At 32.4% G+C, this 50,946-nt stretch carries 53 protein-coding genes and 1 tRNA gene (1 of these 54 running past the window's edge); 17 read left to right on the plus strand and 37 right to left on the minus strand.

Annotated features, from left to right (window positions below):
• The 4 genes in view from ACW9W4_RS02345 to ACW9W4_RS02360 are tightly spaced (at most 35 nt apart) and all read right to left on the minus strand, a layout consistent with a single transcriptional unit that may run on beyond the window.
• Positions 1–79 carry the beginning of a YbhB/YbcL family Raf kinase inhibitor-like protein gene (locus ACW9W4_RS02345; protein WP_457760915.1) on the minus strand. 374 nt of this gene lie to the left of the window's left edge, so only the first 79 of its 453 coding nucleotides appear in the window; it begins with the start codon at positions 77–79; the stop codon falls past the left edge of the window.
• A 35-nt stretch (positions 80–114) separates the two neighbouring features.
• On the minus strand, positions 115–483 hold the full coding sequence (locus ACW9W4_RS02350; RefSeq protein WP_457760916.1) for a PIN domain-containing protein: 369 nt from the start codon (positions 481–483) through the stop codon (positions 115–117).
• A complete protein-coding gene (locus tag ACW9W4_RS02355; protein ID WP_457760917.1) occupies positions 476–1,738 on the minus strand; it encodes a translation initiation factor IF-2 subunit gamma in 1,263 nt (420 codons plus the stop codon). The genes ACW9W4_RS02350 and ACW9W4_RS02355 overlap by 8 nt, the downstream gene beginning before the upstream one ends.
• 31 nt (positions 1,739–1,769) lie before the next feature.
• Positions 1,770–2,171 carry a S6e family ribosomal protein gene (locus ACW9W4_RS02360; protein ID WP_457760918.1) on the minus strand — a complete coding sequence of 134 codons (402 nt, stop codon included), beginning with the start codon at positions 2,169–2,171 and terminating at the stop codon, positions 1,770–1,772.
• Positions 2,172–2,244: 73 nt separating this feature from the next.
• Between ACW9W4_RS02360 and ACW9W4_RS02365 the strand changes: the two genes are divergently transcribed.
• Positions 2,245–2,367 carry a hypothetical protein gene (locus tag ACW9W4_RS02365; RefSeq protein ID WP_457760919.1) on the plus strand — a complete coding sequence of 41 codons (123 nt, stop codon included), beginning with the start codon at positions 2,245–2,247 and terminating at the stop codon, positions 2,365–2,367.
• On the opposite strand, the gene ACW9W4_RS02370 is transcribed toward ACW9W4_RS02365, so the two are convergent.
• On the minus strand, positions 2,368–2,541 hold the full coding sequence (locus ACW9W4_RS02370) for a zinc-domain-containing protein (RefSeq protein WP_457760920.1): 174 nt from the start codon (positions 2,539–2,541) through the stop codon (positions 2,368–2,370).
• Positions 2,542–2,593: 52 nt separating this feature from the next.
• Here ACW9W4_RS02370 and ACW9W4_RS02375 point away from each other — a divergent pair.
• A tRNA-Gly gene (locus tag ACW9W4_RS02375) sits at positions 2,594–2,667 on the plus strand.
• Here ACW9W4_RS02375 and ACW9W4_RS02380 read toward each other — a convergent pair.
• From ACW9W4_RS02380 to ACW9W4_RS02400, 5 genes are read right to left on the minus strand one after another with little or no spacing between them, the layout of a single operon-like run.
• Positions 2,668–3,630: a tetratricopeptide repeat protein gene (locus ACW9W4_RS02380; RefSeq protein ID WP_457760921.1), complete on the minus strand. Its 963-nt coding sequence runs from the start codon at positions 3,628–3,630 to the stop codon at positions 2,668–2,670.
• A gap of 34 nt (positions 3,631–3,664) precedes the next feature.
• Positions 3,665–4,207: a type 1 glutamine amidotransferase gene (locus ACW9W4_RS02385; protein ID WP_457760922.1), complete on the minus strand. Its 543-nt coding sequence runs from the start codon at positions 4,205–4,207 to the stop codon at positions 3,665–3,667.
• Positions 4,208–7,066: a UPF0182 family protein gene (locus ACW9W4_RS02390; RefSeq protein ID WP_457760923.1), complete on the minus strand. Its 2,859-nt coding sequence runs from the start codon at positions 7,064–7,066 to the stop codon at positions 4,208–4,210.
• 47 nt (positions 7,067–7,113) lie between these two features.
• Entirely contained in the window at positions 7,114–8,235 is a 1,122-nt protein-coding gene (locus ACW9W4_RS02395) for a DNA primase small subunit domain-containing protein (protein WP_457760924.1), read from the minus strand.
• The gene (locus tag ACW9W4_RS02400) at positions 8,235–9,260 is read right to left on the minus strand and encodes a DNA primase (protein WP_457760925.1); all 1,026 of its coding nucleotides are present in this window, start codon (positions 9,258–9,260) and stop codon (positions 8,235–8,237) included. The genes ACW9W4_RS02395 and ACW9W4_RS02400 overlap by 1 nt, the downstream gene beginning before the upstream one ends.
• A gap of 84 nt (positions 9,261–9,344) precedes the next feature.
• Here ACW9W4_RS02400 and ACW9W4_RS02405 point away from each other — a divergent pair, with 84 nt between their 5' ends.
• Positions 9,345–10,184 (plus strand): deoxyribonuclease IV, encoded by an 840-nt coding sequence (locus ACW9W4_RS02405; protein WP_457760926.1) that lies wholly within the window; start codon positions 9,345–9,347, stop codon positions 10,182–10,184.
• Between the two features lie 31 nt (positions 10,185–10,215).
• Positions 10,216–11,673, plus strand: a complete 1,458-nt coding sequence (gene glyS, locus ACW9W4_RS02410; protein WP_457760927.1) for a glycine--tRNA ligase — start codon at positions 10,216–10,218, stop codon at positions 11,671–11,673.
• A 23-nt stretch (positions 11,674–11,696) separates the two neighbouring features.
• Here glyS and ACW9W4_RS02415 read toward each other — a convergent pair whose 3' ends face one another.
• The 6 genes from ACW9W4_RS02415 to ACW9W4_RS02440 form a co-directional block, all read right to left on the minus strand.
• Complete coding sequence (locus tag ACW9W4_RS02415) at positions 11,697–19,943, minus strand: LamG-like jellyroll fold domain-containing protein (protein WP_457760928.1); 8,247 nt, start codon at positions 19,941–19,943, stop codon at positions 11,697–11,699.
• A gap of 1,181 nt (positions 19,944–21,124) precedes the next feature.
• Complete coding sequence (locus ACW9W4_RS02420; RefSeq protein ID WP_457760929.1) at positions 21,125–22,606, minus strand: DNRLRE domain-containing protein; 1,482 nt, start codon at positions 22,604–22,606, stop codon at positions 21,125–21,127.
• Positions 22,607–22,980: 374 nt separating this feature from the next.
• On the minus strand, positions 22,981–23,427 hold the full coding sequence (locus tag ACW9W4_RS02425; protein ID WP_457760930.1) for a hypothetical protein: 447 nt from the start codon (positions 23,425–23,427) through the stop codon (positions 22,981–22,983).
• 53 nt (positions 23,428–23,480) lie between these two features.
• Complete coding sequence (locus tag ACW9W4_RS02430) at positions 23,481–24,092, minus strand: hypothetical protein (protein ID WP_457760931.1); 612 nt, start codon at positions 24,090–24,092, stop codon at positions 23,481–23,483.
• 109 nt (positions 24,093–24,201) lie between these two features.
• Positions 24,202–24,444: a hypothetical protein gene (locus ACW9W4_RS02435; RefSeq protein WP_457760932.1), complete on the minus strand. Its 243-nt coding sequence runs from the start codon at positions 24,442–24,444 to the stop codon at positions 24,202–24,204.
• A gap of 153 nt (positions 24,445–24,597) precedes the next feature.
• Positions 24,598–25,248: a Snf7 family protein gene (locus ACW9W4_RS02440; RefSeq protein ID WP_457760933.1), complete on the minus strand. Its 651-nt coding sequence runs from the start codon at positions 25,246–25,248 to the stop codon at positions 24,598–24,600.
• A 103-nt stretch (positions 25,249–25,351) separates the two neighbouring features.
• On the opposite strand from ACW9W4_RS02440, the gene ACW9W4_RS02445 reads away from it, so the two are divergent.
• Positions 25,352–26,116 carry a glutamate racemase gene (locus tag ACW9W4_RS02445; protein ID WP_457760934.1) on the plus strand — a complete coding sequence of 255 codons (765 nt, stop codon included), beginning with the start codon at positions 25,352–25,354 and terminating at the stop codon, positions 26,114–26,116.
• On the opposite strand, the gene cobM is transcribed toward ACW9W4_RS02445, so the two are convergent.
• The 4 genes from cobM to ACW9W4_RS02465 are packed head-to-tail and all read right to left on the minus strand — an operon-like array spanning position 26,097 to position 28,714.
• The gene (gene cobM, locus ACW9W4_RS02450; RefSeq protein WP_457760935.1) at positions 26,097–26,867 is read right to left on the minus strand and encodes a precorrin-4 C(11)-methyltransferase; all 771 of its coding nucleotides are present in this window, start codon (positions 26,865–26,867) and stop codon (positions 26,097–26,099) included. The genes ACW9W4_RS02445 and cobM overlap by 20 nt on opposite strands.
• Entirely contained in the window at positions 26,860–27,582 is a 723-nt protein-coding gene (gene cobI, locus ACW9W4_RS02455) for a precorrin-2 C(20)-methyltransferase (RefSeq protein WP_457760936.1), read from the minus strand. The genes cobM and cobI overlap by 8 nt, the downstream gene beginning before the upstream one ends.
• 36 nt (positions 27,583–27,618) lie before the next feature.
• Positions 27,619–28,209 carry a precorrin-6Y C5,15-methyltransferase (decarboxylating) subunit CbiT gene (cbiT, locus tag ACW9W4_RS02460; RefSeq protein WP_457760937.1) on the minus strand — a complete coding sequence of 197 codons (591 nt, stop codon included), beginning with the start codon at positions 28,207–28,209 and terminating at the stop codon, positions 27,619–27,621.
• Between the two features lie 25 nt (positions 28,210–28,234).
• A complete protein-coding gene (locus ACW9W4_RS02465; protein ID WP_457760938.1) occupies positions 28,235–28,714 on the minus strand; it encodes a hypothetical protein in 480 nt (159 codons plus the stop codon).
• Positions 28,715–28,817: 103 nt separating this feature from the next.
• Here ACW9W4_RS02465 and rqcH point away from each other — a divergent pair, with 103 nt between their 5' ends.
• Positions 28,818–30,764, plus strand: a complete 1,947-nt coding sequence (gene rqcH / locus ACW9W4_RS02470) for a ribosome rescue protein RqcH (protein WP_457760939.1) — start codon at positions 28,818–28,820, stop codon at positions 30,762–30,764.
• Here rqcH and ACW9W4_RS02475 read toward each other — a convergent pair.
• Both ACW9W4_RS02475 and ACW9W4_RS02480 read right to left on the minus strand, forming a co-directional pair.
• Entirely contained in the window at positions 30,742–31,125 is a 384-nt protein-coding gene (locus tag ACW9W4_RS02475; RefSeq protein ID WP_457760940.1) for an aconitase X swivel domain-containing protein, read from the minus strand. The two genes, rqcH and ACW9W4_RS02475, sit on opposite strands and share 23 nt — an antisense overlap.
• Positions 31,122–32,276, minus strand: a complete 1,155-nt coding sequence (locus ACW9W4_RS02480; RefSeq protein ID WP_457760941.1) for an aconitase X — start codon at positions 32,274–32,276, stop codon at positions 31,122–31,124. Before ACW9W4_RS02480 ends, ACW9W4_RS02475 begins: the two co-directional genes overlap by 4 nt.
• A gap of 55 nt (positions 32,277–32,331) precedes the next feature.
• Between ACW9W4_RS02480 and ACW9W4_RS02485 the strand changes: the two genes are divergently transcribed.
• A complete protein-coding gene (locus ACW9W4_RS02485) occupies positions 32,332–32,982 on the plus strand; it encodes an endonuclease III domain-containing protein (protein ID WP_457760942.1) in 651 nt (216 codons plus the stop codon).
• Here the strand turns inward: ACW9W4_RS02485 and ACW9W4_RS02490 are convergent.
• Genes ACW9W4_RS02490 through ACW9W4_RS02500 form a run of 3 tightly spaced genes read right to left on the minus strand, consistent with a single transcriptional unit; the run spans position 32,966 to position 35,534 of the window.
• Positions 32,966–33,634: a hypothetical protein gene (locus ACW9W4_RS02490; RefSeq protein ID WP_457760943.1), complete on the minus strand. Its 669-nt coding sequence runs from the start codon at positions 33,632–33,634 to the stop codon at positions 32,966–32,968. The two genes, ACW9W4_RS02485 and ACW9W4_RS02490, sit on opposite strands and share 17 nt — an antisense overlap.
• Positions 33,635–33,664: 30 nt before the next feature.
• The gene (gene sat, locus ACW9W4_RS02495; RefSeq protein WP_457760944.1) at positions 33,665–34,807 is read right to left on the minus strand and encodes a sulfate adenylyltransferase; all 1,143 of its coding nucleotides are present in this window, start codon (positions 34,805–34,807) and stop codon (positions 33,665–33,667) included.
• Between the two features lie 13 nt (positions 34,808–34,820).
• Positions 34,821–35,534: a phosphoadenylyl-sulfate reductase gene (locus tag ACW9W4_RS02500; RefSeq protein WP_457760945.1), complete on the minus strand. Its 714-nt coding sequence runs from the start codon at positions 35,532–35,534 to the stop codon at positions 34,821–34,823.
• Between the two features lie 84 nt (positions 35,535–35,618).
• On the opposite strand from ACW9W4_RS02500, the gene ACW9W4_RS02505 reads away from it, so the two are divergent.
• The 4 genes from ACW9W4_RS02505 to ACW9W4_RS02520 all read left to right on the plus strand — a co-directional run bounded on the left by ACW9W4_RS02505 (position 35,619) and on the right by ACW9W4_RS02520 (position 38,877).
• Positions 35,619–36,731: a thiamine biosynthesis protein gene (locus tag ACW9W4_RS02505; protein WP_457760946.1), complete on the plus strand. Its 1,113-nt coding sequence runs from the start codon at positions 35,619–35,621 to the stop codon at positions 36,729–36,731.
• 30 nt (positions 36,732–36,761) lie between these two features.
• Positions 36,762–37,997, plus strand: a complete 1,236-nt coding sequence (locus ACW9W4_RS02510) for a glycosyltransferase (protein ID WP_457760947.1) — start codon at positions 36,762–36,764, stop codon at positions 37,995–37,997.
• A gap of 152 nt (positions 37,998–38,149) precedes the next feature.
• Entirely contained in the window at positions 38,150–38,464 is a 315-nt protein-coding gene (locus ACW9W4_RS02515; RefSeq protein ID WP_179362775.1) for a hypothetical protein, read from the plus strand.
• Between the two features lie 11 nt (positions 38,465–38,475).
• Positions 38,476–38,877, plus strand: a complete 402-nt coding sequence (locus tag ACW9W4_RS02520) for a hypothetical protein (protein ID WP_457760948.1) — start codon at positions 38,476–38,478, stop codon at positions 38,875–38,877.
• Between the two features lie 2 nt (positions 38,878–38,879).
• Here ACW9W4_RS02520 and ACW9W4_RS02525 read toward each other — a convergent pair whose 3' ends face one another.
• The 3 genes from ACW9W4_RS02525 to ACW9W4_RS02535 form a co-directional block, all read right to left on the minus strand.
• Positions 38,880–39,680 carry an SDR family NAD(P)-dependent oxidoreductase gene (locus ACW9W4_RS02525; RefSeq protein ID WP_457760949.1) on the minus strand — a complete coding sequence of 267 codons (801 nt, stop codon included), beginning with the start codon at positions 39,678–39,680 and terminating at the stop codon, positions 38,880–38,882.
• A gap of 34 nt (positions 39,681–39,714) precedes the next feature.
• On the minus strand, positions 39,715–40,731 hold the full coding sequence (locus tag ACW9W4_RS02530) for a lysylphosphatidylglycerol synthase transmembrane domain-containing protein (protein ID WP_457760950.1): 1,017 nt from the start codon (positions 40,729–40,731) through the stop codon (positions 39,715–39,717).
• Between the two features lie 85 nt (positions 40,732–40,816).
• Positions 40,817–40,975, minus strand: a complete 159-nt coding sequence (locus ACW9W4_RS02535) for a hypothetical protein (RefSeq protein ID WP_457760951.1) — start codon at positions 40,973–40,975, stop codon at positions 40,817–40,819.
• A gap of 137 nt (positions 40,976–41,112) precedes the next feature.
• On the opposite strand from ACW9W4_RS02535, the gene ACW9W4_RS02540 reads away from it, so the two are divergent.
• From ACW9W4_RS02540 to ACW9W4_RS02550, 3 genes are read left to right on the plus strand one after another with little or no spacing between them, the layout of a single operon-like run.
• The gene (locus ACW9W4_RS02540) at positions 41,113–41,871 is read left to right on the plus strand and encodes a PRK13768 family protein (RefSeq protein WP_457760976.1); all 759 of its coding nucleotides are present in this window, start codon (positions 41,113–41,115) and stop codon (positions 41,869–41,871) included.
• Positions 41,872–42,795, plus strand: a complete 924-nt coding sequence (locus tag ACW9W4_RS02545) for a homoserine kinase (RefSeq protein WP_457760952.1) — start codon at positions 41,872–41,874, stop codon at positions 42,793–42,795.
• A gap of 11 nt (positions 42,796–42,806) precedes the next feature.
• Positions 42,807–43,481 (plus strand): 7-cyano-7-deazaguanine synthase, encoded by a 675-nt coding sequence (locus tag ACW9W4_RS02550; RefSeq protein ID WP_457760953.1) that lies wholly within the window; start codon positions 42,807–42,809, stop codon positions 43,479–43,481.
• 2 nt (positions 43,482–43,483) lie between these two features.
• Here ACW9W4_RS02550 and ACW9W4_RS02555 read toward each other — a convergent pair whose 3' ends face one another.
• The 7 genes from ACW9W4_RS02555 to ACW9W4_RS02585 form a co-directional block, all read right to left on the minus strand.
• Positions 43,484–43,735 (minus strand): hypothetical protein, encoded by a 252-nt coding sequence (locus tag ACW9W4_RS02555; protein ID WP_457760954.1) that lies wholly within the window; start codon positions 43,733–43,735, stop codon positions 43,484–43,486.
• 43 nt (positions 43,736–43,778) lie between these two features.
• Positions 43,779–44,336, minus strand: coding sequence for a GTP cyclohydrolase I FolE (gene folE, locus ACW9W4_RS02560; RefSeq protein WP_457760955.1), 558 nt, complete (start codon positions 44,334–44,336; stop codon positions 43,779–43,781).
• Between the two features lie 63 nt (positions 44,337–44,399).
• On the minus strand, positions 44,400–45,113 hold the full coding sequence (locus tag ACW9W4_RS02565) for a 7-carboxy-7-deazaguanine synthase QueE (protein WP_457760956.1): 714 nt from the start codon (positions 45,111–45,113) through the stop codon (positions 44,400–44,402).
• Between the two features lie 41 nt (positions 45,114–45,154).
• Positions 45,155–45,349, minus strand: coding sequence for a hypothetical protein (locus ACW9W4_RS02570; RefSeq protein WP_457760957.1), 195 nt, complete (start codon positions 45,347–45,349; stop codon positions 45,155–45,157).
• A 45-nt stretch (positions 45,350–45,394) separates the two neighbouring features.
• Entirely contained in the window at positions 45,395–46,405 is a 1,011-nt protein-coding gene (locus tag ACW9W4_RS02575) for a hypothetical protein (RefSeq protein ID WP_457760958.1), read from the minus strand.
• A complete protein-coding gene (locus tag ACW9W4_RS02580) occupies positions 46,402–47,436 on the minus strand; it encodes a helix-turn-helix transcriptional regulator (protein WP_457760959.1) in 1,035 nt (344 codons plus the stop codon). Before ACW9W4_RS02580 ends, ACW9W4_RS02575 begins: the two co-directional genes overlap by 4 nt.
• A gap of 4 nt (positions 47,437–47,440) precedes the next feature.
• Positions 47,441–47,701 carry a winged helix-turn-helix domain-containing protein gene (locus tag ACW9W4_RS02585; protein WP_008297297.1) on the minus strand — a complete coding sequence of 87 codons (261 nt, stop codon included), beginning with the start codon at positions 47,699–47,701 and terminating at the stop codon, positions 47,441–47,443.
• A gap of 342 nt (positions 47,702–48,043) precedes the next feature.
• On the opposite strand from ACW9W4_RS02585, the gene ACW9W4_RS02590 reads away from it, so the two are divergent.
• Both ACW9W4_RS02590 and ACW9W4_RS02595 read left to right on the plus strand, forming a co-directional pair.
• The gene (locus ACW9W4_RS02590) at positions 48,044–48,589 is read left to right on the plus strand and encodes a hypothetical protein (protein ID WP_457760960.1); all 546 of its coding nucleotides are present in this window, start codon (positions 48,044–48,046) and stop codon (positions 48,587–48,589) included.
• Between the two features lie 103 nt (positions 48,590–48,692).
• The gene (locus ACW9W4_RS02595; RefSeq protein WP_457760961.1) at positions 48,693–49,160 is read left to right on the plus strand and encodes a transcriptional regulator; all 468 of its coding nucleotides are present in this window, start codon (positions 48,693–48,695) and stop codon (positions 49,158–49,160) included.
• 10 nt (positions 49,161–49,170) lie between these two features.
• Here the strand turns inward: ACW9W4_RS02595 and ACW9W4_RS02600 are convergent, their stop codons facing one another.
• Positions 49,171–49,812: a Snf7 family protein gene (locus tag ACW9W4_RS02600; protein WP_457760962.1), complete on the minus strand. Its 642-nt coding sequence runs from the start codon at positions 49,810–49,812 to the stop codon at positions 49,171–49,173.
• A 186-nt stretch (positions 49,813–49,998) separates the two neighbouring features.
• Positions 49,999–50,289, minus strand: coding sequence for a hypothetical protein (locus ACW9W4_RS02605; RefSeq protein ID WP_457760963.1), 291 nt, complete (start codon positions 50,287–50,289; stop codon positions 49,999–50,001).
• 79 nt (positions 50,290–50,368) lie between these two features.
• Here ACW9W4_RS02605 and ACW9W4_RS02610 point away from each other — a divergent pair, with 79 nt between their 5' ends.
• Complete coding sequence (locus ACW9W4_RS02610; RefSeq protein ID WP_457760964.1) at positions 50,369–50,800, plus strand: hypothetical protein; 432 nt, start codon at positions 50,369–50,371, stop codon at positions 50,798–50,800.
• Positions 50,801–50,946 lie beyond the last annotated feature (146 nt).

A 50,946-nucleotide genomic window follows, 5' to 3' on the forward strand; every position in this document is an offset into this window, starting at 1 on the left:
TGTTTCCATGTTTATAGCCATATTTTTTTGGAATAACTCCATCATTTTCAAATGCTTCACTCTCAAAACTCAATGTCATTGAAAATAATGATAATTACTCAATCTTAAATATTTCTAAGATTCTAAAATAATTTTGTTATTTGAAAAAGACATAATTGAACTTCCATTATTTTTAATCTGTTTTTTCAGTTCTTTATCCATTGTAGCTACAATTACTCTATTTTTTATAACATAATCAAGTAATTCCTTGTCTGCAAATGAGCCAAGTATTGGAATTATTTTTAAATTTTTAATATAATTTAAAGTTGATTGTACATCTTGTTTTTTTTCAGGATTTTTTTCTAATTCAAATAACTCATTTTTAACAACTTGAGGTACAACAAAACTAATTTGACCAATCTCAACATCAAGATTATCTAAATTTTTGATTCTGTTTGTGGCTAGATGAATTAAAAAACTTGTGTCACAGATTACTTCAACCAACTATTCCTGCACCAATAAGTCGCCATCTTTCAGAAATTCTTCTACTAATTGCTACATTGCCACCTTCAAATATACATGCAGGTCTTCTAAGTTCAATCTCAACATTCTTTGATTTTATTTTTTTAACTGTACCTAAAACGGGTGCAGTACCAATGTTAAGTCGAAGTAGTTCTCCTGATGAAATTGGTTGTACCTTAATATCTTCAGTAGCACCTACTGCAGAATCAAACAAGTTAACATCTAATTTTAACAGAGTTGAATTATCAGGAAGTGTTCCAGGTTTACCAATAACTGAACCAATAAAAGAATCACTTCTAGTCATTGAAGGATCTAGTTTTGTTCCTATTGCAACTAAACCGCCTGGCTTTACTGATTCTACAATACCAGCAGCAGTTCCTAGTGATGTGATTTCAGTAAGTAATGGTTCGTATGTCTTTTTCTTTTCATTCATAATTCCGGGTTTAATCTCAATTTCATCACCAATATTGAAAACTCCTTGAGTTAAACTTCCACCAATTACACCACCTTTGATATCTTTTAATTTTATTCCAGGTTTGTTTACATCAAAAGAACGTAAAACATGCATTACTGTATCTGCTTTTTCATCTCTATCTGGTGTTTTGATTGTTGATTCAATAGCGCCAATTAATGCATCAATGTTTAATCCAGATTGTGCAGAAATTGGAATTACTGGTGCTTTTGCAGCATAACTTCCTATAACAAAATTTGTAATTTCTTTATAATTATCAAGGGCCTCTTGGTAAGAAAGTAAATCAACTTTATTTTGAAGTACAACTATTTGCTGAATTCCAAGAGTTTGTAGTGCTAAGAGATGTTCTTTAGTTTGTGGTTTTGGTACTTTTTCATTTGCAGCAACTAAAAGTAATGCACCATCCATTAATGCCGAACCTGAAAGCATATTTGCCATCAAACTTTCGTGTCCAGGACTATCTACAAAACTTACAACTCTAGATAATTCACTTTCTTTTCCACAATTATTACATTTTGGAGTTGTAGAATATCCTAAAGGATCTTCACATTTTTTACATTTGTAAAATGCTGCATCAGAATAACCAACACGAATTGTAATTCCACGTTTTAATTCTTGACTATGAACACTGGTCCATGAGCCAGTTAAAGCTTGAATCAGAGTAGTTTTTCCATGATCTACATGACCTGCAGTACCAATGTTAACACATGGTTGATAACCATATTTTTTGATGTACCAATCAGGAAGAGTTTCTCTCCAATGCATGAGTCAAAAAGTAGTAGCGGTATATGTTAAGTTATTCTTTTTTATCTTTAGTTTTTTCTTCTGTTGCTTCTTCAACAGGAGCTTCAACTGGTAATTCTCCATCAAACTTACAATTTACTTGATAGATTTCTTCTGATACTGAATTTCCTCGCATTAGTTTTCTTTTTCGTTGTCCATATTCTGCATCTTGTAAACCAACACCTCTAGAAAGTAAAACTCTTTTTCTTGCTGCACCATGAATATCATTTCTCATTGGGACTCCAGATTTATCACTGCCTCCAGTGAGTTTTAATTTTCCAGTTAATCCTACAATAGAAGCATCAGTTTCATTTCCTAACTCTAACCCTAACAATGGATTAGCATCACTATCTTTGAGTTCTTTTGAAATTGATTTTCCTTTAATATCTGAGATTGTAAGTTTGAAGTTTGCCAATTATTCCGAAAAAAGTTGAACGACTAATTAACCTTTGGACATTATTTTTAAATTAAGATTTGTAATGATAGGCATGACAGAAGAGATCAGATGTCCTAGATGTGATAATAAAATGGTTGACATGCAAGCATGTCATATGTTTTGCCCAAATTGTGGAGCTCATTTAGATTGTTCTGATAAAGGGAATTATTGGTAATTAAATTCCAGGTCTATCTGGAATGTAATCAGATGACATGTTGATAGCCTGATCTTTCATAATTTCAAGATATGTATCATAATCTGCTTCAAAATTACAATGAGGGCATTTTACATTCGTTATATCATCATCTAATATTGCAACCTTTTCACATTCAGGGCATCTTGCATCCATATTTTGAGATAGCAATTAAGATATTTAATCATAATTGACGATATGGTTCTAGGCGGAGTTAGTTTAGTCTGGTATGACGTCAGCTTCCCAAGCTGAAGGGCGCGGGTTCAAATCCCGCACTCCGCATTATAATTCTCTAATTGCTTGTTCTATTATTCCTCTATCAGAAGCTTTAGGATAAAATTTCAAATAATTTTTGAGATCATCTTTTGCTTCAGAATTTTTGTTTTGTTTTTCCATAAGATAAGCACGGTTTTTGTATATTTTTGCAGAACGTTTTGGATTAATTTTGATTGCCTTGCTGTAGGAGCTTTCTGCTTTATCAAATTGACCGGTCTTAAGATAAAAATTTCCCATACCGTTATGGGTCAAATATGAGTTCTTGTTGATTTGCAAACATTTCTCATAATATTTTATACATTCTGAGGAATTTTGAGCGTTAAGCATTGCAGCAAATAGATTAAGCGCAGTAGAATTATTTGGATCAAGTTCTAAAGATTGTTTTAATGATTCAAGTGCTTCAGAACTATTTTTTAAAATATTTTGTTTTTCAGAAATAAGACATAATCTATTTGATTTGTTACTAGAGTCATTTTCTAGATTTATAGATGCAATTATGTCAGAAGGTGCTAAAATTAGCAATAATTTTCCTTCTTCAGACCACTCTTTTTCAAAAATATCTTGAGGAATTGCACCCTCTTGTTGTTCACCTTTTTGATTACCTTTCTGAATATAATGTAAAATTGTTTTTTCTTGTTTATCATATCCTGTAATTACAGAAGCATGTTGAGTTATTTCAGGAATTCCTGGAAGAATTACAATGGGTGGAATTCCCAAATCAATAATTTTTTTTAATTCAGAAAGTGATGAATGAATTATTTTGCATGTTAAACCATGTCTTTCTGCCATCTCTATTCCTTCAATCAAAATACTGCCATCAAATCCAGAATATTTTTTTGCAGATTCTATAGCTTCTGCCATAGGTAAATCAATATTCCAATATTTTGATACTACGTTAATTGGTAAAGGCAAACAGATATTTTCATCATCTACAAGTGGTAATAGTAATTCATGGTTTTCTTCTTCCACAAAATGAAGAAAATTTGAGAGTTATTAAAATCAATCAAAGAGAACAGAATTTTTCAATTAAATCATTACCATCAGGGCTCATTTCTGGATGAAATTGAGTTCCAAAAATTGGTCTTTCCTTATATTGAATTATTTCATTCTTACAATTCATTGATTTGGCAATTGAAACTAAAACACTAGGCAATTTAGAGATCTCATAACTATGACTTTCAAAAATATCAATAGTTTTATTGCAAATGAAATTTTTTTTGATAATTTCGATTGATTCTATTCCTTTTTGGGGGGTAGAAATTTTTCTAATTGTACCACCTAAAGTAAGTGCTAAAATTTCTGCACCATAACAAATTCCAAGTAATTTATTATTATTTTTAATACAATGTGAGATGATTTTAGAATTAATCTCGTTTATTTTTTTTTCATTTTTTTTTCGTCCTGAAAGAATGAAAGAGTCATAATTGAAAAGTGAATCTAATTCTAAACTTTGAGGAGAATGTTTTTCAAATAAAATATTTTTTTGGATTAAAAAATCAGTTAATTGTTTTGTGTAGATAGAACCGTTATCGACAACCAGAAGCAATTAGTTGCCAACCTCGATTGAGACATAATGAATCTCTGGAAGTCCATCTTTTACAAATACAGTTCCAATATTGAGGTCAGTATCTTCTTGCCACATGAAGACTCTGTCACTACGTGGTTTTACAAAGTCATCAATGAATTCTAACAAGAATTTTTCAGTATCTACACGATCACTTTCAGTAAAGAAGAATAATTCTCCTTCATTAAATGATAATGGGATTTGAATGGATGTGGGTTCTGATACAGAAATACCATTTGTTTCAAATACTGACTTTATGATATTAATTCTATCACTTCTAACTAATTCAACATAATTATCATTAGGGGTAGTTGTAGTTGATGCTACTCCGGAAACTTTCTTCAAATATGCTTCAAATGCTTTTTCTTGAGTTTCACCTAATCCAACGAAATATTCTCCGTTAAATGCAGCACCTACTGCTGCAATAGTTCCCAATTGAGCAACCACTCCACCTGCACCTGCGGTATATACAGGAATAAAGTAAACATCATGATCACCTACACGATATAAAATATTATCACCGATTCTTGGATTTCTCAATAAAGTCTTCAGTTGGGCAAATTCAGGATCTCTATCAAGGGCTTCTCGAACTGCTGTAGGACCAATTAATTTAGTTGTAGAATTTAATGGGACTTCATAGAATTGCAAGTCGCCTAATCTAGCAAGATCATTTTCTACTACCATATATCCTGCAAGATTTCTACCCTGTGATCCTCTTAATTCCAATGAAAGCAATCCTAAGAATTCTGTTTGTTTGAATCCAGGAGGTTTTGCTTCAACATAATATGTATCAAGGCCACGAGGAATTTCATAGAATTCATTTGCTTGAATAAATGTCTCAACATCAGTTACATGGTATATGTTATACATTTCAGTTTTCCAGTTGAATAATTCAACAGGATAACGTATCTGTTCTTCTAACCACGATGGTATTGGTTTGAATTGCTCTTTATACTGACTAGCAAACATGTCAGTAAAGAAATCATCTCCAGTTTTTAGTAATTGGATATCACCATTATAAGCATCAACAAGAGCATAACCTACTAAACGCAAGTATGGATTTCCTACAGACCAAGGAACATCACCTGTATCAAATCCAATAATTAATGGGATTAACCAATAGGAACTTTTTCCATCAGTTACAGGAAGAGAATCTAATTCTTTTCCAAATAAATCATACAAGAAATAAGGATATAGTATCTCCATTCTATCATGCACATCTTTGTATCTCATAATGTGAACTGATTCACCTGGAAATGATAACAAAAAGTTTGGCTCAAATATCCAACTCAAAGGTGGGGAAACATCCAATCCACCTGCACCTGAATAAGATACACCACCAAGTTCGGCACTGTTTTGAGCATCCCTTGAATTAGGATAAGCAGACCAGGTTTGCTCAAATAATCCACCCTCACCATAGTAAATTTCTCTTTGTTTAAAGAATTTACCACTGTCTACAATCTGTCCATTAGTTGCTTGTAAAGTAAGAAATCCATTAGGTGCGTGAGTGTATACTAGATGTTCGTTATACCATCTATTTTCAAGACTAACAGATGTTGGCAGAATTGGTTTCATTGAGGCTGTCCAGTACAAAGTATTGTTAAAACGAAGGATATCATTATCCTCAAAGTCTACGTATGGAATTAGACCTATCTCAGGCTTTAGTTTAGCAAAAGCTGCTTCCCAATCCCAAACTCGAATAACATCAAGAACGTCACTGTTTTGTTTTACATAATTTTTAATATTATTTGCAGAAACAGATGTCAATTGGACGTTGTGAGTATTTTCTTGAACATCATTTAATTCTCCTAGATAACGATTTACTCCAATTTGTTGAGCTGTATAAGGTCCTAAAAATTCAATCTTTTTTGCATCTGCAATACTGTTGTTTACTGAAACAACACCTGCTACAATAATTGCAATTGCAACAATAGTTAGAAATCTAACGTATACATCTCGTTTAAACATATGAGTTAGTACACGTGCTCTAATTCTATCAACTATTGAAAATGCAATTAATGCAAATCCTATGACAAGAGTACCTCCAATTACATATCTTGTATTATAGTCAATTTGATCTGTAAAAAATAGATTAATTCCTGCCCAAATTATACCAATTCCAATTATTCCCTCAATTGTTGAAACATAATTTAGATATCTTGGTTTTCCTTCGTTAGAATCTTGAAGATAAGATGTAACTACATTAATTATTCTATGAATTCCAACATACAAAAATAGACGAAGTCCAATTGCTGCAAGTAATGGTGGAATCAATATTACTAAAGCTGGAATCATCGGAACAACATTTTCTGCAGCATAGTTTGGATTATTGTCAGGAGTTACAAAAGGTAAAGTAAACAAGGAAGGTAAATTTTCAATTCCCAAAGAATTTCCATCAATAAATGACATTGCTGCAAATCCAAACATGATATTTGCAAAGAAAGCTCCGAAAAGCAGGATCTTTGTAATTTGCCAGATTACAAATTGTACTGATGATAATTTGTAATCTCTAAAACTTTTTAGAGAATTTGCGATTGGTTGTTGTCCTCCACTTCCTAAAAATCCAATTCCAGTGCTAATTGCATACCAGAAAATTGAAGATCTCCCCACAATGTTAACTCGAATAAGAGCAATGGCAGAAAGAATTATTGTTGAAACAAGTGTGTAATAGAGAGGTTTGGTAAATTGATCGCCAAATTCTGTAAAATTCATCGATAGAATAACTGCCTGATTTCCAACCATAGAGAAAATAACTATTCCAATAATTGCAACAATGCCCAATCTGATGTATTTTCCAGCATCAGGCGGTGGAGCTTGCTTATCAGTAGAGGCAGAATACAAAACTAAATTTTCTTAAGATTTGGTAAATTAATGTCTTACCAGCAAAATCAAGCTATTCTAGCAAGTTTTTTACAAATCATGTAAACTGCAGCATATGTAGGAATTGTTATTTTTTCATTATTGTATGGTCCAAATTTTTTGTTTTTTAATTTGAATTCAATTGGAGAATTTGCAAAAACTTCTACTGTATCATCACTAAGAAAAGATGCTTCAGTATAAGGATCAAAGTTTACTAAATCATCACATTGAATTTTTGTAAGTCCACTCTTACTATTGATAGATCCTGGTAATCTAAAAATTCTGTGTATATCCATAGTGACATTAGGATCAATTTTCACTCCAATGTTTTCTGAAACATCATCCAAAGTTTTTTGAAAAGAAGAATAACCGTTTGCAAGTAATTCTGTAATTATTTTTGAGCGTTTTGATTTAGAACCAAAAATATATTTTGAGAACCGACCTCGCCATCCCTTATCATCAAAGTTAGGAAGTGCAGCACGATCTTGTTTAAGTTTTCTAATTCCAAAAGTTTCAGGAATTGCTCCACGAAGAGAGATGTAATCAGTTAACTCTGATCTTTCTCTAGAACCAATTTGCTGAAATTGTGAATTATACACATAAACATGAAATCCCTCATTACCAGAAAAAAATACTTGAATGTTTTCTTTAGTAATAGCAAGATCATCAATTAGAACTTTAGATAATTTTTCAACTTCAATTTTTGAAGCATCAATACAATTTTTACATGGTAATGATTTTTTTTCTAACTTTGATGAATTACATTTTGAACATTGAGTTAAAGTTTTTGATACTTCATTACAATCATTACAAATTGATACTGTATGATTTTCTCTACAAGATAAATTAAGATCTTTTGCATCAATATCAAAAATTAGATCTGCCTCTTTCCAATCTTTTTCATTCATTGGTAAATTTGGAAATGTATAGTATGCATTAGAACAATAAACATCAGACGGAGTATTTTGCATAAGCATTAGATGCAGTTCTTTATCATCTTTAATTGGTATATGTCTAGTCATTCCTGAATTAAATTTCTGATAACCAAATTCTCTTTCAGATGTTCTTTCTGGAACTTTGATTAGATCAAAATGATTAAAATAGTATTTTTTAAAAGAATCTTCTAAAAATAATACATCCGCTTCTTGCATTATTTTTTCTTCCTTCCAAACTGTAAAGGGTTAATGATATTATCGCATTCAGGTATCGCAAAACACAAACTTTGAGTTTTTAGTTTCTCACATGATGGACAAGTGTATTGAGTTCCACTTCCTGAAGTTCCGGCTAAATGATTTAGCTGATACAGTGTAACACGTGGATTGTAATCAGGTGCATTTTTGAATAATGGTGCAATTTGTTGTACTGTCTGTCCTTTTGATAAAAGAAAGGTTGCAAGCATGAATCTTCCAGAATGTGGAAGGTTTTCACCTTTTTCTAAAATTTCAATTGCATGTTTTACACATGGAGGATATTCTCCAGTGGATACTGTGTATGTGGCAAATTTTTTTGATAATGAAACTAGTTTATTTACTGAATTTTCAAATCCAGGAATCATTGTGGGGGTTTTTGCATTAATTATTTTTGAATTGATGTATGTTCCCAATTCTTTTCTTATTAGTCTGACTGTCTCATGTGGTGAAAGATACACTTTGCCATTTTCTACATGTCTATTGATTAACTTCCATTCTCTTTCATGAAAATTAATAGAATGTTTGAGATAATCAGATACTGGGATAATAAAATAATCATTTGATTTTTCAACTTGTACTGAAAAAAGATCATCAATTACTCTAATTGCAAGTTGATTTTTTGATTCATCTGAAATGTTTGCAAGATCTTTTTCCAAATATTTTTCTGCTCGTCTTGCTTCAGCAAGAGCAAATCTTTTGATCAAAGTATGCATTCCACTTAATTTCAGTAGAACGATTGCTAAAAGAAATGAAAAAACTTCTCTAGGAAGTGCAGCTTCCTTTGAAACATGATCGCCATCTAGATCAGATTTGTATATTTTACCATCTGCTGCAACTAAAATTCTGTCATATGCCTTTTCAATTAGTTGTTTTAAATCAGGATCTGAACCAAATTGTTCAAGGGAAAATCCTTGATCTTTGAGATATTGACCTGCATCTGCTAGGAATGGATATTTTGCAATTTCATCTTGTCCAAGGGCTAGCATGATAGTAATTTACAGAGTATACTTAAAAATCTGATTTTTTGAATTTTGACGCTGGTTTAAATTATGTTTTAAGAAAATACACATATGCAGATAGGATGTCATGTTTCAATATCTGGATCCATTGATAAATCTGTAGATAATGCTGTTGAAAGAGAGTGCTCTGCATTTCAAATTTTTACAAGGAATCCAAGGGGATGGCACGCAAAAGAACTATCCAAAGAAGATATTGATAATTTTAAATCAAAACTAAAGGCAAGTAAGATTGATAGATTTGCAACATGTGCTCATATGCCATATTTACCAAATCTTGCAACACCAAAAGATGATGGATTTGAAAAATCTGTTAAAACATTAATTGATGAAACTGAAAGATGTGCACAATTAGGAATTCCATATTTAGTAACTCATCTTGGAAGTCATTTAGGTACTGGGGATGAAGCTGGAATTAAAAAATTGGTTAAAGGGTTAACTTTAGCTGGAAAAGCAAAAAATGATGTAATTATACTATTAGAAAATACTGCAGGACAAAAAAATTCTGTGGGTTCTGATTTTAAACAACTGGGAGAGATTTTCAAACAACTAAAACCTGCAAAAAAATTTGGTGTTTGTATAGATACTTGTCATGCATTTGTTGCAGGATATGATTTGAGAACAGAGAACGATGTAAAGAAAACTTTTTCAGAATTTGAAAAATATGTAGGAACTGATAATTTAAAAATTCTTCATCTAAATGATGCAAAAGGAGATCTTGGTTGCAATTTAGACAGACATTATCATTTAGGATTAGGTGGAATTGGAGAAAAAGGGATTTCAGCAGTTGTTAAATTTGCAAACAAGAAAAAAATTCCCATAATTTTAGAAACTCCCATTGATGATGATAGAGATGACTTTGAGAACGTCAGAGTTGCAAAGGGATTTGCGTAGAAATTTATTTCATGAGTGAATTGATGTTATAATGGACTATGAAGCAGTAATGAAACTAGCACTTGAGCGTGGATTTTACTTTCCTAGCTGTGAAATTTATGCAGATGCTCAGGCTGGATTTTGGGAATATGGTCCATCTGGAGTTAGTTTAAAAAACAAATTTCTAGAACTATGGAGAAGAGAACTAATCAGAAGAGATGGGATGCTTGAAATTGATGGCTCTCAGATAATGTCAAAATCAGTTTTTGAAGCATCTGGACATTTAGGAAATTTTGCTGATCCAATAATCAAATGTACAAAATGTAATGCAACATTTAGAGCAGACAGAACAATTGCTGAACTTACACAAATAGAAATTCCTGAAAGCGCAGACTTGGAAGAGTTTGACAATGCAATTTCACAAAACAACATCAAATGTCCAAAATGTAAAGGTGATTTTGATAAAACAAAGAATTTCAATATGATGTTTAAAGTTGGCATAGGTCCTGAAGAAGAAGAAGCTTATCTACGACCTGAAACATGTCAATCAATCTTTGTAGATTTTCCTAGATTATACAAAACCATGAGAGGAAAACTTCCTTTAGGAATTGCCCAAGTAGGAAAGAGTTTTAGAAATGAAATTGCACCAAGACAGAGTCTACTTCGTCTAAGGGAATTCTATCAGGCAGAAATTGAAGTATTTTGTAATCCAAATAATTTATCTGAGGTAGAAAAGTTTTCAGAGATTCAAGATGTTATTCTAAGAATACAAACAGATGGAGATCCTGTATCTATGACATGTAAAGAAGCTGTAAAATCAGGAGTTGTTCCTAACAAGCTTGTAGCATATTACTTGGGAATTTTAACTGAATTTTATGAAAAAACAGGAATCGATGTTACAAAAAGTAGATTCAGAAAACTAGGAGATAAAGAAAAGGCATTCTATGCAGAGGTTGCATTTGATTTTGAGGTAGAAACTACTATTGGTTGGCTAGAACTAGTTGCATGTAATTACAGATCTGACTATGACTTGACCAGTCATGCAACAAAGAGCAAGCAGAAATTTGAGATAATGGATGGCGATGACAAAGTTTTGCCCCATGTATTTGAAATCTCCATGGGAATTGACAGAAGTCTGTATACAATATTAGAGCACAGTCTCAAAGATGACAAAGAGCATGAAAGAATTGTATTGTCTCTAAAGCCATATCTTGCACCAATACATGTAGGAATTTTATCACTAGTAAAAAAAGATGGATTAAAAGAGAAAACTGATGAGATTTATCTTAAACTAAAAAGAAAATGTGATGTATTTTTAGATCATTCTGGTGCTATTGGAAGACGATACAGAAGACTAGATGAGATTGGTTCGCCTTTTGCAATTACTGTTGATCATCAAACTCTAAAAGATAACACAATAACAATTAGAAAAAGAGATTCCATGGAACAAAGTAGAATTAACATTTCAGAATTAGATTCTATTTTATTAGATTCAACTGCTTATCCTTGATAATATTTTTAAAAAATAGATAATCATTGTGATTTAGCACTAATTGTTTCAGAATGATATCTGTATGTTATCTTTACAATTGGGTCTTCTGATGCATGTGCTTGTTGTACAAATTCATCATCACTTTCAAGTGTTACATTCCATTGACCAATAATTGGATCAATTGAAGTAATTATGAATCTCTCAAGTGGGTTATCTGCACCACTATACTTGACTCTAAGTATCTGCTCTCCATATGGAATACTTTCTAATCCACCACGTTTACCAAGAGTGTTGTCTTTAACTATACATTCATCTCCACCACCGATGATACATTGTCCTTGAGGATCAGTTACTTTGAACCTCAATTCAGAATTAGCATTAGATGCATAAACTAGAGCAGGATCAACCAACACTTGTCCATCTTGAGTGATTACTTGCAATACAGGCATGTCAGATGTTGCTACTGAGATAGTTTTTGGATGACTGGAAACTAGCACAGATTCTGTAATAATTGTAATATCATACAAGTCCACTTTTACTTCAAAGTCATATGTAATGAAGTCATTAGATTTTGGAATATTCCAGTTAAATATTATTTGAGTTTGTCCTGTGCCAAATAGTTGGGATTTCTTTGAGACTATATCCCCATCAACTACTAGTGAGACAATTCCATATGTTGGGGAATTCTCATTGAATATGTAAAATTCTGGTTTGATTGTTGAACCAGATGGAATGATTGTTGGTACGTCTACTTCAATTGCAACATCAGATACTGTAGTTGGATTTACACCAATGTTGTAATGAGTGGATTCTGAAACACTACCATTCTCATCAGTGACGTGTAACCAATATTTCATACCAGGTTCTACCATGATAATTGATGGGATTACTCCGCTAACTAAGCTCGTAGAGTTTGAGACAAACAAAGATTGTACATCCATCAGAACTGACATAAATTTATCATCTGGTTCTCCCATGATAATTGATCTGAGTTCTACACGTTTTAGCAAAGTATCACTATCAATTATTGCAGAAACCCTCAAGTCTTGACCACTGATAAATTGGAATTCTGATTCAGTTACATCAATTCTAGTATCGTTACCAATCTGAATTGTAGTATCAAATATTCTTACATTAGATTCTGAAACTTTGGGTAGTATATCTTCTGGGAGTGGAACAATTACTGTAGTTCCTTCACATGAAAGTAGTTTCATTGAAGTTTGAATAACGTTGGATTTTGTTCCTATTTCTTCTGTAACAACTATCATCATAAATGATTCATCAGATGAAATTGGTACTTCATAGAGATATCTATCAACAGTAGAGAATTCGTTGAGTTCAGCATATGGTTGTATTTCAGCTAATGTTCCAAATACAACTCCAGATTTTGCAGTAGATACTCTAACTGTTGGTGGAGTATCAGCATCACTTGAAACTATAATTCTTGCCATATTGTCTGAACATTTGTCATAAGAAATCTCATTGATTGCAAGTGGGGAACTTAAAATACCGCCAAATCCACCAGCAGCACTTGCACTTGTACTTACACCTGTACGACCACCGCCACTGCTGCTGCCACTAGAAGATGAGTCTGAAGATGTACCTGATGAAGACGAAGTACCTCTTGATACACCAAATGATGTCATGTGGAAAGAATAAATGTAGATTTTATCACCATCATCTTTCCAACATTCTTCATCAGCTTTGAGTTGACCTGCTCCGTTAACACCATCAATTGCAGCAAGAGTATCACCAACACAAACAGTGGTTATAATTTTGGCTGGTTCAGAGCCTTGTTTGAAGAATGCAGAAAGTCCTTTATTGCCTTGTGCTGGGAATTCTAGTCGTATAGGTTTATCGAGAGATAAACGTTGAGTAGATCCAAGTTCTATTACTATTGCAGGTGTTTCATATGTGGTAGTTGTAGTAACACCATTTATTGTAGAACTAGAAGTTGGAATAGTTGCTGTAGTAGCAGTAAGTAACTTAATTTTACCATCCCAAGTATTTGTACCAGATACCTTAGTATTATCAAAGAATGTTGTTGTTACTTCTAGATTAGTATCATTATTTTCGTCACGGTTAACTGTAAATCCAGAGTCATATGTTACAACTTTTGTTGTTGCAGTTGTAGCTGCAAGACTACTAGAGTCTAAGAAAGTATCACCTGTAGTTTTAACATTGATTGTAGATGAAGTAAGTCCCCCTGAAGGAAGTACAATTACAGAATTAGCTGCTGCAACGGTAATGGTTTTAGTATTAGATGATGGAGTAATAGTAATTGGATTAGTAGCGGTAACAGTAGTTGGTGTTTTTATTTTAATTACACTATCAGAAATTGTAATCGTGTCAGTGACTTGTAGTATATGTAATTGAACTAGAGTGATTGAGTCGGTGATTGCTGGTGTGTCAGTGACTGAAATTTGGAACATGTTGACTAGATTAGCAGAATCGGTGATTGCTGGTGTGTCAGTGACTGAAATAAAGTGACTTTCAACAATGGTGGCAGCATCAGATACTGTTGGTGTGTCAGTTATCAATAATATTGCATCGGTGCTTGCATTATCTGAGATTGCTGGTGTGTCAGTGACTGAAATAAAGTGACTTTCAACAATGGTGGCAGCATCAGATACTGTTGGTGTGTCAGATAGCGATAGGATGAACATTTTGACTATGTTTGAGTTGTCAGTTATGGTTGGTGTGTCAGATAGTGAGATTACCTTGTTCATGGTGGCAGCATCAGATATGGTTGGTGCATCAGATAGCGATAGGATGAACATTTTGACTATGTTTGAGTTGTCAGTTATGGTTGGTGTGTCAGATAGTGAGATTACCTTGTTCATGGTGGCAGCATCAGATATGGTTGGTGCATCAGTGACTGAAATTTGGAACATGTTGACTAGATTAGCAGAATCGGTGATTGCTGATGTGTCAGTGACTGAAATAAAGTGACTTTCAACAATGGTGGCAGCATCAGATACTGTTGGTGTGTCAGTTATCAATAATATTGCATCGGTGCTTGCATTATCTGAGATTGCTGGTGTGTCAGTTAGCGAGATTGCCTTGTTCATGGTGGCAGCATCAGATACTGTTGGTGTGTCAGATAGTGATAGAATGAACATTTTGACTATGTTGGAACTGTCAGTTATTGTTGGTGTGTCAGATACAGATACGACGTGATGCTCTACTAGAGTGGCAGAGTCAGATATTGTTGGCGTGTCAAACACTACAATTCCGGCCTGTACATCAGCGCTATCAGTTATTGTTGGCGCATCAGATAGTGAGATTGCCTTGTTCATGGTGGCAGAGTCAGATATTGTTGGTGCATCAGATACTGGTAAGACGTGATGCTCTACTAGAGTGGCAGAGTCAGATATTGTTGGTGCATCAGATAGTGAGATTGCCTTGTTCATGGTGGCAGAGTCAGATATGGTTGGCGTGTCAAACACTACAATTCCGGCCTGTACATCAGCGCTATCAGTTATTGTTGGCGCATCAGATAGTGAGATTGCCTTGTTCATGGTGGCAGAGTCAGATATGGTTGGTGCATCAGATACAGAAATTGTTGTATTCATTGTAGCGCTATCAGTTATGGTTGGGGTGTCAGATACTGGTACGACGTGATGCTCTACTAGAGCAGCAGAGTCAGATATGGTTGGTGCATCAGATACTGATAGAATGAACATTTTGACTATGTTGGAACTGTCAGTTATTGTTGGTGCATCAGATAGTGAGATTGCCTTGTTCATGGTGGCAGCATCAGATATGGTTGGTGCATCAGATACAGATAGAATGAACATTTTGACTATGTTGGAACTGTCAGTTATGGTTGGTGTGTCAGATGCTGGTACGACGTGATGCTCTACTAGAGCAGCAGAGTCAGATATAGTTGGTGCATCAGATACTGAGATTGGGTCATGATTCGTAATAGCTGAACCACCAAAAACAAACCATGCTGTTTGAGAACCAGAGTTACCGCTGGTTTCATGATTAGTCCAGCTTCCCCAAGAACTACCACTCCACAGATTGGTCTCAACATCTGCATTATTAGAACCAGATACACCTACGGTTGTAAGCATAATATCATCTAGAGCAGGATCAGCAGCTAGCTGCCATTGTTCTCCCCCATCAGAATTATCAGGTATGTCTTGTTGTGTACTCCAAGTTCCTCCTGCAATCGAATATGTTCTATAGAAAAGATTGTTGTTAGATTGACCATAAACCAAAAGAGCTTGATCACCATTTCCCTCATATTCAATATCAAAAAGATGATTGGTAGTAGAAACATCATTTGTATCTCCATCTGCATTTATATCTGAAGACTGTGTAATCTGCGTTCCCCAAGTAGCACCATTCCACACATTTGTTTTAAGCAAATCATTACCACCGCCAGCAACTGCAACTATAATTTGATCACTAGTAGAAGATGGATTAGCAGAAGATTCAACATGTACAATAGTGCTGCCAGTACTTATTCCAGTTACGACAGTTACAGTATCACTATCTGTTGTGCCAGACCATCCGGTACTCTTGTCAAATTCCATAGATTGTAGATTATTAACACCATTATCATTATCATACCATACTGCAAGGAAATCAGCAGAAGATGATTCCCATCTACCATCATATGAGAAACAAGGACCACAACCACCTGCATTGGCTTCTACTTCAATAAGATTACTCCAAGATACACCATCAAAGATTTGTGCGTTCACATCGTTACCACCATCTCTTGTCATCAAAGCAACATAATTGCTATTAGGATCAGCGATAAGTCGCATGGTGTTTAGAGCACCGCCAACATTTAATGCATCAGCTGAAGTATTCCAATTGGAACCATTCCATATGTCACAATAAGGGATGTTTGTATTAGTAGGCTCACGATAGCAAACCATGGCGTGCGTACTGTTAATGTAGGCTAAACTAAATGCACGCTGAGTTGCTATATTTGCACTAAATTCAGTTACTGCACTCCAACTAACACCATTCCACACTTGACAATTAAGATCAGATGAACCATCTCCAACACACAGTATCTTTTCATTAGAATTATTATCAGGTTTTGCAACAATTCTAACTGTATCAACAACTCCTGTTACATCATTAGCGTTTGACTCTGATCCAAACCCACCAGATTGTGTTTGAGTTTTGTATTGTGGGATAGACGTATCATCATTTTCCCTATATACCAACATGTTCTGCGATGTGGCACTGTTGTGTGCATATTGCGTATCGTTTCCAAACTGGAACATTAGATGATGTTTTCCATGAGTAATGACCTCAGATAATTCAAATCCAGTCTCTGTACTTGAATAGTTTAGATATGTTATAATATTTCCATTAATAATTGGAGTAAGATATTGTGTTCCGTCATGTAGTTCTAGGAATTTAAGATCATCAGGCAATCCATCCCCAAATGTCGTACCATCCACTGCAGTGATGATTAGATCAGCAGTGCCTATTGTGGTAAAGTTGACTGTCCAGTTTCCGCCAACTACAGGATAAGACTGCACATTAATTATTACAATATCTGCTTCAATCTCAAATTCTTGCTCAGATAATTGTGGAACAATCCATTGCATCTGATTAGCAATACCGTTTCCATCCGTATCTACATATTCCACATGAAATCTGGAATCATGGGTCACGTTAGTCTTGATGCCATCTATATTCCAGAACAGCTTAAATTCGACTCCTGCCTTGACCAGTCGTTCTGGAATATCTGAATATGATTTGACATTACTATAATGCAGTGTTGATTCGTGAGCTACTGTCACTTTCTTGTTGTATATGTTTTCAGTAGATTGATCTTTTTCGGTAGTATATGGGGCAGGAGTCTTAAAGGTAAGATCCACCTTTGTGGCAGTATTATTTACGACAAGTAGTTTTGTTGGTTTATCTTTTTGAAGTAGCTCAGGCATCTTATCTTGAAGTAATACAACAGGTACCATCTTTGCAGTTGTGGTATTATCTGATTGTGTTTTGTTTGATACAAAGTACATGGAATTTTCATGTACAGAATCTTCAACATCAAAATTACTTGAATTAGTTATGTTGTTTGGTACTAACGGAACACTAGATGAAACTGTAGATTTTGTAATGGTGTCTATTTCATCTAGATCTACATATGTAGAGTTTGTGGTGGCATCACTGCCAGTATTGTTTGTACTAATGGTAGTAACTTGAATTTCATGTTGGTCCATAATTCTAATCTTCTCAGTATTGGAGAATAATCTATCAGGTAAATCCGATGTGTTGTCTTTGAATATCATAGATCCATCTAACGGTTCATCAGATTCATACAATATGGATTCTGTATTGTTTTCATTGGTAGATGCTCTAGTAATTTCAGCATCAGAAGGAAGCTCTATTGCAATCGTTCTTGATTGATTAGATAACGATACGGTTTGTGTCCAGGTTACTGATTTGTTTATCTCAATAACATCATGTTCAAGATGGGTTTCAGTAGTAATTGCTTTTGAGTTTTTGGTTGCCAAATCATGTATTGTAGGCATATCAAGTGCAAAAATTGATGATGTAACAGAATCCATAGGAATAGATTCAAGTGAAGTTTGGTTTGCAGATGCAATAATCTCTGCTAGTAGTTCGTCTATAGATTTTTCTTGGTATGTATAATCTGACTTTTGATTTTCATACATACGTAAAATATCGTGTTGTGTTAATTTCTTGGAAAAGAGCGATACGTCATTAATGTATCCTGAAAACTTATTAGTTATTTTAGTTTCTTGTTTACTTGTAAGATAAGCACCTACTACAATGTCTTCAGAAGAATGAATGTTATCAAATGACTTTGTTTCAAGCTTGCCGTCGACAGCAAGTGAGAGTACTCCTTCTAAAATGGTAGTTTCTTCCATTACTCCATTTACAAATATGGATATGTTAGTACCATTAAATGTTGCAGCTACATGCGTCCATTCATCGTTAATTTGGGAAGTAGATTCGACGGATTTCCATTTCATACCATCGTAGACGGAGAATTTTGCTATCTTTTCTGGAGAAATCTTGTTGTTGAGATTAGCTGAAAATGAACCAGTTTTACTTATGAGCGTAAATTCCGGTGAACCATTTGTATAATCTGGTTTTATCCACAAGGAGAGAGTAAATTCTGATAGTGTATCAGTCTTGGTTTGGTTTTTGATTGTAATAAAATCATCAGAGCCATCTAACTTCGCTACAGTGTTATTGCCAACCAGTTGTTTTGACACTTTGCTAACAACATTATCATCATTCTCAAAGTCCAAAGATAGTAAAAATGTGTGATCATAATCTTCAATAGCAGAGTCTGTGATTGTTGGTACATCAGAAATCGATATTGTTCTGGCAACACTTGCATTATCAGTTATCGTTGGTGTATCAGATACAGGGACATCAATGGTAGTGGCGTTGACAGGTGCAATGGTAGTGGCGTTGACAGGTGCAATGGTAGTGGCGTTGACAGGTGCAATGGTAGTGGCGTTGACAGGTGCAATGGTAGTGGCGTTGACAGGTGCAATGGTAGTGGAGTTGACAGGTGCAATGGTAGTGGCGTTGACAGGGACATCAATTGACGATTCTTCAGCAAAAGCTTGGCCCCAATAGTTTGTTGAAATTGAAAATGGAGTAATAATTGCAGATGAAAGTAAAAGTACTACAAAAGAATAACAAACAGCTTTTTTATAATTATAAAGCTTAAATTGAGAACCATCAACACGTAAAAAAACATATCCTACTAAAGGAATGATGAATATGATCAAAACATTATCTGACCACATCAGATCTTGTGATTGTTGAGATGCATAATCAGATAAGAAATCAGGTTGGAAGAATTCAGATGATGATAAAATGGAAATTAAATTAAAGTTAGGTGCAAGAACAGATTGATATTGAAAAACATCTTGAAAGAGAGAAATATCATAAGAAGAATCAAAATTGTTAATTATAGTTGGTTGCTCAAATATTCTCCCCATTATTGCAAGTGGCGCAAATATTGTATTGCTAACTGGGATTGTTTTAGTCAAAATTACGTGATCAGAAATTGTAATCGTATCATGTGATGGATCATAATTTTCAGAATTTAAAACAGGAATCACATTATGATTTTTTTGCAATAATACAGTATCATGTATTTCAACATAATCATTTTGCAGAGTAGAGGATGATTGAATATTGGTATTATCAGAATACATCAATATGCTAAACTGAGGAGTGGTCACAGATACAACAGAGATCAGGATCATCGCAATTACAAAAAATCCAAGATTTCTTTTCTGAAATAGTCGATTACCCATAACAAAACAGTCATAATTTTTCCCATTAAGAAGAGAGGAATGTTTAGGGGAAATATGATGCCAAATTGGCATTATCAAATCTAAAAGATACCGTATTGGAAGGCTGGATTTTATTGTGAATAATAGCTGTAGAGATACAAAAAAGGCCAATCAATGCAACATTATCCAATGGCATTAAAAAAAGAAAAAATATTTTGAATTATACAAAATCTCAATAAGAATTATGAAAGATTACAAGAAAACATTAAAAAAATTATTTGAAATTTAGTACGATTCCAAAGTGTGGAAATATTACGTTTACATCAAAATATGAGAAAAGATTTTTCAATAATTGGTAGTAAAAAATATAAGAAAAATACATAACCATTTATAAAAAAAGATTGTTGTGTTCTTGAGAAATTATGCAGAGATCATATTTTTCCCTTATTCAAGTTTGGATGTGATTAAAAGATCTTTTAATGTATGAATTTTTACATTAGGGTAGATTCTTTTGTAACCATCAAGCATCAATTCATACTGTTATTTTACAAATTAATTTATCAATTTTTTCTTTAGTTTTATTTTCATATGGAGTTAACTATCAATATTTGCTTTCTTGTATACAAATAATCATTACTTGACCATTACATTAGATATAATAGAATTCTTGGTAATGGTATGGGAAATAATTGATTTAGTGTTGGGTGATATTATAATAGATTGTTTGAATGTAATGACAAAAAAATTTGTATAATGATTGTAAGAATATCTCTATCAAAGAATTTGAAAAAGAATCAAAAATGCTATAAAAAATAATTCTAAACACACAGTATTTCTATGGATTACAAGCGATTTGAAGATAATCGACAGTATTCTAAGCCTAAGTGAGCTTGGTTGCTGTCTAATAGAAAAAATAATTATGGTATGAAAATGATCGTCTAGTTTTTCAATAATATATTACAATTTGATTCGCAGCAAACAAATCAAACAGTTAGCCTTCTTAGGATAAAACAAAATAACAGTTCTATATTTTCATATCTTTCAGTGTCTTGTAAGGATACGTATAGCTAAAGATTCCACTTATGTTTTAACACTTACATTCAATTTCAATAACGATAACGTGAGGGGCACAAATTAAGAAAGATTCTAACTGTAATCTTCTTTACTTAACATCTCATATCCTAAAATGAAGTATGAAAGATTTATTGATCTAAAATTAATCTTGGTGCAATGTCTTCATTAAAATGAGTAGCTCTCTCAGTTGTTGCAAAATCGATATTTCCAGCACCACTTTCTAGACGTTGTATTATCCATCCGTAGTTTGGTGAATCTCCAGCTAGAAACATATTGACATCAGAAGTGACATCAAATTCCATCCATCCAGATGTAGCAATGGTTGGTGGTAGTTGATTATTGCCATCAAAGTCTTTGAATATTGTCAAAGTATCAGTAGGATTGTCTTTATCAAATACAGCTAGCTGTGCATCTTTCCAATCTAGATCACAATCAGCAGCACCATTTGATATATCTAAATCAATAGCACAATTATTTGTAACTCCTTCTCCAACACCTCTGTCTAAGATACCTCCAGCAGCAATAAATTCAGATTGTTTAAAATCATCAGGTCTCTGATTGAAACCATTTCCTTCAGCCCAATTCATGGTTAATCTATTTATACCAATATCACGTCCCTCATTTCCCCAATTTTGACCATTAAAGGTAACATACAATTGTAACTTAGCATTGCTTACCTGATTACCAGTATATGAGTCCAGATCAAATGAAACTAGAGAATGCTTTGTACCACCAGCTTGAACACTCATAGACCAGTTTGCTCCTTCGTTGGTATTACCAGCTCCTCTAAGATATGCATCCTTGTCAGCAAACAAAACAGATGACTGTGGAATTTCTGGAATTACAATATTAATTCTAGGTGCGACATTTTCACCAAATTCATCATTGTATCTGTTTATAGCACCTTCAGTTGAAGCAAATTCAATTCTACCTGCTTTATGATCAAACTTCTGGATCATCCAACTGCATGTTTCAACATTCTCGTTAACACAAGAATTCAAGTCTGCAGTAATGTCAAATGATACCCAACCAATAGTAGACTCGGTCATGGGCAGATCTTTCTTGTCATTACCTTTAAAATTCTTAAAGATGGTCATATAGTCAGTAGGAGTTTCAACTACATCAATACTACCGTGTTTCCACTTGTTTTCACAATCAGCCTTACCGTTATCGATATTTGTATCAACAGAGCAATTTGATGTTACACCATCACCATCACCACGATATTTGAAATCTTTAATATCAGAGTTTTTCAGGTTTCCAGGTTTAGTGTTAAAGCCATTTCCTTCAGTCCAAGTTGCCAATACTCTATGAAGAGTAATATCGCGTCCTTCCTTGCCCCAATTATCACCATTATTAACAGCAAACAATTCTAAAGTAGCATGATCTGGAACAGTCGAGATTCCAGTTAAATCAAAAGATACCAATGCTTGATTATCTCCTCCTGCCTTAACTATTAAATTCCAGTTTGCGCCCTCATTTGTATTTGAAGCACCTTTTCTAAGATAGCTGTCCTGAGATGCCTCTAAATTTATTGAAGAATCTGCATAGGAATTATTCAGACCAACAATAGAAAAAACAATCAATGCAAAAATAATAATTACTTTCAAATTTGTTACACCATGGATAAATAACATCTAATATTTTAAGTGATCTAAGAATACCAGTTCCCAGATTTGGGAAACTGACAAACGAAGTTTTGAGATAAATTTTGTCTATGGGGGGAAAATTGCTTAGTTTGTATACGTTGTGATAAAAGTTGTTACGATAGTAATTAAAAAATTCGTTTAGATGTTTGTAAAAAATTTCATACAGAATATCTAAAGACAATGAAGAAGCAATTAGAAATAATTCAGTGATATAAAAAATATAGATGAATTTTATTAATTGTAAAAATAATTTCAGATAAAAATTTGAACTTGGATCAGACTTTTAATGATCAAGATAACATCACAAAACTAAATCATGTATTAATATGAAAAAGTTATTTTTGTGGCAAGAGAGTCTCTTCCCAAGGAGTAATCCAATAGGCATATTTTGTAGCATGTTTGTCAGACTCTGGAACTACATACCACACTTCTAATCGTGATTTTTCATCTGTAATTTGATCACATGGAATAATCAATGTGTGTTCATCATGATTATACTGCAATTTATGCACTAATTCTTGAGAACGTGTAAAATATGTATGATTTATAATTTGAAAAAATTTTTCACCATACATTTTACAAGAGTCTCCATTTTGTTCTAAAAGAGTTATAGGAATACCATTTTTTACAATATTTCTTGGGAAAACATCGTCAAAGTTTACGGGAGTTAAAGGATTAATGATTGTGCCAAACAAGGAATTGCCAACATCAAGGTAAAAAAATGCCATAATCACAGATATGGCAACTATAACCAAAATTATAATATCTTTTCTTTGACTCATATTATTTACCATAATAAGCTAGATTTATCTTTTAAAAAAAGAAAAAAAGAGTTCTAGTTACCACTAGAACTAATGTCAAAGGTGTATGTGATATCTACGGTTTCAGATGTAGCCAACTGTGTATCTGTCACATCAACTACAGCAAATAGAATTCCTTCGGTGGCGCAGTCATTAAAATCGCCATCGTCATCGGCATCGTTTTGACATATTCCAATTGCTGTGATTGTATCGTTGTCAGCACAGTTTGTTCCACCACAAGTAAATTGTAAAGAACCAATTACTGCAGTACCACTTGAAGTGGTTACAGTTGTATCTTCCTTACAATTATTCTCTGTCATTCCATTATCACCGTCAAAATCAGCTGCTGTTTCTGCTTCGGCGATAGTAGGTGAAGCAGCATCACTAATACAGATAGAACCGATTTGTATGTTATCAGCAACTGTTACAGAATCTTGGAAGGTTTGATCAAGCAAGAATTCCTCGCCAGTATCTACAATTCTATTGTGAATTGTTTGTGAGAATATTTCTTGTCCAGCTGCATTTTTTTGTATCATTGTTGCTGCACCGTAGAAAGTGTGTTCACTTTGTGATGTGCCTAGACTACTAGGAATGACCATCATAGCTAGTACACTCATTAAAGCAAATCCTGCAATTTTTGTATACATTGACTTCATAAAAGATAAATTTCTATATATGTAAACCGGAAGAAAAGTTTAACAAAGTGATCCAATTTGGCATACACGCAAAATTTGCATGTATCTAATGGAAACACGCTCAATCGTTGAGATTTGGAGAATCTTTGGCTGAAATAATATATCTTTTAATGCCTTGTTCATCTATAACATATCCATCGTTATTATTAAATTCAGTAATATTTTTAGATATAATTACAGAATCATTAATTGTAGTTTCTGAGTCTTTTGAAAAGTTAGAATTTTCATTATTTGATACAGACACTACTGCCATAGCACCTACAGCAATGGCAATAATCCCGACAATCACAATAATGTTTATCACTACCTCAAATGCATGTTTATAGATTAAAAACTTTATTGAAAAATTCTTTTAAAAATCATTTATTATTACAAGAATGTCTAAAAAAGAATTTTTGTATTCAAGTTAATTTTAAAGAAATTAAAATAAAAAGGATAACTTGCGTCCTTTTCCTAGCTACTCAAAGGTAGAAGTAGAGGATTGTGACGAAAGTCCAGTTGAAGAAGGTACAGATGGGAATTTGTCTCCTATCTGTTGCTCAGCTACTGCAGATGCTTCTTGAAGAATCTTTTCGGTTTCTTCACTTGAAGCACCAGACTCCATACTAAATGAGTCTCCTGCAAGTGAATCCATCATTAGTCCATTAAGTGTCTGGGTCATACTGTTCAATTCTGAATCAGCTTCTGGCATGAATCTTCCTAGCGATGACTTCAATCCCTTCATTGTAGACATTGCTGGTCCAATTGCTACCATAGCATCACCAAGATCATGAATAGTTGTCAGTCTTAGTTGGACTTGTTCTAATGACATTCTTGCGTTGCCGAGCATCTTTGTAACTTTACGAATTTCAGCTAATTCGTTAGACAAAACTCTACTTGTGTCAGTATCATGTTGCTGCATTGCAGTCACGACTCTATGAAAGAGTTGCGCATCTCTTTCGTGCAGTTTACCTAACATAGAATCCATTTTTGAGATTTGGACTTGTAGTTTGTTCACTGCGGTTTGAATTCGTGGCTTTAATGCACCTTCAGGCTTTACTGCATCACGTAGTTTGCCAGTTACGCTTTGGGTCTCCTGATGAGCCCAAGTCTTATCGAAGTTTGGCATGATGATGAATTTAGAAATTTAGTCTTAATCATCGGTGTAAATTTAGATCAGTTTTTGACTAAATTTAGCTAACAAACATTAGCCTTATTTTTCAAATGATTTTGTGGTTAAAATTGCAGTTTTTGATTCAGGTTTAGGCTCACTAACAATAATTAAAGCAATTCAAAAAATCGCAAAGTCAGAAATAATATATTTTGCAGACCAACAAAATTATCCCTATGGGAATAAATCTCAGGCTCAATTATCCAAAATAATTAAAAAATCAATCAATCTATTACAAGTAAAATTTTCTCCAGATATCATAGTTGTAGCATCAAACACACCTAGCCTTATGTTAAATGTAACAGCAAAGAAGGTTTTTGATGTTAAACCTCCTCTAAAAGAAGCAAAGAAAAAATCCATATCCAAACAAATTGGAATCCTGGCTACAAATAGTGCAATTAATAGTAAAGGTTTAACTCAATACATTAAAAAAAATAATTTTCCAAAAGATTTCAAAATTATTAAAATAAATGGATCAGAACTTGTTGAATTAGTAGAATCTGGAAAATTTCTTTCAAATAAAAAATATTGTCAAACAATTATTAAAAAAATACTTGAAAAAATAATATTAAAAAATAACATAGATACCATTACACTTTCTAGTACGCATTTACCAATTATAAAACCATTATTGAAAAAACAATTTCCAAAAATAAATTTCATTGATCCATCAGAACAAGTTGCAAGAAAAATTTTAATTAAAATAAAAAAAAATCAAAATAAAAAAAATTCATTAAAGATTTTTGCCACAGGAGATATCAAATCATTTCAATTGAAATTAAACAAAATAGGAATTAAAAATAAAGTTAATTTGTTTCTTTCTTAGCTTTTCTATAACCGTGACTAAATTTTTTATCATACAGTTTTGAATATTCATATGTTTTAGGATCTATTACATCACTGATTATTACAATTGCAGTACGAGTAATTTTTTCCTCTTTAATTTTTTTAGCAATATCTCCTAATGTACCTTTGATAATTTTTTGATCAGGCCAGCTTGCTCTATAAACAACTGCAACTGGTGTAGATTTTTTATATCCTCCTTCAATTGCTTCTGTAACTAGTTTAGAAATTAGTTGTATGCTGAGATAAAAAATTAATGTTGCTTTATGTTTTGCAAGTTCTGAAATTTTTTCACGTTTTGGAACTTTGGTTCTAGATTCACCTCTTGTAACTATAATTGTTTGAGTAACTCCAGGTAGTGTTAATTGCATTCCAAGTGCAGCTGCTGAGGCTAAAAATGCAGTAACACCAGGAATTACAATAGATTTGATTCCTTTTTTCTCTAAATTATCAATCTGTTCTTTGATGGCACCATAAATTGATGGATCTCCATCATGTAATCTGACAACTAGTTTGTCTTTTTTTGCATTTTTATACAACAAATCAAATATTTCTTCTCTAACTAATTTAGCAGCATCATGTAGTTTTCCTTTTTTACATAGTTTTAAAATTGGATCAGGAATTAAGGATCCAGAATACACAACAACATCTGCTTTCTGAATTAATTTTTTAGCTTTAACAGTAATTAGTTCAGGATCACCTGGACCACAACCAACAAAAAATACTTCAGACACGTTTTACCACCAAAATTGAGAAATATTTTGTTGTTAATGATGAATCATTCACTTCACCTAATGTCATTTTTCTAATAATTTCATTTTCTGTTCCAAGATCTTGCCCTATTGCAAAAATAGAATTATCAGGAAATCCAGATTCTTTAAGAACCTCAATAACTTTGTCAAAATATCTCCCATCTTTTAGAAAGATCATTGATTCTGAATGTTTAGCAATCTCTTTCACACTTGATAAATCATAACATGATGGAATAATGGCAACCTTTTCTGCTCCTTCTGCTACACTTACACCAACTTTGGCTGCAAATGTAAACATGGAAACAATTCCAGGAATTACACTGATATCCATATCAGGATAATTTTCTTTAAGATCTTTGTGCATGTATATCCAAGTACTATACAAAAAAGGATCACCAACAGTAAGATAAACAACATTTTTCCCCGTCAATACAGTTTCAGCCATTATTTTAGCATTTTTCTTCCAAGTAGCTTCAAGAATATCTTTGTCCTTTGTCATTGGAAAGATTAGCTTTACAATTTTTTGATTTTTAGATTTATCAATTATTGGTGAAACAACAGCAAATGCAATACTTGGTCTGTCTTCATTTGAAGCTGGGCACATTATGATATCTGCATTTTTAATTGCCTTTACAGCCTTGACTGTGAGTAATTCAACATCTCCAGGTCCAACTCCTATTCCAATTAATCCAGGCATGAAAAGTATGATTTTCTTCCTAATTAAAAATCTAGGTTAGATCCTAGTAGCAGATATGATAGTTACAGGATTTCTAGCAAGCATCATGGTTCCAGTACTGGTTTTTCTACTCTTAGATATGGTAACTTGAGTAATATCTACAGATTCAAATTTTAATTTCTCTAATACTTGTAAGACTGAATACAAAGTTTCAATTAATATTATGCCAACTACAATTCTACCTCCAGATTTTAGTTTATTTTGTGATAATTCAACTATTTCCTTTGTATCACCCCCTGTACCTCCAATGAAAATAGTATCAGCTTCTTCAAGTTCATGAATTTTTTCTTTGGCATTCCCATGAATTACTGAAATGTTAGTTAAACCAAATTTTTTAATATTTTTTTTAGTTAATTCTATAGCATTTTCATCGTAATCAACGGCTAAAACTTTACCAGATGATTCTATTTGGAGTGCAGCTTCAATAGAGATTGAACCACTTCCACATCCAATATCATAAACAACCTGTCCAGTTTTTAGTCTTGCTTTGCTTATCTGAACAACTCTAACTTCTTCTTTGGTAATGGGAACTTTTTCTGCTCTCTCAAATTCTTCATCAGGAATTCCAGGGGTTTTAAATTTCCACATTTGTCATTACCATTTAATTTCTAGTCTAAATGTTAATTCCATATGTATTACTAGCTAAATGAGTCAATGTATAACTTACAATCCATGAAAACAAGTACAAGAAAACATAACTTCCAATAGCTTGTGTGACAACTTTTTTTCTATCAGATGAGGGTAATTGCATCTTCATTCCTTTAGCAACTATAACAGTTCCAAAAAATATTACAATCATAAATCCTATAGATGCCCATCTTCTTTCTTCACCCTCGATACCTTCAAAAATGAAAGTAGCTGCAGTTCCTGCTATTATAGCTAAAGCAACGCGCATCCAAAACAATTTGTTTAATTTTTTATCTTTTTCACTTTTCTCAGCAATACTCACTGGTGGTTCTCCCGATGGAGTATCGGAAACAGGTTCAGATTTTTCTGTTTCTGGTGTATCTGTAGGAACGTCCTCAATTGGTTCATTTTTTGATTCATTAGGGTCGACTGTAGGTTCAGATTTTTTCTTTTTGAATTTTGCCAAGTAATTTTCTAGCGTGTCTCAAGCAAACCATGTTTAATATCTTTGGTCAAAGTTTGAGTATTACAAAGCAAGAGTATAATTTTAGACAAGAAACAGGTTTGTTATGACACTATCCGGGATAGAATTACGTTATTTGGTTAATACGATTACTGAACAAGTTCAAGGATACTATATCAGCAACATTTATGGAATTACTAAAGATAGTATTCTCTTCAAACTTCACCATACAGAAAAAAGTGATCTTTTCATGATGATTTCAACATCAGGTGTATGGTTAACTGCAGTAAAAATTGATCAAATGGAACCAAATAGATTACTCAAAAGATTACGAAGTGATTTACTTAGATTAAAATTAAAAAAAATAGAACAGATTGGTGCAGAGAGAATAGCATATTTTACTTTTGAAGGATTTGGGAAAGAACTTATTTTAGTAGGAGAATTTTTTGGAGATGGAAATATCTTACTATGTAACAATGAAATGAAAATTCTTGCATTACAGCATTCAATAGATGTTAGACATAGAAAACTTAGTGTGGGTTTAGAATATGCTCAACCTCCTAGTAGCGGATTAGATATTTTTAATTTGAAAGAGTCAGACTTTGATGAACTTAAAACAACAGATTTGGTTGCTGCAAAATGGTTCGGAAGAACTTTGGGATTACCAAAAAAATATGTCGAAGCTGTTTTTGAGATTGCAGAAATTGATGGAAAAAGAATTGGGAATCTATTATCTGATGATGAAATAAAGAAAATTTTTGAAACGATAAAAAAAATTGTTTTAGATGTAATTTCTGGGAATCACGATGCTGTAATAGTTAGAAATGAAAAAACAGAAGTTCTTCCCCTGAAATTAGGAAAATTAGAGGGAGAGATAACCCCAGCAAACAGTTTCATCGAAGGACTAGATACTGTCTTTACTGAAAATATTATACAAAAAGGAAAATCAGTACAATCAGGTAATTCAGATAAAAAAATTAAAGAATTACAAACACAAATCTCTGAGCAAGAAAAAGCTATTGAAACTGTAAAAGAAAGATCAAAAAACATAACAAATGTTGCAAATTCTCTTTTTGAAATGGTATCAAAAGGAATAATATCAATTGAAGACAATTTAGCACAAGAAATTTTAGCAAACAATAATGCAAAATTAATCAGTGAAAAAGGAATTTCTTTAATTGTAATTCAAGATGAAAAAATAAAGATAAACACTCAATCTCCACTTCAATCAATTGCCTCAGTATTATTCAATGAAGCAAAAAAACAATCAGGGGCAATCTCTTCCATTCAATCAATTAAAGAGAAAACAGAGAAAAAATTAGAAAAATTCCAAAGTAAAACAGATTCAGAACAAGATCTTTTAGTAGTTACAGAAATTAGAAAGAAAAACTGGTATGAAAGATATAGATGGTTCTTTACAACTGATGGATATCTTACAATAGGAGGTAGAGATGCTGCATCAAATTCAGCGGTAATTAGAAAACATTTAGATAAAAATGATAAAGTGTTTCATGGTGATATTTTTGGTTCACCATTTTTTATTGTAAAAGATGCAGAAAATGCACCAGATTCAACTATGAATGAAATTGCACATGCTACGGTTTGTTTTAGTAGAGCGTGGAGGGAAGGACTGTATGGCGTAAGTGCATATTGGGTGCATCCTGAACAAATAAAAAAATCAGCTCCAAGTGGAGAATTTCTACCAAAAGGATCATTTACCATAGAAGGCCAAAGAAATTTCATCAAATCAGAGACACTTCGACTGGCAGTTGGTATTATGCCAATTGATGATGATTATATCTTAACATGTGGTCCTCCTGAACCAATCAAAAAAAATTCTCTTTGCTATGCAATAATTGAACCACATGGATCAGAAATGGTAGAATCTGCTAAAAAAATAAGAATAGAATTTTCTAAAATGTTTGAGGATATTACAAGAAAAATAAACATTGATGAATTTGTTCGTGCATTACCAGCTGGTAAGAGTCAGATAGTAGAAATAAAGGTAGGAGATCTACATAATCAAAATCTTATTGATAATGAATTTGATTAGATTCAGTATCTAAAGAAATCTCCATTCCATTTTTAATTAAATTAAATTCTTCATCGTTAATCGTGATCATTGGAATGTTTGCCAATGCACATCCAGTAGCTACTGTAAGATCTGCTTTTTTACAAATCATTGCAAGCGGTGCTGTTTCATTAGATTTTATTGAATAAATAGTATATGCACCTACACTGCTTCCCACACCTGATGGAAAAACAAGAACTGTACCTTTCATTGATTTTTGGTACAAATCATGATTCTTGTCACTTATAATTCCAGTTTTTTTATCAACTGTACCTAAAAAATTAATTGAGTTTTCAGATTTCAAAATAATTCCTTGTACTTTTCCTGAAACTAGAACTTTCATCTTGTTTCATCTTCGACTATTTGTAAAAGGGATTTTAGATTTACATCTACACCATTAGAATTTTTAAGATAAAATGCACCTTTGATACTATTAGTTGTAACAGCATCAACACTATCCTTACTAATCAATGGAGATAAACATGTACAGCAATCAGATAAAATTTCACAGCCTGCACGTTTAAGCTCTGCGGTATATCCAATTTTTGTTGATTGTTCTTTTACTGTTCTAGGCATAAACACCATACATCTTTTCTGAAAAGAACGACCCTTTAGTTTAGCAGTAAGATCAGATATTTCATTTAGTCCTAGTTGTGGACTACCAAGTGTAATGATATCACCTTTTTCTGCAGTGTTAAGTTCATCATGAACATTTTGCATTTCTTTTTCATCAAAATCTATTTTTTCACAATCAGATTTACCTTCTCCAAAAATAAATTTAGCACAAGTCCCAGATGTTCCCATTCCACCACACATTGCTTTGGTTTGTCGCTTATCCATCTCGCCTAGTCCTGAAACATTTACAGATGTATCACCAATTTTTCCTGCAAAAAATCCAAGCATCCCATATGTCAATTCATTTGGGTTATTCACTTTCATTCTAATTGTAATGTTTGGGGAATCCTCTTTTCTTAATGAAGAGTATGGACTTTTTCCAACAATTGCACTAGCTAATGCACTAAATGCGCTTTCTTTGTTTGTTTTTAGATTATCAAATGAATTTGCATGAATTGCTGCATTACTTTCTGCAAATGCAACTTGAGTTCCCTCTTTTGGAATATCAAATATTTCATAAGGAATACACGAAAATGAAGGAATAACTCCCATCGTTTCATATGAATTTCTAATTGAGAGTTGTTTTGAGATAAAATTCTCATCCAATCCATAATTTTTTACATTGTCAATATCGAATCCCATCGGATTCAGAGTGGTTTTTACTTTTACTCGTGCATTTTTACTAATATTAGATAGAAATTCTTCTCCTGCATCACCAATGGTGTTATAATTTACGCCTGAAAGATGGGCCCATTCTATTGGAACAAGTTTTTCAGCATCAGTTGCCTCACCGGTTGCAACAAGAATTCTATAAGCCATCTGTAAAATTTCTCCTTGTTCACCTTTTAATGCAGATTCTTCTTCTTTAGTTAATTCCAACAAAATTCTTTTGTTATTACAGTTATAATACTTGTACGTGGTTTTTTAGTTGGAAATGCAAAAAATACTTTCTGGAATGACAAATACTATGAATGCAGTAAAACCTCCTAGAATAACTGCATTAAAAGATCTTCATGATGCAGAAACTGGTCCATTTAGTATTCTGATTGGAACAATTTTGTCAGCTAGAACTAAAGATGAAGCCACAACAAAGGCAGTAAAAGAATTATTCTCAAAGTACAAAAATCCTAAACAACTAGCCAATGCAAAAATAAAAGATATAGAGAAAATAATAAAATCAATTGGATTTTTCCATGTAAAATCTAAAAGAATTATTGAAGTTGCAAAAATTATTCATACAAAATACAAAGATAAAGTTCCTGAAGACTTAGATACTTTGGTACAATTACCAGGAGTTGGAAGAAAAACTGCAAATTGTGTACTAGTTTATGCATTTGAAAAACCAGCAATACCAGTTGACATTCATGTTCATAGAATTTCAAACAGACTAGGGCTAGTTGATACAAAAAATCCAGAAGAGACAGAACAAGAACTAATGAAGATAATCAAAAAGAAGTATTGGATTGATATTAATGATACATTTGTAATGTATGGTCAAAATATCTGTAAACCAATTTCACCAATGTGTGATGTGTGTAAAATTAAAAAAAGTTGTAAATTTTATAAAACTAAGAACGCTTCTTAGTTAGAAATAATATTCCAACAAGTGCTCCCACACCTGCTGCCATGGCAAATGGGTATAATGCAAAAATGTTCTTTCCAGGATCACCGGATAGAAATTCCAGAATCATGCTGCCAGAACTAACGGCAGGGGGATCAGCAGACCCTTCCATTCCATGAACAGAGTAAGAATGAATTGCAAATTCTCCAATGTCAAGATTGGTAACTACAATTCTTGCGCCATTATTCACAGTTAGTCCTGCTCTGTCAGTGTAAGATATGATAGATTTTGCTTCTGGGTACCAACCTCTATCCAAATCTCTATGAACTACAATGTATCCTTCTTTTGGAGTTTGAACTGCAACCCAAAACTTATTGTCAGGCTGGGATCCCATGCCCATCTCAATAAATTCATCACGGTTCTCTTGATCATATAGTCTCAAAACTGCATTTCCATTGGGATTTGCATATAGTAGATTGTTATCAATTGTCACTTGCCAACTAATAGCATGAACATCATCTAAAACTCTGATTGGTGATTCTCGTAATACTGTGTTAAATTCATTAAAAGGAATTTCAAATGTGTCAATGATTAATGATGGATTAGTCGGTTCTTGAGCAAAAGCAGGTGTGATAAAAATTCCGGCAAATAAAATTATTGTAAAGAGATACTTCACAAGCTAGAACAATGTTGATTGAATAAAAATCTAATCAACAAATGGCTTTGGATGATCCAAAATTACTTGTGCCACTTCGGGTCTTAGAATAAACTCTGATGGTGCCTTACCATTTTGAATCATTTCTCTTAGTGCTGTTCCACTAATTTGTTCTTTCACATCATCACCATGTGGACATGCTTTTGGAGTTGTATATGTAAGACATTTTCTACAATAAAAGAACGGTGGGAAGAATACTGGAGAAATTTCCAACTCTGGATAATCATCAAAGATTTTTTGTGCTGCCATTGGATCATAAAATTTTCCAACACCCGCATGATCTCGTCCAATTATGATATGTGTGCAACCATAATTTTGTCTCATAATTGCATGATGAATTGCTTCTTTTGGACCGGCATACTTCATTTGTGTATGTAATGTTCCTAGTTTGCATCGATTTTCAGGATAGTATAATTTTATCATTGTTTCATAGCATTTTACAATAACTTCATCTACAAAATCACCAGACTTTTTCTTACCGATTACTGGGTTTACAAATACACCATCACGGGTTGTAATTGATGTTTTTTGTAGCATTTCATGTGCTACATGTGGTGGATTTCTAGTTTGGAAGGCACAAATGGTTTTCCATCCTGCTTTTACAAAAGATTCTCGTGTTTGAGTTGGTGTTAATCTATTTTTTCTAATTTCAGTATCATTTGGTCTTTGAATATAGTCAATTTTTCCACTAACTAACAAATCTTTCATTGACATTGTATATGCAACACCTGGATGTGAAGAATCATTAGTTCCATAGACTCCTTGAGCTGCTTTTTCTTTATCAAAAGTAAATGTCTCAGCAACATGTAATACTGCAACTCCAACTCCATCTGGATTTTTTAATAGAACGTCTTTTGCTTCTTTCATTTTGTTTGCAGTTTCCTGATCTACATCAAGTACAATTGGAATAGTCCAAGCTAAATTATTTGCTAGTCTTCCGCGAGAAACAACACTTTCAAAATCTTCTTTACCTAGAAAGCCCTCTAGAGGACTAAAAATTCCATCTGCAATATTTTCAACATCATTTGCAAGATCTTCACTAATTGTAATTGAAAATAATCCTGTAGGATCAGTTTTGATAATTCTGTTAACTAGAATTCCACCATGTGGTTTAATTGAGCTATTCTCTGACATGATAAATTCTCCATCAAGGGTCTATATGAAGGCCACACTCTTTGTTTCCTTCTTGCTCCCACCACCATCTTCCAGCTCGAATATCTTCTCCAGGTTTAATTGCACGAGTACATGGCTCACAACCAATGCTTGGAAATCCTTTGTCAAGCAGACTGTTGTATGGTAAGTTATTTTTTTTAATATATTCTTGAATCTGATCCCAAGTCCAATCTATAATTGGATTTATTTTTAAAATTCCGCCATGTCCGTGATCTAATTGAAACATTGTAACATTGGTTCTGTTTGTAGTCTGATCGCGTCTTAAACCAGTAATCCATCCATCTAATGTGCTTAACATTTTGTTCATTGGATGAACTTTACGAATTTCACAGCAGAGTTTTCTATTATCAATACTTTCGTAGAATAGGTTCACTCCTTTATCAAGAACCATATCCTCAACTTCTTTTGAATCAGGAAATAATACTTCAACAGAAATTTTGTATTTTTTACTAACAGTATCTATAATGTCATAGGTTTCTTGTGGTAATCGTCCTGTATCAAGGGTAAAGAATCGAAATTTAGGATTAATTTTTAGCATGATATCCATAACTACTGCATCTTCTGCTCCAAAACTGGATGCTTTTGCAACTTTAGGATGAAGATTCTCTGAAACCCATTCTAATGCCTCTTGTGTAGTTTTAATTTTTGAGTTTAATTCATCTACTTGTTCTTGTGTGAATTTTGTCACATTTTCACTTGGATTAATTGTTTTATATGGATTACCCGAATCTTTATCCTAAATTATAAACAAGTAGAATTCAAAATAGAAAATATGGATGAAATATCATACGTTGTAGTTTTCCCAACCATATTTTCAAAAAATAAAATTCCACAATTAATCACAAATATAAAAAAAATTCTTAAAATAAAAAATCAGGAATTTAAATCCGTTAAGCGTGATGGAGACATAATTCTTGTTGATGCAAATGATCCTGTATTTGCATCATCTGCAATAAATTTACTTTTTGGAATTGAAAAAATAGCTATAGCAAGAAAAATTAGTAATGATTTTCAAAATATTATTTCTGAAATTACATCTATTGGTGGCAATTTACTCTTAAAGGGAGAAAAATTCCTCGTAAAAGTAGAGGGTATTTCAAAAGGATTTGTTGTTAAAGATGTAGAAATTGCAGCAACATCAAACATAATTGAAAAGAAAGCAAAATTAGGAGCCCATCCAGGAACAGATGAAAATTATGACAAGTTATTGTATACATATCTTACAAAAAATAATGCATACATCTGTATATTTTCAGATAATGGTAAAGGCGGTATACCACATCAATCACAAAATAATAAAACCGTATGTGCAGTATATGACGAAATTTCAGCAATTTCTTGCTTTGAGACAATTAAACAAGGTTATGATGTAAAAATACTAGTTTGTTACAGACAAAAATCTGAATTGATGAATCTTGCAAAAATAATTAATCAGATTATTCCAAGATTAGTACAAGACAAAATTGAACTTGAGTTTTTACAACTTAAAATTAATCCAAACGGAAATAAAAATTATTTAATTTATGTAAATTCGATATTAGAAATATTGTTACGATATTCAAACAATCGTGTATCATTGGCATTATCTCCATTAATTTATTCTTCAGACTTTATTGATAATTCATTGAAACTAGTATTTGAAAAAAAGAAAATTCCAATTTTACCACTTGCTGGAGTTGATTCTAACTTGTTTGATGAAGCTAAAGAGATTGGCCTTGAAAGGAATATCAAGAAACTAGAAAAAATGGTCACAATTTCTACTAATGAAATTCCTACTTTTTCAAAAAAAGAAGTTGAATCTGCACTAAAATCAAAAAAAATCATCAATATTCAGATAGGTCCTAACAATGTTCATGATATTTTAGATTCTCTAGAAAATCATTGAGAATTTAAACAGCATGTTTGGTTTCATATTGTGCTCAAAATAGGAGAATTCATCTATCCGTGGGGAAGTGGACACTATTCTAGAATGATGAGATTAAATGATGTTTTAGGAGAACACATCAAAGAAAAATTCGAGGTTCATTTTTCTAGCAAAGATCATGTTTATGAAAAATTATTAAAAAAATTTCCTGATCAAAAAGAAAAAATTCATGAAATTTTGATGCCAACTCCAATTGATGGAAAGTTTGGTCCTAGTGTTTCAAAATCATTAATGAATTTATTATTACCAATTTCAAAAAACCCATCACTGGTTAGACAAATTACAAATTACTTAAGAGAAGAAAGAAAACTCTACAATAAAGAAAAATTTGATCTTGTAATTAATGATGGTGATATGGGTTCAAACATTCTAGCAAAAAATAGAAACATACCGAGTTTGTTTGTAACAAATCAATTTAGACCAAAACTATACAATTCAAGATCATATCTTTATCCGTCATTAATTTTTATTGCAAAGCAAATTGCCAAAGCATCAAAAATTCTTGTGGCAGATTCTCCACCACCATATACAATGTGTGAATACAATCTAAATTTTATCAAAGGAATAGAAGAAAAAATTGTCTATGTAGGACATTTTACAAATAGTAAACAAATCAAAAAAGAAGATATCTCGGATCTTGAAAAATTAGTACAAGGCAATGAATTTGGTTATTGGATGAGAACAGGAAACAAATCAACTAATGATGGGACTGGTCAGAGATATGAAGAAGTATTTCATCAAGATGAAATGAAAAAAGAAAAAAGAATAATCTCACATGCAAGAAATGATTCCAATATAGATATAGTGATAGGAAAAGATGGAAAAAAATATTCTGTAAAGGAAGCTTTGGATAAAAAAATTGATTGGATGCAAATTGATATTGGTTTTCTTTCAGAGCAAGAAAAAGATACAATTCTAAATTTATGCAAGTATGCTGTTGTAAATGGATCTCACACGGTAATGGGTGAAATCATGGGAGGAAAATCAAAACCAATAATTGGAATTCCAATATATGATGAGCATACAAACAACATCAGATGGGCTGAAGAAAAGAACCTAGGCGTGTTGGCCATTAAAACAAACCAAGTAACCAAAGGAATATCCAAAATTAAAGAAAATTACGCAGAATTTCAGGATAGTTTGAATGAGTTTTCAAAGAATTTTGTTCCTAGTGGAGCAGAGAATTCAGCAAAAATTGCGGCTCAAATATTAGAAGAAAAGAGATAATAGATTATTTTGATGATTTTTCTCATCTGGCACGCGGGATTTCGATGGGCGAACGGACCGCAAGGGATGATGAAAAAATCCGCGTGTCAGATAATATCGATCAGCAGAGATTGTGGGAACGCTTTTATGGAAAAAATTAAGCCAAATCAACAGTGCCTAACTGTCCTGAATGTACATCACGAGAGAAAAAGAAAATAGAAACAAAGTATGTGGAGGATTTCCCAGAAGAGGAAGACAGAAGCAGAGATGCATTATTCAAATTATTTGATGAAATTGACATTCCAATGAAAATGGATGAAAAAAACAGAAGACATTTCATTTGTAAACGATGTGGATTATACGCAACAAGAGAAGAAGTTTCAGATATCAGATTCAAGTTAAATCAAAGAGAAAGAACACGTGATGACAAACATGATGACTATCTAGAATGGTGGTCAAAAAGTAAAAAAGAAAAAGCAGAAAGTTAGAGTGGTTTACCATGGTAAAAAAGAAAGAAGATGAAATTCCAGAATGGGTTACCGATGAAATTCAAAATGCAAAATTTAAGAAACCTGAAGAAATAAAAAAATCAGGATATATTCTAGAATTTTATTATGAAGACAATAAAGTAGATGTACAACTGTATGATGCAGTAGAAGATGGACGACATATTGTAACTATGGATGTTGCAAAAGATATCAAAATTGATGATTTGTTAAAAGGAGAAGTTTACGAATTTGTGTTTGATCAACATAAAGCACCACTAAGCAAAAAAGTATCAGAGTTTCTAGAAAAAGAAAAAGAGATAGAAATGAAAGCAATCTATCAATTTGAATTAAAATCACTAGAACTCTTAGAAGTAGGCTCAAATGAATCAGCAGCAGAAGATTTGGAAGAATAAACTTAATCTTTTTTCATAGAATCAAGTTGTTTTTTGAAAGCCTTTCCTAAGATAGGATTGATAAGATATGGAAATGTGTTTTTGAGCCATACTGCGCCTCGTACTACAGATGGTACTATAATTTCTAATCTAGGAGAATTTGCTGCTTTCAGGATTGTTTTTGCAACAGTTTTAGAACTAAGTGAAGTTGGAGAAAATTTTGGCATTTTTTCAAATGATGGATGATCAAAAAAGTTAGTTCTAACCATAATAGGACTAACAACGGTAATTCCAACCCCAGTATTTTTTAATTCATGCTTAAGACCTTCTGAAAAACCCAACATTGCAAATTTTGAAGCACAATAAGATGCAATTCCAGGTAAACCAAAACTTGCAGCTACTGATGCAACATTGACAATATGTCCTGATTTTTTATCCAACATTGATGGAAGGAAATTTTTGATACAGTAAATCATTCCAAAATAATTTGTCTCCATCTGTGATTCAATATCATCAATACTAAGATCAGTTACAGAGCCATAAATTGCAAAACCAGCATTGTTTACCAAAATATCAACTGAGTTAAATTTTTCTAAGACTATTTTTGACATTTCTTTTACTTGGTCTTTTTTTGATACATCGCATTGACAAACTAAAACAGTTACATTGAATTGTTTTAATTCATTTGAAACTTGTTCAAGTTTTTCTTTTGTTCTTGAAACGAGAACAATATTTGCATCTTTCTTTGCAAATTCTATTGCAGTATCTTTACCAATTCCTGATGATGCACCAGTGATTAGAACAACTTTATTTTTAAAATCCACAAATCAAAAAAATCAATTAAAGATAAAGTGGTTTCTATGAAGACTGTGATTTTGGTATTTTACTCAAGGCTAATTTTACCAAAAGTAGCCATGTAATTACAATTGGAACATAATATGTTGCAATTCTCCATCCAATTACTGCATCCCAAGCTACTACTCCTTCTGAAATTTCAAATGCAAATGGATCTAAATTATTAATATAAGCTATAATTCCAAATTCTGCCAAACCAGAACCTCCTATAGTAATTGGTAGATTCCCAATTGCATTTGCACCCATTACTGCCATAATAGAATCAAATGCATTGATAACAAATCCTGTTCCCATTGCAATAATCATAAATGAAATTCCGTAAAATGACCATGAAGCTAAAGAAAACAAAAATGAAATTGTAAAAATTTTCTTAGACTCAGAAGTTTTTAGGTTTTCCCTACTCATTGTACATACCTCTTCCATCCAAATATTTGATTTCTTAATTGCTTTAGTACCCTTTTCTTTTGCAAATCTCTTTGCAAGATTTTCTAAAACTTTGGGAACTTGGAATGTATGTTTAGATGAAAGGAAAAACATCACCATCCACAAAGATGTAATTATAACACTAGTAGCTAAAATTGCTGCTGCAACCACATATGCACCACTTAACAATGCAATTATTCCTGCCATAATTGATAATAGTCCTGCTGCAAATACTTCAGTTACAATATCCATTATTGCAATCCATGCAGCCTTTGCAGGTTTTGCTCCTTTTTTATGCAAATAATAAATTACAACAAATTCTGCTCCAATAAACATTGGAGTTGTAAATTTGATAAATTCACTACCAACTCTAACACCAACTAATTTTAAAAATGAATCAAAATGTCCAAGATATTTTCTTGTAATGTATGCAAATTTGATTCCCTGTAACACCAATTTTATCATCATGGCAACAATTGCACCAATAAATGGAAATATTCCAATTGCAAGAACATCTTCTATTTGAATATCAAATTGAATGGCGATTATGAAAATTGGAATTAATGTAATAGGAATGGCAATTATTCTCCAGTTCATTTGATGGTTTTTTTGAGGAATCAAATATGAAAGTTGAGTACATTTCTAGTCAGGGAAAATTGTCGCCTAGAACTAGGCGTAGAAATTATACAGAATCAGAGATTTTAGCATTGTCATGAAGTTCTTGTTTAATCTCTTCAAATAATGAATCTAGCATATCATAGTCTGAAAGATTCCTATCTTTGAGTAATTTTACAACTAAATCTTTGAGATAAGATTCCTTTTCAAAAGTAGTTTGATTCACAAATAAGATAAAATTCAATCAGATATAGATCAGGTGGAATTATTTCATCTTTTTGAATACCAATTTGGTATTTTTAATCATAATAATATCAAAACCAAGCTAGTTTGAAATATAAGCAAATAAGAAAATTAAACGGATTGAAAACAATTTTTGTTTCAGGAACTGCAGGTTCTGGGAAATCTTTGCTCACATCAAAGTTACTGGATTATTATGCAAGAAATGGAGCATTTGCTGCAATTTTGAATTTGGATCCCGGTGTAGATAACATGCCATACACTTGTGATATTGATGTCAGAGATTACGTTGATTATGTATCAATTATGCAACAGTATGAACTTGGTCCAAATGGTGCAATGGTTATGGCAAATGATTTGATTGCATCAAAAATTGATGATATCCAAAATGATGTAAATAAAGTAAATCCAGATTACCTAATTGTAGATACACCAGGTCAAATTGAATTATTTGCATATCGTTCTAGTGGACGTTTTATAGTAGATAATATTTCAAATGAAGAAAAAACAAATATTTTTCTTTTTGATGGATCTCTTATTACTTCACCAGTAAATTTTGTTTCAATTGCATTACTTGCAACATCAATTAGATTACGTTTGAATTTACCAACAATTAATGTTCTGACCAAAACAGATCTCATTGGAGATAAATTAAAAAATATTTTACAATGGTCTACAAATTTGAAAACATTAGAAAATGCAATTGGGAATGAAACCGATGGTGACACGTATACATTAACTACAAATATTTTACGAGGATTGAATTTAGGAGGGTTCGCCCAAGGATTAATTCCAATATCTAATCTTACAGGAGACGGGTTTGGAAATCTTGAAGGTGCGCTAAGCAGAATTCTTAATTTGGGCGAGGAGGTAGAAGGTTAGTTGGTATCAAAAGTTACAGTCAAAGCACCTTCATCAACTGCAAATTTAGGTCCAGGATTTGACGTATTTGGATTAGCTATAGACGCATTTTATGACACAGTTACACTAACAAAAATAAAAAATGGAATTAAAATAATTACAGATGATGATATCCCTACAAATCCTGAAAAAAATACTGCAGGACTAGTAGTAAAAAATATGATGAAAAAGTTCAAAATTAAAGGTGGGATTGAAATTAAAATCAAGAAAGGAATTCCTGCAGGATATGGGATGGGAAGTAGTGCTGCATCAGCTGCTGCAACAGCAGTTGCATTTGATAAATTATTTGGATTAAAATTAGATGGAAATTCTTTGGTAGAATTTGCAGGATCTGGAGAAAAAGCAAGTGCAGGTACAGTTCATTATGATAATGTTGCAGCTTCTGTTCTAGGTGGATTTGTAATTGTAAGAACAAATCCTTTAGATGTAATCAGAATTGATCCTCCATCAAATCTAAGAATGTGTGTAGCAGTTCCAACAATTAGTGTCCCAAAGAAGAAAACAAAGGTATCAAGAGGAGTAATCCCAAAAAAAATCAAATTATCTGACAGCGTTTTGAATTTATCAAATGCTGCTGCAATTGTTGTAGGATTTATGAAAAAGGATTCAGAAATAATTGGAAATTCAATAAAGGATGTAATAGTTGAGCCAGCAAGACAACATATGATTCCAGGATTTACCAAAGTCAAAGAAAACGCTATCAAGGCAGGTGCCATAGGTGTAACTATTAGCGGTGCAGGGCCTTCAGTAATTGCATTTTCAAAAAGTTCAGCAGATTTGAAAAAAATTAGTTTATCCATGGCTAAAGGATTTACCTCTGCAAATACAAAATGTCAAACTGTAATTTGTAAACCAAGTAAAGGTGCTGCAGACAAAAGAAAATAGTTGAATGAATTATGAAGAAAGCAGTTATTGTGTTTAGTGGAGGAGTAGATTCTGTTTGTGCTGTTTCATATTTAAAATCAAAATATGAATTGTATGGCATTACATTTTCTTATGGACAAAAAGCTAATAGTGAAATTGCTGCAGCTAAATCTTTTGCAAAAAAATTGGGGTTAAAACAACACAAAATTATCGATATTGGTTTTATGAAAGACTTGTATGGCAATTCTAATGTTTTAACAAGTTCTAAAAGAAAAATTCCTAGTAAATTTGAGTATTCGATTGTAGTACCAATCAGGAATGCAGTCTTTCTATCAATTGCTTCAGCATGGGCTTTTACACTAAATGCATCTCTGGTAGTATATGGTGCTCATACTGGAGATAAACACTATCCAGACTGTAGACCGGAATTTGCAAAAATGCTGGAAAGCGCATTTAATCAAGGTGAAATTGATGGAATAAAATCAAAGTTACGAAAAAATATTGAAATTTGGTCACCATATAGAATGGGATTATCAAAAAGTGATTTACTAAAATCAGGAATGAAAATTTTAGGAAATTCTATTTTCAAGACATGGAGTTGTTATTCAAACAAAAAATATCATTGCGGAGTTTGTGAATCTTGTAATAATAGAAAGATTGCATTTGAAAAAGCTAGAATTACAGATAAAACAAAATATATTAAATAATTCTAGTAGCTGTTTCTAAGAATTTTCTTTTTTAGAATTAAACCTCTAATTCCAATATACCAAATTAAAAAGAATGCACCAACAATTCCCATAAACACATAGTTTTGTACTTCTGGAGTTAGTCCTTCAATTGAATCAGTAATTTTACTTGAAGTTAACATTGAGATTGCAATTACAATAATACATTCAATTGCATACCATGTCCAATTTGGCCATGATTCTTTTGGAATGTGAATGTACGGATTTGCTCCCATGTTTTTGATCAAAAATATTGATTATTTAATTTTTCAGTATTCTCTAAAAGGAGAGATCTGAGGCGCGGTTTCGAAGTAGTGACATTATGCCTGCTTTTTCTTCTTTATTTTCATAAATTCCTCTAAATGCAGAGGACGAAAGTGTTGCATCATTTTTTACGCCACGCATCCTCATACAAAGATGCTCAGCATCTGCTAAAACAACAACTCCCTTTACTCCTTGAGAATGTAGTTCATCAGCAATATTTTTTGTAAGTCGTTCCTGAATTTGAAGTCTTTTTGAATACTTTTCCACCAATCTAACAAGTTTTGAAATTCCAAATACTCTACCATTTGGAGAATATGCAATGTGGATTTTTCCATAAAATGGTAACATGTGGTGTTCACACATTGAATAAAATTGAATATTTCGTGCAATAACTACATCAGAATCTTCTGAAAATTGAACAGATAATTCTGAATCTGAATCATATCCACCAAAAATTTCTTTGTACATATTTGCAATCCTTTCAGGAGTTTCACGTAATCCTTCACGTGTAGGATCTTCTCCAACTTCAATAATTAATTCTCTAACAAGTTTTTTTACACGTTCTTGATCCATTGATATTCAAACAGAATTTTTCTAGTATTTGAACCTAATCTGATTTTTAGGCAGGTGCTAATATTATGGAGCACCAATAAATTTGTGCAATTGAGGGACTACCTTAACATCAATGTAATGAGGAAATACCAAATCATATAATTCCAATAAAAGTTCTAGTGAAGGCTCAGAAATTCCATATGTAGGCTGAATGATGAAACCGTCAATATCGTCTTTGGATATTTTATCAAAAATGTCTTGTACCAATTTTGCAAATTCATTTGGCTGAGTTTTTGAACTAACTACAACTTTGATGTAGGTTGTTTTCTTTGATTTTACAGATGATTGGAGACATTTCATTGTATGACCAATTAATTTTTCATAATGTTTTGAATCAACAAAATCAGAATCCTTGGTCTTAAATTCAATTTTAACAATATCAATAAATGGCAATACATGATTAAATCTATCAATATCAAAACAAGATGATTCTAGATATGTTGGAATTTTTTTATCTTGAATATGTTTTGCAAGCAATGCAACTGCTTCATGTTGGATTAGAGGATCACCGCCTGTAAAATTTACTTTGTAAGTTTGGTTCTTTAAGCTAGTATCAATTAGATGATTTGCATCTTCAATAGAATATTCCGTTCCAGAATTAAGAGGTAGTGATTCTTTTGTATCACAGTAAAAACAAGTAAAAGGACATCCTGCTAATCTTACAAAGAGAGTTTTGGTCCCATAAAGAATTCCCTCACCTTCAACTGAAGTAAATATTTCAAATAATCTAACTTTCAAGTAATAATTGTAATTTTTTTCATTATTTATTCAGTGAGTTTCTAATGCATTACTGGTTCTTTTGTATAAAACAAACCCGAAATAAAGAAAATTACTCCCAAGATTCCAATTGTACTTCCTATGAATTCTACTTGATTTTGAAAATCCCCTTCAATTGGAGCCCACAACCATGCCATCAAAGCACCAACAATAATCATTGGAATTCCTACTCCAACTATGATTGCTTTAGAGGCCATGCTAAATACTGCTTAGAAAATGTATATGAATTTTATGATAATTTATTACGATGAATTTTTAATTTCTGTCAGTTGTTTTGCTAAATCTCTTAATTGTTCATTAGCAGTTTCAAATTCACCATCATTCAAATTCTGTTTAATATTTCGAAGAGTATCTCTTGCATCAAGCAAATCTTCCTCATCTACTCCATCAACTTGAGAAAGTCTAGAAAGAGTTTTTTCTACTTGTAATATTCTGGATTCAAGTCTATCATTTTTTGTTAGTTCAAACTGATCTTTTAGAGACATGATTTTTCTTATTTCATCAATAATTTGACGTGGATCATCCATTGAAGATAGACTATCCTTAGCAGATTCTAATTTTTCAATAATTTCATCAGAAACGCCTTGATTTTTGGCATTTTCTATTAATCTATCAAGTTGTTCCAAATATTTTTGGACATATACTTTAGCACGTTGTGACTCTTGTTCTGATGCCTTTTCACGTAGTTCTTTGTTGACATCTACAATCGTTTCTTTAATTTCATGAATTGTGTCTAATGCCGGAGCAAATTGATGATCACTAATTTGTTGCCTAGCTTTTGAAAATAATTCATCTAATTCAGAAAAGTTAATTGAAGCATCATGTTTTTTTGCAATAGTTTTTAGATTATCTACATAAGATTGTAATCTTTGTAGATCATTAGATGGATTCTTTACAATATCTCTTACAGATGAAACTTCATCTTGAGATGAAACATTAGATGTTGAAGTTGTTAGATGTCTAGAAATTTCTTTGAAAATTTTCATAGCTGAAAGGAAATGCTCATTTGCAGCACTTACATCATCACTTTCTAATGATTTTTCTAGTGATTCAACTTGTTGTGTTCCTTCTTCAAATAATCTCTTAATTTTATCAGAAGAATCATTTGAAATTTGATTATTGATTTGTTCTTGTGTACGTTTTACAATTTTTAGAATTACAGGATCATCTGCAGCATATGCACTGGTGGTTATGCCTCCAAAAGCCATACTTGCAACTAAAATTAACAAAGCAAAAGATATTACAGATTTCATTCTTCGCTCTCCAAATCTTTCTTTAATTTGACTAGATTTTGCAAGTCTTTTTTGGAAATTTCAATTACTCCTTGTCTTTCTAATCGTTTTACTGCTCTCCACATTGTAGTTCTAGGTTGTAAGAATTTTTTTCTTAAATCACTTTCTAAAGCTTCCCCTCCATTTTCAGAAATAAATTTAATAATTTCTTTATCGTCTTCACGCATATCAGGTCTTAAATTGAAAATATTTTCAGCATCAGTTGTATCAGTTTTAATTTGTGACTCAGAAATGACTTCAGTTTGTTCTACTGAGGGAGATTTTGTTTGCTTTCTTTTTATCATAATAGATACTCCAGCTATAACTGCTGCAACAGGAACAACAACTAGTGCAATGGTACTTAGATCATTATTTTGTTGTTCAGATTGTGTAATTGGTGGTTGTGTAATTGGTGGTTGTGTACTTCCAAAAATATAGTTGATTTCAGACAAACCTGAATTCAAATCTAATTTTGTTTGATCATTTATCAAAACCATGTTTGATGGTAATGCATCCATTCCAACAATAATTGAATTTCGTGGCATCAGTAATGAATAATCAGTTGGAGAGTCTAGAGTAAAAGTCCAAACTCTTCCTTCTTTAGAAATTAAATCATGAATATCATAATTTATTGAAATAGAAGAAGAACCAAAAGTATCAATTGTTGCTTTATCATCAATAATTTCACTAGATAACAAAAATCCATTTTCACCTACAACCACAAAATTATCAATTGATGAACCAAACAGACTCACTTCATAATCAGGATCTAGAGGATCTACTTCTAGCTGAGATGAAATATGTACTGATCCATCTGAATAAAGGGTTAGATCAAGCATACGAGTAGAACCGAATGAGGTCTGAATTGGCATCGTTAGTGCAACAACCATTAAGCCAGCAATTATCAAAGGTGCCTTAACCATTGTTTCGAGGATACCCTCAGTCCTTACAAAAAGCATTCCATCTTCCCGAAGAGACTCTTTCCTATGGATTGGTACGATTTCTGGATACATATGCTCAATACCTTAGATTCATGCTTTCGACTAGTCCCTGAAATCTCTTGAATTCCTGGAAAAACTGAAGTCCTTTTTCAGTTATCAAAAAGACTCTATTTCTGTCGTTTTTGACGGATTCGACTAAGCCTGCTTCTACCAGTTTCTCACATTTGTCTAGTACTGCATAGTGAGATAGGTTGGCTTTGCGAGAGATTGCAGATACAATGACTCCACCACGACCGCCATCAGCGGTCACATCTAAGATATCACCCATAATGCCCATTTCGGACCTGTATTGTTGTTTTGACATGCTCTAGTATAGAATAATGTAGTTTATGAGGAACATTCTGAAACTTCACAGCGGAACGCAAAGCGGAACACTAGTTTCATCAGGAAAATTGCTTAATTTTTGATGATTTTGAATATGTGAATGAAAATGTAAAAAATATCATGCCTAAAAATATTTTCAAATATCTCTATTTTTCTAAAAAAATTCTCTTTTAAAAAATTTTGAACAAAAATAGGGAATTAATCTCATTTTTGAGCAATTTTAATGAAATTTAGTATATAAAGAACAGGATGATTCCTTGCCGTTCCTAATCTATCATTTCGATAGTATCTTTTCATGGTAAAATACCAAATTCAAAATTTTAAAGTAGTAATCATCCTCTTGATGCTTGCTGCCTCACCTCTATCTGTCACCTATGTATTTGGTCAAAGTGATAGTAATGAAGATGAACTTAGAGCAATTCTAACAGAAAAAGTAGTTGATGGAAAACTAAAAGTCAATCAATATGCCTTGCCTGATGGACTATCTGAGACAGATTTGCAAAGAACTCTATCTATTGATGGTCAAATGTCATGGGCTTATGTAAATTACAAGTCATACAATGCAGGAATAGTCCTATTTGACGGAAAAGCTTCAAAGTTGGGAGAAAATCTATGGGAGATTTCAATAGATAAGGATATCTTGGATGAACAAGTAATTTTTCAAGTAGTATTTTCTGGAAAAATTACAGAATCAGATGAGGAAAATGTGATAGCAGTTTCATTGATGAATTCCGTGATTAAAAATCCCGAAACCACTCAAAATCTCAAATTACTACAGATAGGAGAATCGATCATAAATTCAATTGATTCCAACCAAGAATATAGAAAATCAATTCGGTGAAATATCACCATTTTTTTTCTTTAATTGACTAAAAATCATTCACAAGGTCAGCTTTGAGATGCAGTGTAACTTTTTATTCCCATTTTGAAAAGTAAATCATAAAATGTTTGATAAATTCAAAAATGAAGAGGGAGGAGAAATGGTAGAAGAAAGAACTGACAATAATAATGCTGAAGAATCCAATTCTACAATAGAATCAACCAGTCAAATCGGAATTGGGGAATTAATGGGTAAACGGGCAAAATTAGAAGAAGCAATAGATTACGTTGGTTTAATGATTAAAAATCTAAAAGATAAGAGAACTTTACTTGAAAAAGATATCGAAGAAGAATCAGTTGACATAAAGAATCTGAAAGAAAAGCTTCAAAAAGTTAGTGAATATATCGAGGAAGAAAATAGAGGTATTTCAGAACTTGCCAATAAGAGACAAAAAGTCGAAAATGAGGCAGATGAAGTAGGTTCGATCATCAACACATTAAGAGATAGACTTTCTGGTGTTGACAGAGTAATTGATGAAGAAGGAAATAGAGTCAAAAAAATTAAAGACTCTAGAGATGCATTTAATGAATAAATTTTAAAAATTAAAGATACTTGCTAGTAGATGCTTCTTGAAAATCTGTTGGAACTGAAGGGAACATCTGTCCTGCTGAACTTTCAGCAACAGCAGCAGCTTCTTTTAAGATACTTTCAGATTCTGCATTGGTTGTTGCATCCATACCAAATGCTGCATCTCCTGAGAAACTTTCTGTCATAAAGCCACCAAGCATTTCTGCCATTTGACCAATTTCTTGCTCAGCACCTGGCATAATTTTTCCAAGTGAAGATTTTAGATTTTTCATCAATCCCATTGTTGGCATTATAGCTACTACAGTATCTCCAAGATCACTGCACGTGGTTAATCGTAATTCTATTTGTTCTAATGCTATTCTAGCACCACTCAAAATTTTTGATACTTTTCTTACTTCAGCTAATTCATTTCCAAGAACTTTGGTTGTTTGAGTATCATGTTTTTGCGTTGCATCTACTATTCGTTGGAATAATTTTGCATCACGCTCTTGCAAACTGGATAGCATAGAATCTAATTTTTTAATTTGAATTTGTAATTTTTTAATTCCTTCCTGAACTCTTGGTTTTAACGCACCCTTAGGCTTGATAGTATCATTGATTTTTTCACCAATTCCAGGTTTTTGTTGCTTTGACCATTTATCGGATAATCCAGGCATGAATTAGATTTTAGAATATGTACTTAATTTCCTGTGTAAAGAATGGTTCACAGTTAATAAAAAATTACTAGCTAAAATTTTGTATTTTAAATCTACTTTCTTGACAAATTAAATATCATATTTGCTATAAAATATGAGAGGAATTTTCTAGTAAAAAAGTAAGGTTTTGAATTAAAGTAAGAAAATTCAGAATGCATCTTTAGAATTCATTGTTTTTATAATTCCATCACGCTTCTTATACTCTAACTGTAAATTATGTTCTAATCGTTTCATAGTTTCTAAATGAGTTTCTTGATTTTCTAATTTAGGATTTTCTAATTCGTGTTTTTTATGCTCTTTGAGTTTGTTGATTCTTTCTTCATTAACTTTTAACTGTTGATCAAGTAAGTCTAATTGAATTTTACAATTTTTACATACTAATGATCTATCTGTTTCAACATTAGACATAGAACCACATTTTTTACATTTAAAATCCATTTACAAAAATGTATAATGATTCTAAAATTAAGCGTATTGATAGAACTTATTTTTATAATAGAATTTAATGCATATCTTAATGAATAAAAAAATTATTGTAATTCCCATATTAGCTATATTAGCAATTATTGTAGTAGGTTTACCATCAAATGAAACAAGTGAAAGAAAAAATATTTTATTTCATGTAACCCTTGCAGATCCTGATCTTTACGTTAATGGTGTTTACACTGAAGAATTTATTCTTGATAAAGGGGAATATGTTTTCAGGTTTGTCCCAAATGGTAGTAGTCCAAAAATTTTATCAATCATATTAAACGGAGATACATTTGCTTATTCTGAAGATTTCCAGTTGGTAGGGACACCACATCAAACTGGAATCTCTGAATATTTTACATGGAATTATGACGGGCAGAAAAATATTATTAATTCAGAAATGCAAAAAGTTTCAATCACAATTAATCCAAACGGAGAAACTATTGGTTCTGTATCTGTAGATATCTTAGAAAATTAAAAAGGCGTATACCCCTTAGTTACAGAACATTGAGAGATTTCCTCTCTTTGTCAGTTGTTAAACAACTGAACCCTTTTTTCGTTCTGCGGGGCTACGCTAATTTAGTCCTGTCTCTTATACACATCTGACGCTGCCGACGAGCTCTG

The organism is Candidatus Nitrosopumilus sp. bin_7KS (assembly GCF_054095835.1).

Bases quoted from the DNA above. Each gene is read 5' to 3' on its own strand.
- ACW9W4_RS02355 (WP_457760917.1), bottom strand. From the start codon at position 1,738: ATGCATTGGAGAGAAACTCTTCCTGATTGGTACATCAAAAAATATGGT.
- ACW9W4_RS02365 (WP_457760919.1), top strand. From the start codon at position 2,245: ATGACAGAAGAGATCAGATGTCCTAGATGTGATAATAAAATGGTTGAC.
- ACW9W4_RS02370 (WP_457760920.1), bottom strand. From the start codon at position 2,541: ATGGATGCAAGATGCCCTGAATGTGAAAAGGTTGCAATATTAGATGAT.
- ACW9W4_RS02395 (WP_457760924.1), bottom strand. From the start codon at position 8,235: ATGCAAGAAGCGGATGTATTATTTTTAGAAGATTCTTTTAAAAAATAC.
- ACW9W4_RS02400 (WP_457760925.1), bottom strand. From the start codon at position 9,260: ATGCTAGCCCTTGGACAAGATGAAATTGCAAAATATCCATTCCTAGCA.
- ACW9W4_RS02405 (WP_457760926.1), top strand. From the start codon at position 9,345: ATGCAGATAGGATGTCATGTTTCAATATCTGGATCCATTGATAAATCT.
- glyS (WP_457760927.1), top strand. From the start codon at position 10,216: ATGGACTATGAAGCAGTAATGAAACTAGCACTTGAGCGTGGATTTTAC.
- ACW9W4_RS02415 (WP_457760928.1), bottom strand. From the start codon at position 19,943: ATGGGTAATCGACTATTTCAGAAAAGAAATCTTGGATTTTTTGTAATT.
- ACW9W4_RS02425 (WP_457760930.1), bottom strand. From the start codon at position 23,427: ATGAGTCAAAGAAAAGATATTATAATTTTGGTTATAGTTGCCATATCT.
- ACW9W4_RS02430 (WP_457760931.1), bottom strand. From the start codon at position 24,092: ATGTATACAAAAATTGCAGGATTTGCTTTAATGAGTGTACTAGCTATG.
- ACW9W4_RS02440 (WP_457760933.1), bottom strand. From the start codon at position 25,248: ATGCCAAACTTCGATAAGACTTGGGCTCATCAGGAGACCCAAAGCGTA.
- cobI (WP_457760936.1), bottom strand. From the start codon at position 27,582: ATGCCTGGATTAATTGGAATAGGAGTTGGACCTGGAGATGTTGAATTA.
- cbiT (WP_457760937.1), bottom strand. From the start codon at position 28,209: ATGTGGAAATTTAAAACCCCTGGAATTCCTGATGAAGAATTTGAGAGA.
- rqcH (WP_457760939.1), top strand. From the start codon at position 28,818: ATGACACTATCCGGGATAGAATTACGTTATTTGGTTAATACGATTACT.
- ACW9W4_RS02475 (WP_457760940.1), bottom strand. From the start codon at position 31,125: ATGAAAGTTCTAGTTTCAGGAAAAGTACAAGGAATTATTTTGAAATCT.
- ACW9W4_RS02485 (WP_457760942.1), top strand. From the start codon at position 32,332: ATGCAAAAAATACTTTCTGGAATGACAAATACTATGAATGCAGTAAAA.
- sat (WP_457760944.1), bottom strand. From the start codon at position 34,807: ATGTCAGAGAATAGCTCAATTAAACCACATGGTGGAATTCTAGTTAAC.
- ACW9W4_RS02505 (WP_457760946.1), top strand. From the start codon at position 35,619: ATGGATGAAATATCATACGTTGTAGTTTTCCCAACCATATTTTCAAAA.
- ACW9W4_RS02520 (WP_457760948.1), top strand. From the start codon at position 38,476: ATGGTAAAAAAGAAAGAAGATGAAATTCCAGAATGGGTTACCGATGAA.
- ACW9W4_RS02530 (WP_457760950.1), bottom strand. From the start codon at position 40,731: ATGAACTGGAGAATAATTGCCATTCCTATTACATTAATTCCAATTTTC.
- ACW9W4_RS02550 (WP_457760953.1), top strand. From the start codon at position 42,807: ATGAAGAAAGCAGTTATTGTGTTTAGTGGAGGAGTAGATTCTGTTTGT.
- ACW9W4_RS02555 (WP_457760954.1), bottom strand. From the start codon at position 43,735: ATGGGAGCAAATCCGTACATTCACATTCCAAAAGAATCATGGCCAAAT.
- folE (WP_457760955.1), bottom strand. From the start codon at position 44,336: ATGGATCAAGAACGTGTAAAAAAACTTGTTAGAGAATTAATTATTGAA.
- ACW9W4_RS02570 (WP_457760957.1), bottom strand. From the start codon at position 45,349: ATGGCCTCTAAAGCAATCATAGTTGGAGTAGGAATTCCAATGATTATT.
- ACW9W4_RS02575 (WP_457760958.1), bottom strand. From the start codon at position 46,405: ATGAAATCTGTAATATCTTTTGCTTTGTTAATTTTAGTTGCAAGTATG.
- ACW9W4_RS02580 (WP_457760959.1), bottom strand. From the start codon at position 47,436: ATGTATCCAGAAATCGTACCAATCCATAGGAAAGAGTCTCTTCGGGAA.
- ACW9W4_RS02585 (WP_008297297.1), bottom strand. From the start codon at position 47,701: ATGGGCATTATGGGTGATATCTTAGATGTGACCGCTGATGGCGGTCGT.
- ACW9W4_RS02590 (WP_457760960.1), top strand. From the start codon at position 48,044: ATGGTAAAATACCAAATTCAAAATTTTAAAGTAGTAATCATCCTCTTG.
- ACW9W4_RS02595 (WP_457760961.1), top strand. From the start codon at position 48,693: ATGTTTGATAAATTCAAAAATGAAGAGGGAGGAGAAATGGTAGAAGAA.
- ACW9W4_RS02600 (WP_457760962.1), bottom strand. From the start codon at position 49,812: ATGCCTGGATTATCCGATAAATGGTCAAAGCAACAAAAACCTGGAATT.
- ACW9W4_RS02605 (WP_457760963.1), bottom strand. From the start codon at position 50,289: ATGGATTTTAAATGTAAAAAATGTGGTTCTATGTCTAATGTTGAAACA.
- ACW9W4_RS02610 (WP_457760964.1), top strand. From the start codon at position 50,369: ATGAATAAAAAAATTATTGTAATTCCCATATTAGCTATATTAGCAATT.